36 protein-coding genes are annotated in these 40,523 nt (G+C 66.0%); 15 read left to right on the top strand and 21 right to left on the bottom strand.

From position 1 onward, the window contains the following. A partial coding sequence (locus tag VGE27_RS13090) for a hypothetical protein (protein ID WP_331050112.1) occupies positions 1 to 1,186 on the top strand: 1,186 nt, incomplete at its 5' end. Positions 1,187 to 1,253: 67 nt separating this feature from the next. Here the strand turns inward: VGE27_RS13090 and VGE27_RS13085 are convergent. The 7 genes from VGE27_RS13085 to VGE27_RS13055 are packed head-to-tail and all read right to left on the bottom strand — an operon-like array spanning position 1,254 to position 9,326. Beyond that, positions 1,254 to 2,783, bottom strand: a complete 1,530-nt coding sequence (locus tag VGE27_RS13085; RefSeq protein WP_331050111.1) for a peptide MFS transporter — start codon at positions 2,781 to 2,783, stop codon at positions 1,254 to 1,256. After that, positions 2,780 to 3,781, bottom strand: coding sequence for an ABC transporter ATP-binding protein (locus VGE27_RS13080; protein WP_331050110.1), 1,002 nt, complete (start codon positions 3,779 to 3,781; stop codon positions 2,780 to 2,782). Before VGE27_RS13080 ends, VGE27_RS13085 begins: the two co-directional genes overlap by 4 nt. Beyond that, on the bottom strand, positions 3,778 to 4,800 hold the full coding sequence (locus tag VGE27_RS13075; RefSeq protein ID WP_331050109.1) for an ABC transporter ATP-binding protein: 1,023 nt from the start codon (positions 4,798 to 4,800) through the stop codon (positions 3,778 to 3,780). The genes VGE27_RS13080 and VGE27_RS13075 overlap by 4 nt, the downstream gene beginning before the upstream one ends. A gap of 7 nt (positions 4,801 to 4,807) precedes the next feature. Further along, positions 4,808 to 5,758 carry an ABC transporter permease gene (locus tag VGE27_RS13070; protein WP_331050108.1) on the bottom strand — a complete coding sequence of 317 codons (951 nt, stop codon included), beginning with the start codon at positions 5,756 to 5,758 and terminating at the stop codon, positions 4,808 to 4,810. Beyond that, the gene (locus tag VGE27_RS13065) at positions 5,755 to 6,762 is read right to left on the bottom strand and encodes an ABC transporter permease (protein ID WP_331050107.1); all 1,008 of its coding nucleotides are present in this window, start codon (positions 6,760 to 6,762) and stop codon (positions 5,755 to 5,757) included. The genes VGE27_RS13070 and VGE27_RS13065 overlap by 4 nt, the downstream gene beginning before the upstream one ends. Before the next feature lie 2 nt (positions 6,763 to 6,764). Beyond that, positions 6,765 to 8,453: a peptide ABC transporter substrate-binding protein gene (locus VGE27_RS13060; RefSeq protein ID WP_331050106.1), complete on the bottom strand. Its 1,689-nt coding sequence runs from the start codon at positions 8,451 to 8,453 to the stop codon at positions 6,765 to 6,767. Between the two features lie 57 nt (positions 8,454 to 8,510). Further along, positions 8,511 to 9,326 (bottom strand): lipoate--protein ligase family protein, encoded by an 816-nt coding sequence (locus tag VGE27_RS13055; RefSeq protein WP_331050105.1) that lies wholly within the window; start codon positions 9,324 to 9,326, stop codon positions 8,511 to 8,513. 140 nt (positions 9,327 to 9,466) lie between these two features. Here VGE27_RS13055 and gcvP point away from each other — a divergent pair, with 140 nt between their 5' ends. Then, positions 9,467 to 12,364, top strand: a complete 2,898-nt coding sequence (gene gcvP, locus VGE27_RS13050; protein ID WP_345788019.1) for an aminomethyl-transferring glycine dehydrogenase — start codon at positions 9,467 to 9,469, stop codon at positions 12,362 to 12,364. Positions 12,365 to 12,450: 86 nt separating this feature from the next. Here gcvP and gcvH read toward each other — a convergent pair whose 3' ends face one another. The 3 genes from gcvH to VGE27_RS13035 form a co-directional block, all read right to left on the bottom strand. Beyond that, complete coding sequence (gcvH, locus tag VGE27_RS13045) at positions 12,451 to 12,831, bottom strand: glycine cleavage system protein GcvH (RefSeq protein ID WP_331050103.1); 381 nt, start codon at positions 12,829 to 12,831, stop codon at positions 12,451 to 12,453. Between the two features lie 29 nt (positions 12,832 to 12,860). Then, the gene (coaE, locus tag VGE27_RS13040) at positions 12,861 to 13,508 is read right to left on the bottom strand and encodes a dephospho-CoA kinase (RefSeq protein WP_331050102.1); all 648 of its coding nucleotides are present in this window, start codon (positions 13,506 to 13,508) and stop codon (positions 12,861 to 12,863) included. A gap of 107 nt (positions 13,509 to 13,615) precedes the next feature. After that, the gene (locus VGE27_RS13035) at positions 13,616 to 14,431 is read right to left on the bottom strand and encodes a helix-turn-helix transcriptional regulator (protein WP_331050101.1); all 816 of its coding nucleotides are present in this window, start codon (positions 14,429 to 14,431) and stop codon (positions 13,616 to 13,618) included. Between the two features lie 179 nt (positions 14,432 to 14,610). On the opposite strand from VGE27_RS13035, the gene VGE27_RS13030 reads away from it, so the two are divergent. Beyond that, on the top strand, positions 14,611 to 17,331 hold the full coding sequence (locus VGE27_RS13030; RefSeq protein WP_331050100.1) for a PAS domain S-box protein: 2,721 nt from the start codon (positions 14,611 to 14,613) through the stop codon (positions 17,329 to 17,331). Between the two features lie 24 nt (positions 17,332 to 17,355). On the opposite strand, the gene VGE27_RS13025 is transcribed toward VGE27_RS13030, so the two are convergent. Further along, a complete protein-coding gene (locus VGE27_RS13025) occupies positions 17,356 to 17,967 on the bottom strand; it encodes a thymidine kinase (RefSeq protein ID WP_331050099.1) in 612 nt (203 codons plus the stop codon). A 3-nt stretch (positions 17,968 to 17,970) separates the two neighbouring features. Further along, positions 17,971 to 19,950: a DEAD/DEAH box helicase gene (locus VGE27_RS13020; protein WP_331050098.1), complete on the bottom strand. Its 1,980-nt coding sequence runs from the start codon at positions 19,948 to 19,950 to the stop codon at positions 17,971 to 17,973. Between the two features lie 323 nt (positions 19,951 to 20,273). Here VGE27_RS13020 and VGE27_RS13015 point away from each other — a divergent pair, with 323 nt between their 5' ends. Continuing rightward, positions 20,274 to 21,467: a pyridoxal phosphate-dependent aminotransferase gene (locus VGE27_RS13015; RefSeq protein ID WP_331050097.1), complete on the top strand. Its 1,194-nt coding sequence runs from the start codon at positions 20,274 to 20,276 to the stop codon at positions 21,465 to 21,467. A 34-nt stretch (positions 21,468 to 21,501) separates the two neighbouring features. Further along, entirely contained in the window at positions 21,502 to 21,780 is a 279-nt protein-coding gene (locus VGE27_RS13010; RefSeq protein ID WP_331050096.1) for an Lrp/AsnC ligand binding domain-containing protein, read from the top strand. Between the two features lie 94 nt (positions 21,781 to 21,874). Here the strand turns inward: VGE27_RS13010 and VGE27_RS13005 are convergent, their stop codons facing one another. Then, positions 21,875 to 22,831 (bottom strand): hypothetical protein, encoded by a 957-nt coding sequence (locus VGE27_RS13005; RefSeq protein ID WP_331050095.1) that lies wholly within the window; start codon positions 22,829 to 22,831, stop codon positions 21,875 to 21,877. A gap of 124 nt (positions 22,832 to 22,955) precedes the next feature. On the opposite strand from VGE27_RS13005, the gene VGE27_RS13000 reads away from it, so the two are divergent. The 4 genes from VGE27_RS13000 (at position 22,956) to VGE27_RS12985 (ending at position 28,611) form a co-directional block, all read left to right on the top strand. Beyond that, positions 22,956 to 23,876 carry a hypothetical protein gene (locus VGE27_RS13000; RefSeq protein ID WP_331050094.1) on the top strand — a complete coding sequence of 307 codons (921 nt, stop codon included), beginning with the start codon at positions 22,956 to 22,958 and terminating at the stop codon, positions 23,874 to 23,876. A 96-nt stretch (positions 23,877 to 23,972) separates the two neighbouring features. Next, complete coding sequence (locus VGE27_RS12995; RefSeq protein WP_331050093.1) at positions 23,973 to 25,166, top strand: DNA repair exonuclease; 1,194 nt, start codon at positions 23,973 to 23,975, stop codon at positions 25,164 to 25,166. Between the two features lie 2 nt (positions 25,167 to 25,168). Beyond that, the gene (locus tag VGE27_RS12990; RefSeq protein ID WP_331050092.1) at positions 25,169 to 27,577 is read left to right on the top strand and encodes an SMC family ATPase; all 2,409 of its coding nucleotides are present in this window, start codon (positions 25,169 to 25,171) and stop codon (positions 27,575 to 27,577) included. A 53-nt stretch (positions 27,578 to 27,630) separates the two neighbouring features. Continuing rightward, the gene (locus tag VGE27_RS12985; protein ID WP_331050091.1) at positions 27,631 to 28,611 is read left to right on the top strand and encodes a GNAT family N-acetyltransferase; all 981 of its coding nucleotides are present in this window, start codon (positions 27,631 to 27,633) and stop codon (positions 28,609 to 28,611) included. A 39-nt stretch (positions 28,612 to 28,650) separates the two neighbouring features. On the opposite strand, the gene VGE27_RS12980 is transcribed toward VGE27_RS12985, so the two are convergent. Then, positions 28,651 to 28,824 (bottom strand): hypothetical protein, encoded by a 174-nt coding sequence (locus tag VGE27_RS12980; protein ID WP_331050090.1) that lies wholly within the window; start codon positions 28,822 to 28,824, stop codon positions 28,651 to 28,653. 336 nt (positions 28,825 to 29,160) lie between these two features. Between VGE27_RS12980 and VGE27_RS12975 the strand changes: the two genes are divergently transcribed. From VGE27_RS12975 to VGE27_RS12960, 4 genes are read left to right on the top strand one after another with little or no spacing between them, the layout of a single operon-like run. Further along, a complete protein-coding gene (locus VGE27_RS12975; protein ID WP_331050089.1) occupies positions 29,161 to 29,574 on the top strand; it encodes a 6-carboxytetrahydropterin synthase in 414 nt (137 codons plus the stop codon). Between the two features lie 7 nt (positions 29,575 to 29,581). Continuing rightward, positions 29,582 to 30,220 carry a GTP cyclohydrolase I FolE gene (folE, locus tag VGE27_RS12970; protein ID WP_331050088.1) on the top strand — a complete coding sequence of 213 codons (639 nt, stop codon included), beginning with the start codon at positions 29,582 to 29,584 and terminating at the stop codon, positions 30,218 to 30,220. Between the two features lie 10 nt (positions 30,221 to 30,230). Next, positions 30,231 to 30,968 carry an SDR family oxidoreductase gene (locus VGE27_RS12965; RefSeq protein ID WP_331050087.1) on the top strand — a complete coding sequence of 246 codons (738 nt, stop codon included), beginning with the start codon at positions 30,231 to 30,233 and terminating at the stop codon, positions 30,966 to 30,968. A 13-nt stretch (positions 30,969 to 30,981) separates the two neighbouring features. Then, on the top strand, positions 30,982 to 31,653 hold the full coding sequence (locus VGE27_RS12960) for a hypothetical protein (protein WP_331050086.1): 672 nt from the start codon (positions 30,982 to 30,984) through the stop codon (positions 31,651 to 31,653). A gap of 64 nt (positions 31,654 to 31,717) precedes the next feature. Here the strand turns inward: VGE27_RS12960 and VGE27_RS12955 are convergent, their stop codons facing one another. The 4 genes from VGE27_RS12955 to VGE27_RS12940 are packed head-to-tail and all read right to left on the bottom strand — an operon-like array spanning position 31,718 to position 35,804. After that, positions 31,718 to 33,550: a long-chain fatty acid--CoA ligase gene (locus VGE27_RS12955; RefSeq protein WP_331050085.1), complete on the bottom strand. Its 1,833-nt coding sequence runs from the start codon at positions 33,548 to 33,550 to the stop codon at positions 31,718 to 31,720. A gap of 55 nt (positions 33,551 to 33,605) precedes the next feature. Beyond that, complete coding sequence (locus VGE27_RS12950) at positions 33,606 to 34,442, bottom strand: hypothetical protein (protein ID WP_331050084.1); 837 nt, start codon at positions 34,440 to 34,442, stop codon at positions 33,606 to 33,608. Positions 34,443 to 34,476: 34 nt separating this feature from the next. Further along, positions 34,477 to 35,244 (bottom strand): ParA family protein, encoded by a 768-nt coding sequence (locus tag VGE27_RS12945; RefSeq protein WP_331050083.1) that lies wholly within the window; start codon positions 35,242 to 35,244, stop codon positions 34,477 to 34,479. 2 nt (positions 35,245 to 35,246) lie between these two features. Next, positions 35,247 to 35,804, bottom strand: coding sequence for a tetratricopeptide repeat protein (locus VGE27_RS12940; protein ID WP_331050082.1), 558 nt, complete (start codon positions 35,802 to 35,804; stop codon positions 35,247 to 35,249). 173 nt (positions 35,805 to 35,977) lie between these two features. Between VGE27_RS12940 and VGE27_RS12935 the strand changes: the two genes are divergently transcribed. Then, a complete protein-coding gene (locus VGE27_RS12935; RefSeq protein ID WP_331050081.1) occupies positions 35,978 to 36,517 on the top strand; it encodes a phosphoribosyltransferase in 540 nt (179 codons plus the stop codon). Between the two features lie 29 nt (positions 36,518 to 36,546). On the opposite strand, the gene VGE27_RS12930 is transcribed toward VGE27_RS12935, so the two are convergent. Beyond that, on the bottom strand, positions 36,547 to 37,119 hold the full coding sequence (locus VGE27_RS12930) for a hypothetical protein (protein ID WP_331050080.1): 573 nt from the start codon (positions 37,117 to 37,119) through the stop codon (positions 36,547 to 36,549). A gap of 100 nt (positions 37,120 to 37,219) precedes the next feature. Next, a complete protein-coding gene (gene ligA, locus VGE27_RS12925) occupies positions 37,220 to 39,265 on the bottom strand; it encodes an NAD-dependent DNA ligase LigA (protein WP_331050079.1) in 2,046 nt (681 codons plus the stop codon). 58 nt (positions 39,266 to 39,323) lie between these two features. Here ligA and VGE27_RS12920 point away from each other — a divergent pair, with 58 nt between their 5' ends. Continuing rightward, complete coding sequence (locus VGE27_RS12920; protein WP_331050078.1) at positions 39,324 to 39,614, top strand: YtxH domain-containing protein; 291 nt, start codon at positions 39,324 to 39,326, stop codon at positions 39,612 to 39,614. Positions 39,615 to 39,663: 49 nt separating this feature from the next. Here the strand turns inward: VGE27_RS12920 and VGE27_RS12915 are convergent. Further along, the coding region (locus VGE27_RS12915; RefSeq protein WP_331050077.1) for a hypothetical protein at positions 39,664 to 40,523 on the bottom strand (860 nt) is incomplete at its 5' end.

Below are 40,523 nucleotides of genomic sequence, written 5' to 3'. Positions count from 1 at the left end.
CAGCGACTACCAGTTTGGTGGTGGACGCAATGAGTTGCACCTCGTGGGTCGTCGCAACACGTTCGGGCAGCGCATGGAGCTCGAGATCGTGCGGCCGTACTACACCGACCTGCAGCGGTTCGCATGGCAGGCGTCGGTGGGCGGCACGCGCGATCCTCAGCGTCTGTTCCGCTCGGGGTTTCCCGACAACGCGGTGAATGTGCGCCGCACCTATGGCAACCTGAGCGCCATCACACGTGTCGGTTCGGTTGGCCGCCTCAAGTTGATAGGTCTGTCGTTTACGCGCGAAGTGACACGGGCTGACTCGAACACGATCATACTGACACCGGAAGGTGTGCGTCCTGATACGATCGATGCGCAGCCGCTGCTCTTCCGCCGGCAGAACGTGGCGCGCGCCAATCTACTTCTGGGCGTCCGTGCCATTCGCTTCGTGACGGTGCAGGGATTCGATGCCCTCACCGGTACGCAGGACGTGCGTATCGGTGCGCAGATCGGCCTCGTGGGCGGACATTCACTCAACCTTGGGCCCGGTTTCGACCGCGACCGCTTCTTCTCGTCGAACATCTATGCCGGTGCCGGCAACGAGAAGTGGTTTGTCGGTCTGCAAGCGATTACAGAAGCGCGCTACGACCTGAATGCGAAGCAGTGGCAGAACGTGGTCGGCAGTGGGCACACGGCATGGTACTTCCGCCCCGCGGTGCGCCAGACGACGGTGCTGCAGGCCGACTGGGCGACAGGCCGTCGCATGCGGAGCCCGTTTCAGGTGTCGCTGGCCGATCTCGACGGCGGCGTGATGGGTCATCGCAACTCCCGCGATCCGGGCGCGCGTCGACTGGTGTTTCGCGGTGAACAGCGCCTTGTGGTGCCCACACGATTCAATGTCGGTGATCTGGGTTTTGCGGTGTTCGGTGAAGCCGGCCGTCTGTGGGCGGAGCAATCGGTGCCCTACTCCGTGGACTCTCCGTGGCGTGGTGCGCTGGGTGTGTCCGTTCTGGCTGCCGTGCCGCCCCGATCACGTCGGTTGTGGCGCATTGATCTTGGCGTACCAATCAGTAGCGATCCGCGCCGACGCTTCGAGGTGCGCATCAGCAGCCTCGATCGCAGTCGTATCTTCTGGCGTGAGCCGAACGACGTGAGTGTCTCGCGCGAACGCACCGCCCCGTCGAGTCTCTTCACCTGGCCCTGATGCAAACGCCCTCCGCAACCGAAGTCGCGGAGGGCGTTTCTCTATCCGGCGATGTGTATCGGCTTGGTCAGGCCTTCACTGTGCGCGTGAGTCGCTTGAGCAGCGGCACGCAGAAGAACAGCACCACGGCTGCGGCAAGCGACGACACGACGAAGATGGAGAAGAATCCGCGATTCGTACCGGCGAGCTGCTGGATGTAGCCACCGAATCCGGCTTCGGGTGCGGCAGGCGCCTCACCGGGCAGCGGCGTGTAGCCGGCGAGGAAGCCGGCCACCTTGTTGGCGGCAGCGTTGGCGAGGAACCATACGCCCATGAGCAGCGACGCAAAGCGCACCGGCGCCACCTTCGTCACGTAGGACAGGCCCACCGGCGAAAGGCACAACTCCCCAAACGTGTGGAACAGGAATGCACCGATCAGGAACATCGGCGACACCTTCACGCCGGTGTCTGCCTGACCACCGCCGATCATGAGAATGCCGAAGCCGATGGCGATGAGCGCGAGGCCGATGGACATCTTGAGCGGCGTGCTGGGTTCGAGCCCACGCTTGCCCACCATCACCCACATCCACGCGAAGATCGGGGCGAAGGTGATGATGAAGAACGAGTTCACCGACTGGAACCAGCTCGACGGGATCGTGAATGAGCCGAGTTGCAGGTTGGTGTTTTTGTCCGCAAACAGGCTCATGGAGGAACCGGCCTGCTCGAATGCGGCCCAGAAGAACACCACGAAGAAGGCCACGATGAACAACGCGATCACGCGATTGCGTTCCTCGCCGGTGGTACCGAGTACCGAGATGGCCAGTGCGCCGCCGATGGTGGCGCCCACGGCAACGCCGAGGATGCTGCCAGAAATGAGCCACGCGACGACACCGCCCACGACGGCACCGATGATACCGTTGCGTACCGACTGGTCGGGCAGGCTGCTCGACGTGACCTCTGCGGTGGCTGCCGCCGGCGCGAGACGCGCTGCGGGAATGTCACCGATGGAGCCCAGGTACTTCCGCTTGAGCAGCGAGTACATGATCAGGCCCAGCACCATGCCCACGCCGGCGGCAGCGAAGCCATAATGCCACCCGAACTGCGGACTCTGCGCGAGATAGCCACACACCAGTGGTCCGAGGAAGCCACCGGTGTTGATGCCCATGTAGAACAGAGTAAAGCCCGAGTCGCGTCGGGTATCACCGGCTTCGTAGAGCTGGCCCACCATGGTGGACACATTGGCCTTGAAGAAGCCCGTACCGATCACCACCAGGCCAAGCCCTGCGTAGAACGCCTGCATACCGGGCAACGCCAGCACGAAGTGTCCGGCCGAAATCACGGCGCCACCAATGAGCAGCGCGCGGTGCGTACCGATGTACCGGTCGGCGAGATATCCGCCGATGAGCGGCGTGAGGTACACCAGCATAGTGTACGTGCCGTACAGGCTGGCCGCACTGACCTTGTCCCACTCCAGCACGTTCACGAGGTACAGCACGAGCAGCGCGCGCATGCCATAAAACGAGAAACGTTCCCACATCTCGGCGGCAAAGAGCAGCCCGAGTCCACGCGGATGGCCGAAAAACGAGCGATCGGTGGCCTGCGTCGCAACGGATGTCATGGAGTGGGGGTGGAGGTGGACGGTTCCTTCAGGCACGCCACAAAATGTCCCGGGCTCTTTTCCTCCAGAGGAGGCACGAGCTGAGTACAACTGGCGTCCTTCAGGGGATGGAGACACCGTGGGTGAAACACACAACCGCTGGGTGGATTCGCCGGCGAGGGGGGATCGCCGGGTAGCAGGATGCGCTGGCGTGGAACGCCGGGTGTTGGCATCGGCACCGCCGACAGCAGTGCCTTGGTATATGGCATCCGCGGTGTGCTGAACAGTTGCTTGCGCGGTGCGAGCTCGACGATACGCCCCAGGTACATCACGGCCACGCGATCGGCCATGTGGGCCACGACCGCCAGATCGTGGGCGATGAAGAGATATGCCAGGCCGCGATCGCGCTGCAGATCCTGCAGCAGGTTCACCACCTGCGCCTGTACACTCACGTCGAGCGCCGACACCGGCTCGTCGCACACGATGAACCGCGGCTCCACCGCGAGGGCACGGGCGATGCCGATGCGCTGGCGCTGGCCGCCCGAGAATTCGTGCGGATAGCGCGTTGCATACTCGGGTCGCAATCCCACTTCATCGAGCAGTCGCGCCACACGACGGTCGGCCTCCGCACCCTCGGCGAGCGCATGCACGATGAGCCCTTCACGAATGGCCGCGCCCACAGTCATGCGCGGATTGAGCGAGCCGTACGGATCCTGAAAGACGATCTGCAGGTGTCGCCGCATGCGGCGCAGGGATTCGCCACGCAACGCCAGCAGATCGGTGCCATCCACATGCACGGTGCCGCTGGTTGGCTCGATCAGCCGCAGCAGCGCGCGACCTGTGGTGGTCTTTCCGCAACCGGATTCACCCACCAGCGCCAGCGTTTCACCGGCCGCCACATCGAACGACACATCGTCGACCGCTTTCACCGCGCCGGTCACACGGTGCAGCAGCCCCGATCGAATGGGGAAGTGTTTACGCAGATGGCGTACGGAGACGAGTGGTGTGGCGCTGTTCATGCGGCGCTCTCCGCAACAGGCGGACGGCGGCGTTGCGGTTCCTCCACGAGGTGACAACGCACGTGATGCTGAGGACTCACTGCAAGCAACGCCGGCTCTTCCTGTGCACAGCGATCAAACGCATGGGGGCAGCGATCCCGGAACGTGCAGCCACTCGGCAACGCATTCGGAGGAGGCACGCTGCCACGAATGGTGGTCAGGCGCGTCTGCTCCTGCCCGAGGCGCGGCATCGCGGCCATCAATCCCTCGGTGTACGGATGCGCGGGCGATGCAAACAACGTTTCCACGGCCGCTTCTTCGACCACGCGCCCGGCGTACATCACGAGCACACGCGACGCCATCTCTGCCACCACGCCCAGGTCGTGTGTGATGAGCAACAGCGCCATGCTCGAGCGCTCACGCATCGTGCGCAACAGATCGAGGATCTGCGCCTGGATGGTGACATCAAGCGCGGTGGTGGGCTCGTCAGCGATGACCAGCTTGGGAGAAAGTATCAGCGCCATGGCAATCATCACGCGCTGCCGCATGCCACCAGACAGCTCGTGCGGATACTGTTTCGCGCGCGCGGCGGCGTCGGCAATGCCCACCTGTGCGAGCATCTCCACCGTGCGCGCCCAGGCTTCCTTGGCCGAACACCTGGTATGTACGCGCACCACCTCGGCGATCTGGTCACCCACCGTCAGCACGGGGTTGAGTGCCGTCATCGGCTCCTGGAAAATCATCGCCATCTGCCGACCACGCACGCTACGCAGGGCACGCTCGTCGAGTGACAGCAGGTCCTGATCGTCGAAGCGGATAGTCGACCCGGCGGTGATCTGGCCGGGCGAAGGCACGAGTCGCAACAGCGAAAGCGCCGTCATGGACTTGCCGCACCCCGACTCTCCCACGATGCAAACAGTCTCGCCGGCCTCGACGGACAGGTCCACGCCATTCACCACATGCACCGGTGAGGGTGATGCGGGAAAAGCGATGCGCAGTGCGCGCACGTCGAGCAATGCATGCGAAGCGGGAGCAGTCACGGAGCGGTCACGTCCGGGAGGCGGAGCGGTGGGAGGACTCGGGGGCACGCGTCAAACGCTGGTCGTCTGACGGTGATGTGCTGGCGACGGTACCCGGCCAAAGGGGCATAACGCCAGCAACGTGCGCCGGGGCGAACCGGTCGCGCAAGGCATCGCCGAGGATATTGCAGAGAAGCACGGCGCCGACCGTCGCGAGCCCGGGGAACAGGGTGATCCACCATTCGGATTCAATGGATCCAGCACCGTCCTGCAGGATGGTGCCCCAGCTGGCCGTGGGCGGCTGGATGCCCAGCCCGAGATAGCTCAGTCCCGCTTCCAGCGCGATCGTGTTCGCGACGGCGAAGGTACCGGTGACTGCGAGGATGGGGGCGAGGTGTGGCAGCAGGTGACGCTGGAAGAGACGGGGTGTGCGCACACCCATCGCGTGTGCGGCCAGTGCAAACTCACGTCGTTGCAGGGCATCGAGTTCATCGGTGACCTGACGCGCGGTGGCGAACCACCCCGTGAGTCCCACCAGCAGGCCCAACCCCCATACCGGCAACGGCCCGAGGAAGGCGGTGAATGCCAGCAGCACGAGCAGACGCGGAATGGACAGCGCAACATCGATGGCGCGGCGCATCACCGCCGACAGTGCCGATGGCGCAAACGACGTGAGCGCACCATAGCTCGTACCCACCAGCACACTCAGGACCACCGCTCCAAACGCGAACCCCAGCGAGTTGCGCGCGCCGTGTAGCACACGACTGAGCACGTCACGCGAGAAACTGTCCGTGCCGAACGGGTGCGAGGCCGATGGCGCCGCGCTGCGCAGTCCGGTGATGTCGAGCTGAAGATCGGGCGGATAGGGTGACACCCATGGCGCGACGACTGCGAGCACCGCAAACAGCGCCAGCAACAGCCACGGCAGCCAATCCCGGCGTTCAGCCGTTGAAGAGATCGCAATGGAGCTGGCGTTCATGCGTGCTCCGCCGCAGCGGACTTCGAAGGGCTGTCCGACAGCGATGCCGTGCGCAGTCGCGGGTCGGCTTGCTCACGCAACCATTCGGCGAGCCACGCGCCCAGCGCGGTGAGCGTGCTGCCGAGCACCACGCTGGCGGCCACCACGGCATAGTCGCGGGCGGCGATGGCACGCAGCAGCACGTAGCCCAGCCCGGGCCAGCTGAAGATCTGCTCCACGAAGATCACGCCGGCGAGATACGACGGCAGCAGGATACCACCCAAGGTGATGACCGGTAGCACCGACGCGCGCCAGGCACCGCGCAATACCCGCGATCGGGGTAAGCCACTCGCGGTTGCCGTGCGCACGAAGGGCTGGCCCACCGTGTCCCGCATGCTGTTGCGTTGGTATCGCGCAAACGTGGCCACACCGATCAACGTCACGGACGTCAACGGCAATACCAGATGCCTGAGTCGGTCGAGCAACTGATCACCCGTGCTCATGTACGCGTGCATCTCACTCGTGACCCCAGTGGCCGGCAGCACCTGCCAGGTGCGTGCGAAGAGCAGCATGAGCGCCATCGCCAGCCAGAATTCGGGCACCGAGTAGATGACGAGTAGCACGTTTGATGTGATGCGATCGCGTCGCGATCTGGCGTGCACGCCCTGCCACGCGCCCACCAGCATGCCAATCGCCGCACTCAGCGCGAACGCCGGCACAATCAGCATCAGCGTATTGGGCAGGGCGTCGGCCAGCACGGCGCTCACTGGTCGTTGCTGCTGTGTGGACCATCCGAGATCGCCACGCAGCAGCGCGCCCAGCCAGCGCACGTACTGCGTGAGCAGTGGTTCGTCGAACCCGTACAGTGCGCGCATGCGAGCGCGCACTTCGGGCGTCACGTTTTCGCCAAGGGCCGACGCCGGATCACCGGGCGCCAGGTGCAGGCAGAGAAACGCGAGAGTGGCCGCCGACAGGATCACGAGCGCGCACTGCCAGGTGCGGGCAAGCAGGCGCCGTGAGAACACGATCAGCGCGCGGAACCGAGACCGATGCGATCGCGATCGATGCGTTGCGCCGGATCCACGCGCCAGTCGGCGAGGTCCGCGTACCAGCCGTCGGGACGCAGCGGCGGTACGATGAATCGCTTGTGCAGGGCCACCGGCGCCCGCTGCTCAGCCAGCCAGATGGCCGGCGCGTCATTCACGATCTGCTGGAAGGCACGCGCCCAGTAGCGATGGCTGGCATCACGATTGAAGGTGGTAAGCGCGCTGTCCACGAGGGCATCGAATGCGGCGCTGCGATAGCGCCCCACATTGCCCGATCCCTTGCTGCCCCAGGTCTGCGGCATGCCCACCAGCCCGGGCGTGCTGGCCCACCCGCCCATGTACGCGTCGAACTTGCGGCCATCGGTACGTGTGGAGAAAGCACTGACTTCCATCACCAGTGGCTTCACGTCGGCGCCAACGGCACGCAACTGTTCCTGCAGCAACACCGCGAGGCTGCGACGGCCCGCACTGGAGTTTGGTACGAGCAGTTCGAACGACAGCTTCCGGCCGTTGCGTTCGCGCACGCCATCGTTGTTGGTGTCGAGCCAGCCAGCGGAGTCGAGCATCGCGCGCGCCGTCGTGGGGTCGAACGGGAGCTGTTTGAAGCTGCTCGTGTCGGGAATGAGCGCGCGCGGAGCCGGCCCGAGCGCCACCAGCCCCAGCGAGTCGTAGGCATTGCGTACGATGGATGCGCGGTCGACGGCCATGTGCAGCGCGCGACGCACCTGCGCGTCCCCGAAGATCGGATGTGGCGCGGATCCGCCCGACGGATCGTTCAGGTTGAAGCCGAGGAAGAAGTACTGCAGCGCGCGATTGTCGACGAGACGCAGCGACGGCGCACGTGCGATCTGTCCGAGATCACCCGGACGGATGTACTCGAAGAAGTCCGCTTCGCCGGCAAACAGCTTCACCGTCGCCGCGCCAAAGTCGGAGGCAATGCTCCAGATCACCCGATCGAGCTTGGCCCGTCCGCGCGGGTTGCTGGTATCGGCTACGATCTCGACACGCTGGCCGGCGACCCAATTGGCAAAGCGGAAACGGCCACTGCCCACCGGGTTGCGCGCGAACGGCGCCGCGGCAAGCTGCTTCATCGGCGTTGCCGCCAGCAGATGCGACGGCAGGATGTACATGTGGTACGTCGCGTCGTGGAACTGCTGCGGTGTGCGCCGCTTGAACCAGAACACGGCCGTGCGCGGGTCGCGCACCGATACCGAGTCGATGTTGCCGAGCATGGAGCGATTGTTCGCCGCCACGGAGTCAGACGTGTACACCTGGAAGGTGTAGCGCACATCGTTCGCCACGACCGGCTGTCCGTCATGCCAGCGGGCCAGCGAATCGAGCTGGAAGGCGATGGACAGCGAATCCTTGGCCCACGTCCACGCACTGGCGAGGCGCGGACGGAAGCCGGCATCGCCATAAGTCTCGAGTTCAGGCCCGATCTCGGCCAGGCGATCGAAGACGGTGCCCACAATGGCTGCGTCCTGACTGCCTTCCACGAGTGGCGGAAACAGTGTCGACGGCTCGGCTGGCACCGTCACGATGAGCGTGCCGCCCACTTCTCCAGCGTCGCCGGTGCCACGATCGGCACCGCCACAGGCCGCGAGTGCGATGAGCAGGGAAGCCGAGCGGCTTCGTGCCAGGACGCTACGCAGGAGTCGGGTCGGGAACATGGCGGCCGGTCGGAGACAAATCGAAAGCGAACAACAGCGTACGATGCGGAGCGTGCGTCAGCGGCGCCAGAGTCGGTCAGGATCGGTGAACTCGTCTCGTCGCAGCGCGATCTCCCCGAGCAGCGACGCAGAAGGTGTGAACCCCGTCACGGTGGCGTCACGTGACAGCTCACAGTGCACTGCCGCAGCGAGTGCCACCTGCGCGGTGCGCGCGTCGCTGTGTGCTGGAATGCCGCTCGAGCCTAAGGGCAATTCGAGCAGCCCCGCTGCCGGCGGGGGCAGGGGCATGCTGCCTTCCGATGCTTCTGCCAGCATCGCCTGGTCGTCGTGGAGCAGGATGCTGCCATGCTGCAGGTAACGCGAACCGTGCCGCCATACCGCGCTGCCCACGAGCTTGCGGCCGTTCACCACCAGTTCGCCCTCGGCAGGCATATCGAAGCACACCGGTCCATCGGGGGCGACCGGTGGCTGCGCCCCGGCACGAGCGACGGGCACGCCCATGGCCCGCAGCGCTGCTTCCAGAACGTCGTTCACCGCGTCGTAGGCCTCGCGCCAGCCCTGGGAGCCCGTCAGCCCGAATGTCACGCTGTACGTGATTTCCCGCGAATGGAGCAGCGCCCGTCCGCCGGTGGGTCGGCGTACCGCTGGAAGCCCGGCCGCGGCGACACTGGCCGGAGAGTAGCGCCCTGCCGTGCGTTCGTTGCGGCCGAAGGACACTGTCGGAGTGGACCAGGCATACCACCGCCACACGCCCACATCGGGAGACGCGTGATCCAGCAGGACGGCATCCGTGGCCATGTTCGTCGGACCATCGGCCGGCTGGCAGGGCCAGACCGTCCAGGCATGGGGGAGGGCCGCTCGGCGGGGTGACATTCCGGTTAAATTACGCAGGCTGCACCCAACAGCACGGCAAAGCATTCGCCGGTGCCGGCGGGGCGGCCCAATCACACTCTTCACGTCGCTCCAAGCTGCTTCCATCGGGCAAGACCGCGAGGCCCTGCCCGTTCCAGAGGATGGTCATGGCCACGCGCACCATCTCGCCCGCACCCGCTGCGGGCGATTCGTTCATTCCGCGTCATGTGGGTCCCAGTGCCGCCGATCAGCAGGAGATGCTGTCGACGCTCGGGTACTCCTCTCTCGATGCCTTCATCGACGCCGTGGTGCCCGAAGCGATCCGCTTCCGGAGCACACTGCAGACTGGCCCTGAGCAGACCGAAGCCGAAGTGCTCGCGTCGCTGCGCCAGATCGCGTCGCGCAATCGTGTCTACCGCTCGTACATCGGGATGGGCTACTACGGCACGCACACGCCGAACGTCATCCTGCGCAACATCATGGAGAACCCGGCGTGGTACACGGCCTACACGCCGTACCAGGCCGAGATCGCGCAGGGTCGCCTCGAGGCGCTGCTCAACTACCAGACGCTGGTGATCGACCTGACGGGTCTGCAGATCGCCAATGCGTCGCTGCTCGACGAAGGCACGGCAGCGGCGGAAGCGATGGCCCTGGCGTTTGCCGCCAAGGGCAGTGCCAGCCGGAACGTGTTCCTGATGGCGGCCGACTGTCATCCGCAGACGATCGCGGTAGTGCAGGCCCGCGCCGAAGCCCGCGGTCTGGTGGTGCGCGTCGTCGATGCCGCGCAGATGAGCGCCGATGCGACGGTGTTTGGTGTACTGCTCCAGTATCCCGGCACCGACGGCGCCGTGGTGGACTACCGCAGCCTGTCCGAGCAGGTCCATGCCGCCGGGGCGCTGACGATTGTGGCGAGCGACCTGCTGGCGCTGTGCCTGCTCACGCCGCCGGGCGAATGGGGTGCCGACATGGTCGTCGGCAGCTCGCAGCGCTTTGGCGTGCCGATGGGCTACGGTGGCCCGCACGCGGCGTTTTTTGCGGCGCGCGATGAGTTCAAGCGCCTGCTGCCAGGCCGCATCATCGGCCTGTCGCGTGACGTGGAGGGCGCGCCGGCGCTGCGCATGGCGCTGCAGACGCGTGAGCAGCACATCCGCCGCGAGAAGGCCACAAGCAATGTGTGCACCGCGCAGGTGCTGCTGGCGGTCATGGCCAGCATGTATGCGGTGTACCACGGCCCCAAGGGGCTCGTGCAGATCGCCGAGCGTGTGCACAGCCGCGCGGCGACGCTGGCGGCCGGCCTCGAGAAGCTCGGCTTTGCCATCATGCACGAGAACTTCTTCGACACGATCCGTGTGGAAGTCGGCACGCATGGCCAGCAGGATATCCTCGCCGCCGCCGATGCACGGCAGATGAACCTGCGTGTGCTCGAGCCGGGCACGCTCACGATCTCGGTGGACGAAACCACCACGGCCGCCGATGTGGTCGACCTGTGGGCGGCGTTCAATGGCGGCGCGGCACCCGATTTCCGGTACGACGATGTCGCCGCCGGTACGGACACGCGCTACGACGAACGCTTCCGTCGCGTGACGCCGTTCCTGACGCACCCGACGTTCCATCGCTACCACAGCGAAACGGAGATGCTGCGCTATCTCTACTCGCTGCAGGCGAAGGATTTCTCGCTGGTGCACGGCATGATCCCGCTGGGTTCCTGCACGATGAAGCTGAACGCCACGGCGGAGATGATTCCCGTCACGTGGCCTGAGTTCGGGCAGCTGCATCCGTTCGCGCCGCGCTCGCAGGCCGAAGGCTACACGCAGATGTTCGAGGAGCTCGAGCGCGACCTGGCGGAAGTCACGGGCTTTGCCGGCGTGTCGCTGCAGCCCAACGCCGGTTCACAGGGTGAGTATGCGGGCCTGCTGGTCATCCGTGCGTATCACGAAGCCCGCGGAGAAGGCCATCGCACGGTGTGCCTCATTCCGCAGTCGGCGCACGGCACCAACCCGGCCAGCGCGGTCATGGCGGGCTTCTCGGTGGTGGTCGTCAAGACCGACGCTGACGGCAACATCGACGTGGCCGATCTCGAGGCCAAGGCCGAGCAGCATGCGGCCAGCCTCGGCGCGCTGATGGTGACGTATCCCAGCACGCATGGTGTGTTCGAGGAGAGCATCAAGGACATCACGGCGATCATTCATCGCCATGGTGGCCAGGTGTACATGGACGGCGCCAACATGAATGCCATGGTCGGCATCGCACGTCCTGGTGACCTCGGCGCTGACGTGTGCCACCTCAACCTGCACAAGACGTTCTGCATTCCGCACGGTGGCGGCGGCCCGGGTATGGGTCCCATCGGCGTGGCACCGCAGCTTGTGCCGTTCCTGCCCACGCACCCGGTGGTGTCGGTGAGCGGTGAGCAGGCCATCGGGCCCATCTCGGCCGGACCGTGGGGCAGCGCGAGCATCCTGCCGATCTCCTACGTGTACATCAAGATGATGGGCGGCGAAGGCCTCGCGTTGGCGACCAAGGTGGCCATCCTGAACGCGAACTACATCGCCAAGCGCCTCGAAGCGCACTACCCGGTGCTCTATCGCGGTCAGCACGGCCTGGTGGCGCACGAGTGCATTCTCGACACGCGCAATGTGAAGTCGGCGGGTATCGAGGCCGAGGACATTGCCAAGCGTCTGATGGACTACGGGTTCCACGCGCCGACGCTGTCGTTCCCGGTGGCTGGCACGCTGATGGTGGAGCCCACCGAGAGCGAGTCCAAGGCCGAGATCGATCGCTTCATCGAGGCGATGATCGGCATTCGCGAGGAGATCGCCGCGGTGGAACGTGGTGAAGCCGATCGCGAAGACAACGTGCTCAAGAACGCGCCGCACACGGCCACCCATTGCACGAGCGATGACTGGTCGCACCCGTACACGCGTCAGCAAGCCGCCTACCCGACCGCGTGGACGCGCGACCGCAAGTTCTGGCCGGCGGTGCGCCGGGTGGAGAGTGCGTTCGGTGATCGCAATCTCGTGTGTGCCTGCCCGCCGATCGAGGATTACGCGCCGTCGGCGTGAGTGCTCGTGAGATGGGTGAGTGAATGAGAAACGCCCCGGCGATCATCATGACATGATCGCCGGGGCGTTCTTCTTTCCTGCGCGGCTCAGCTCACCTGTGCCTTGTATTCATCCGCCGTCATCAGTCCGGCATCGCCGTCCGGCGCCAGCCGCACCTTGATCATCCAGCCGTCGCCATAGGGATCGGTGTTGATCAGGGCCGGCTCGCCATCGAGGCGCCCATTCACTTCGACCACTTCGCCCGCCACGGGCATGAACAGCTCGGAGACTGCCTTCACGGCTTCCACGGTACCGAACACATCATGCGCACCATACGTCGCGCCGACCTTGGGCAGCTCGACGTAGACGATGTCGCCCAGCTCACCCTGCGCGAAATCGGTGATGCCGATGGCCACAACGCCGTCAGCGGTCGTGCGGACGTATTCATGATCCTTCGTATAGCGCAGGTCGGCGGGGATGTTCGACACGGTAAAGCTCCACAGGAAAGGGAAAACGTTCAGGGCGTAGTATCCGCTGCGGGCGCGCGTTGCGGAAGCGGCCGGGGTTTCGGCAGGGTCAGCAGTGTCGACCACAGTGCCGCCACCTGTGCTTCCAGGGCCATCAGGTCACCGTCATTTTCGATGACCCAGTTGGCTCCCTGCCGCTTGCGATCCGAAGGCCACTGGGCGTCGATCATCGCCTGTGCTTCGGCTGCCGGCAGGCCGCGGGTGCGCACGATACGGTCGAGACGCTGCGCCGCCGGCGCATCCACCAGAATCACACCATCGAAGGCGCGCTCGAGTCCCACCTCGAAGAGCAGCGGGATGTCGGAAATGACCACCTGGTCGCCGCGGGTTCGTGCGTGAGCAACAGCCTCGTCCCGCAGTCGGCCCACGATCGGGTGCACGATGCCATTCAGGGCTTCCCGCGCCGTGGTGTCGCGAAACACGATCTGCCGCAGGGCCGCGCGGTCGAGCGTGCCGTCGGGTTGCAGCACACCGTCGCCAAAGCGCGCCACCACCGCGGCCAGCCCGGGGGTGCCCGCCGCGACGGCATCGCGGGCGAGTTGATCGGCATCGACGATCGTTGCGCCATGGCCGGCGAGCATCGTGGCCACCGTCGATTTCCCGGACGCAATGTTGCCGGTGAGTGCGAGGTGCAGCATGGCAAGAAGCTAACGCCGGCGCCCCTACAAACGACAAAGACCCGGGTCATCCCCGGGTCTCGGTCCGCTTTCCTTGCTGACACGCGTCACAGCGTGTCACCCTGGGATCACGCCGCTGCGGCGTCCTGCACGTCGTCTTCGTGATCGGACACCTGGCGACGCTTCTCGCGGTTGACGAGCAGCTCCTGAATGACCCACTGGGCGCCACCACGCAGACGGATCTGGTGCGGCGTGCAGCCCAGGTAGCGCTGGCAGGTGTTGCGGAATGCGCTGCCCGACGGGAAGTCGAGCGCACTGGCCACACCGTCGGCGCTGCGTGAACCGTCTTCCAGCATGCTGGCGGCCACGATCAGGCGGCCCCACGTGAGCAACTGGTGCGGCGGCGGCAGCTGCGCGCCTTCGAGACGCTTGGACAGCAGACGACGCGACACGGCGATCAGGCGCGCGAGGCTGTCGGGCGTCAGGCGCTCGTGGGCCCGCGTCACCGACAGCATCACGGCGTCACGCACCACACTGCGCAGTCCGGCGAGGTGCGGCTTGAGCAGGCTCGACACGCTGCGCGCCTCGGCCTGGTCGAGCAGCGCCGCGAGCATCTGCGGCGTGTCGGTCTCTTCCGCCACGATGAGGACGTCGATGCCACAACGACCGGCGTCGAACATGTCCCGCGCCCGTTCGCGCGTGATATCGACATACGCCACGAGGGCCGCACGGGGAACACGCACGCGCAGCTGGCGTACCCGCTCGAAGTCCGCGCGTCCGTCGACGTACAGGTCGAAGACGACGACATTGATCGGCCCACGCTCGCACGCGCGGGTCAGCGAAGTCCAATCCTCGCAAGGCACGAAACGATACCGGTCACGCGCGGCGGTACGCAGCCGGGCGAGTCGGGGTTCGTGAGCGAGAAGCGTCGCGATTACGCCCATGCGACGGTCCGTTCAAAGGGAATGAAGAGAGTCTGGGAACACATCACCCTCTGGACGCAGGAGCCGTGGGGGGCGTCACAGTCCGGGCCGTACGGGACCGCAATCCGGGCGATGGCATCACCCCATGACAGGGCGCGTTCCGGCGGACACATTTCCGTTCCTGCCCTCACATTCCCTCTGTGTCTGCCACTTCCCAATCCCGCGTCACCGCACTGGTCGATGCCGCCAACGTGCTTGGTGGCGCGTTGCTCGTGCTCGACAATGACGGCCGGATTCTGGGAGCCAACCCCTTGGCGCTGCAGCTGTTCGGGGCCGCCATGCCCGGCACGCTACCACAGCCGTATACGGCGTTGCGGGAGCGTCACCCGGACCTGGTGAGCTGGCTGGAGGCGAGCCTGTCCGGGCGCCAGGCGTCACCGTTCGAACTGAATGCGGCCTGTGGCGGCGAGCCGTGCTGGTGGACCAGCGTGCTGTCCCGGGTGCCCGCACACTCCGGCGCGCCGGACGGGTCGCCGTGGTGGATGTGGCGCGCGCATGACATCACCCAATGGCGCGCGCCGCAGCGCTTCGTGCCGGAACAGACCCACACGGCGGCCCTGCAGGAATCGGAAGCGCGGCTGCGCGCCGTGCTCGATGCGGGCTTCGATGCCGTATGTGTGGCCCGCGCGCTGCGCGGAGGTGATGGGCGTATCGAGGACTTTGTCATCCTCGATGCCAACCTGCGGGCTGCGGCGCGCGCCGGTATGACGCGTGAACAGATGGTCGGCCAACCTGTGCTCGCCGTCTTTCCCAAGAGTCGGGCGTGGGGACTGTGGGAGGAGTGCTGTCGTGTGTTGCTCACACAGGAGCCCCTCGAGGCCACTCACGCTGCTCCCATCGACGATCAGCCTGTGCGCTGGCTGCAGCGTCAGATCGTGCCGGTTGGTGGTGACATCATTGCGATCAGCTCGCGTGATGTCACCGACCGCCAGGCGGCTCAGATGGCCATCGTGGCGAGCGAAGAGCGTCACCGTCAGCTGTTCGAGAACAACGGGGCGATGCAGCTGCTCGCGGACGCCGACACATCCCGCATTCTCGACGTCAATGCGGCGGCGGAGCTGTTCTACGGCTGGCCACGCGCCACGATGTGCGGGATGTTCGTCACCGACCTCGACGCATCGACACTGGAAAGTTGGCGAGACCTCGTGGCCGGCATCCCCGTGGGCACCGGCACGCGCGTGGCACAAGACCACCGACTGGCCACCGGCGAACGGCGGCGCGTGGAGTCCTTCCTGGGCGTCGCCCAGATCAACGGACAGCGGGCGCTGCACATCATCGTGCAGGACATCACTGACCGTGCCCTCGCCGAACGGCGGCTACGGGAGTCGGAAGCGCAGTTCCGCGCCGTCATCAACGGCATGCGCGAGGGCGTCCTGCTGTACGACGAGGCTGGCGTCATCCGCGTGTGCAACACCAGCGCCGAACGCATCCTCGATGTGGACGCCCCGCGCCTCATCGGGTGCGAGCCCGCACGCATCGACTGGCACGCTCAGCGCGAGGATGGCAGTGCCTGGCCGCAGGACGCGCCGCCGGGCATCGTGGCACTGCGCAGTGGGCAGAGTCAGCCGCCACAGCTCATGGCCATCCAGCGCAAGGACGGGGAGACAACGTGGATCAGCGTGACCGCCGATCCCATCATGCGCAGTGGCGAGGCGCGCCCGCACGGTGCAGTGACGGTGCTCAACGACGTCACCGAAACGCGTGCGTCGAGCGAACGCTTGCAGCAGATGCAAAAACTCGAAGCGGTGGCGCAGTTGGCTGGTGGCATTGCGCACGACTTCAACAATCTGCTCACGGTCATCACAGGAGCCACGAGTTTCCTGCGGGATTCCCTCGAAAAGGAATCGCCGTTGCTCGAGGACGTGGCGGCCATCGAACGGGCATCGGAACGTGCCGAGGAGCTCACACGGCGTCTTCTGGCCGTGGGGCGGCGACAGATGCTGAGCACCGAGTCGGTGGAGCTCAACCAGCATCTGCACCAGCTCGTGCCCGCCATTCGTGAGCAGGTTCCGGAGGGTGTGGAGGTTCGCTACGTGCTCTCCACCACGCCGGTGTCGGCATCACTTGATCGCTCCCGTCTGAGCGATGCCATCCTCGCGCTGGTCACCAATGCAGCGGCGGCGATGCCCACCGGCGGTGTGCTCACGCTGGGCACCCAGGATGTCATGCGCACTCACCCGCACGATGTGGCTGCCGATGCACGCCGGCGGGCCTTCGTGGTGCTGTCCGTGCAGGACAGCGGGCATGGCATGGATGAGAGCACGCGTGCGCGATTGTTCGAGCCGTTCTTCTCCACGCAGCCCTTCGGCAACAGTCGCGGTATGGGACTGGCTTCAGTGCACGGCATGGTGCATCAGAGCCGTGGCTTCATCGAGTGCGAATCGCATCCAGGCATGGGTACCACGCTCCGCCTGTTCTTCCCGAGGAGTGGCACACCGCAGACCGTACGTGCGATCGAGCCGCGGGAAGCGCCGCGCAAGTCTGCGTCAGGAGCCGTACTCGTGGTGGATGACGATCCGATGCTGCGCGAACTCGGGCGGCGCATGATCGAAAAGATCGGCGAGTCGGCGTTCACGGCAGCGTCGGGCGCCGAGGCGCTGGCGTTTCTCGAACAGCGCGCGGGCGATGTGTCGACCGTGGTCACCGATCTCACCATGCCGGACATGGGTGGCCTCGAGCTGATCGCGAAGCTGTCGGAGCGGCATCCCTCGATGCCCGTGGTGGCCATCAGTGGATTCACGGTGCAGGTGGGCGCGCGCGCCGCACTCGATGCGCGTCAGGTGCCGTTTGTGGCCAAGCCCTTTACGATGCCGGAACTGGCGCAGGCGCTCGCCGTGGCGCGGGCCCGCGCGGCGCGCTGAGCCGCGCCGCGCAACCTCAGCCACTCAGAAGAGCTGCTGCTGGGCCTCGTCGCGTCGCGGCACGATATGACAGGCGCGGCATCGCGCCTCGTACGAGTCGGCGGCACCCACCATGATCGTGGGTGATTCGTAGGGCGCCGGCTTGCCGTCGATCAGCCGCTGATTGCGACTGGCCGGTGACCCGCAGAGCACGCAGATCGCGTGCAGCTTGTCCACCATTTCGGAAACCGCCATCAACTGCGGCATGGCCCCGAAGGGTTCGCCGCGAAAATCGGTGTCCGTGCCGGCGAGGATCACTCGCCGGCCGCGGTCCGCCAGGCTCGATGCCACCTGCACCACGTTGGCATCGAGGAACTGCGCCTCGTCGATGGCAATAACCTGCGCCATCGGGTCGAGACGCAGCAGGATCTGCGCAGAGGAATCCACAGGCGTCGCCTCGAACGTGCGCCGGTCATGGCTGGAGACAGCCCACAGTCCGGCGTAGCGATCGTCGAGATGCGACTTGAACACCTGCACGCGCTTGCGCGCGATGGTCGCCCGGCGAACACGACGAAGCAGTTCTTCCGTCTTGCCGCTGAACATCACGCCGGCGATGACTTCCATCCATCCACCCGACGCCTGGAACCCTCCGCTCATCGCTTAGCCCTCGGCGTCGAAGTCGGAGCCTCGGTCAACTGGCGGACGCGACGGACGGCGCGAGTGCTTCATGCGCTCCGAACGTTCGGCCCACTCACTGCGACCCTCGGCTCGCTCACGCACCGGACGATCGCCAAACGCGCGACGCTCGTCTGCGGCGCGCGGCGGACGTCCGCCACGATCGTCACGACCCCCATCTCGGCCGCCGTCACGGCCACCACCATCGCGGCCGCCACGGAAGCCACCCTCGCGACCACCGTCCCGCCCACCACGATCATCCCGACCGAACGGCCGCGGACCGCGTGAACCAAATCCACCGCCACCGGGCCGTTCGCCCGGACGGCCTGCGGGGCGGTCCCCACGCGGCCGGTCGCCACCCGGGCGATCACCACGCGGAGGACCGAAGCTGCGTCCGCCCTCACGTCCGCCGTCACGACCACCACCACGGAAGCCACGATCGCCACCGCGGTCGCCGCCACGATCTCCACGATCGCTGCGTCCGCCACGATCAAATCCGCCACGCTCGGCACCACGCACATCGATGCGGGCACTCAGGCGACGGCCACGCAGGCTGCTGTTGGCCAGCGCCCCGACCACCTTGGCTGCGTCTTCCGCACTCAGTTCCACGATCGAGTGCGACTCGAACAGTTCCACCTGCCCGATACGATCGCCTGGGATCTCGGCTTCGTTGGCGATGGCGCCGACGATGTCGCCCACACGGACTTCATCGCGCTTACCCACGGCGAGGAACACACGCTGACGTCCGGCGGGGCTGCTGCCCTCTTCCTGACGGTCGGTGCGCTCGGCGCGCGCATCGCGGGCGGCCTTCGCACCGGCAGCGGCGTGCTTGGCCCGCAGCGCGATGCCGTCACGACGTGCGCCTTCGTACAGACGAATGGCCGCCGCGGCGATTTCGAGCGCGTCGTAGTTCTCGAGCAGCGGCGAAAGCAGCGAGAGCTCGCTCGCCGTTGCGCCGCCGTTGGACAGCGTGGAGCGAAGCGCGGTGCGCACCTGCTGCACGCGCTCTTCCGTGTTCGCCTTGCGCGGCAGCGGCGTCCAGGCTTCGGCAAGACCGCTGGTGAACAGGCGGAACGTCGGGAGTTCTTCCGGCAGCAACAACGCCACGGCTTCCACCGGGCGCATCGCGACGGCCTCGATCAATGCATCATGCGACGCAGGCGCTTCCCACAGCACCGTGAGTGCCACATGCTGTGCGGTCGGCTGGCGCACCACCTGCACGCTCACACCGTCCACAGCCACGCCGAGGCGTTCGAGGGCGGCCGTTGCCTGCTCCACGCCGGCGTCGGTGTTCGCCACGATGGAGATCGACGGCGGATCCTGCTCGTCGAGCAGGGCGCGCAGTCCATCTGCGCGGCCCGCCACCGAGGTGAGGAGGAACCGCGGTGTCACCGCCAGCGGTGTATCGCCAACGAGCACCGGCGTGAGCCGGCGCGCCCGGCGCAGCTGCGCCTCGAGGAAGGCTTCGGTCTGTTCGTTCTCCAGTTCCAGCGTGGCCACGCGCGTGACATCGCCCGGCGCGTCTCCGAGCAGAGCCTGCAGCGTTTCCGCGCCGTTCGAGGCAAGTGCTTCGTCGAGTCCGACGATGACCACCACCTGCAGCTTCTGCAGATCCAGCGCGGCGTCGCGACGCAGGGCCAGCAGGTCGCTGGCAATGCCGGTCACGACCGCGACCGGGCTCGCAGCCAGCACGCGTCGGGCGCGGGTCACGCCCGTTACGGGCACGACGCGGGCACTCTCGGTGCCCAGGAGGTGGCGGGCCTGCGTGGCTGCGGCCAGGGCCTGCTCGTGGGTTGGCGTGATCACCAGGCAAATCGGGGCGGCATGGTCGCCGGCCTCCCGACTCCGTTCAATACCGGGCCGCATGGCAGCGGCCATCATCCGCAAATCGGCGGGTCCCTGCAGCACCACGTGCTGGCTCCGCGTCGCCCCTGGCGACGTCTCTTCCCGTTCCTGCTCGCTCACGTCCCACTCCCTCAGTTGTCGGTCAGCCCGGCCGCCCAACGGCCGGTGATAGCAAAAACGCCCATCGGCGTTTCTGTGCGTGCCATCGCAATTCCCTCCACCGTCAGGCCACCTGACGGTGCGAAGTCGCACAGCGAGGAAGCCGCATGGCAAACCATGTCGGACCTCGCTTAATTGCGCTGCACGGCGCCATGCGTGCGGTGATGTCCATCGCATGGGTGGCGCATTGTTCGTCGTCGTGCCGTCCACCTGACGGCCCACGACCGGAACCCGTAAAAGGTACACGGTTCCGCCCCCGAAACCCACTCCAACCCGGCTCGTCCATGTCCCTGCTTTTCCAGCCCTCGCCGAACATCGTCCGCCTCAAGGAATCCGCCACCTTGGCGGTTGCTGCGAAAGCGCGAGCGCTGAAGGCAGCCGGTAAAGCGGTGATCGACCTGGGCGCGGGTGAGCCCGACTTCGATACGCCGGCCTTCATCCGCGAGGCGGCGGCCGAAGCCATGGCGGCCGGCCACACGCGCTATACGGCCACCGAAGGGGTGCTGCCACTCCGCGAAGCCATCGCCGCCGATGCCAACCGCATCCAGGTGCAGGGCACGCCCGTCACGCCGGCGGAGATCGTGGTATCCAACGGCTCCAAGCAGTCGCTGTACAACGCCTGCGTCTGCTGCTTTGGTCCGGGCGATGAAGTGCTGGTGCCGACTCCGTCGTGGACCAGCTATTACGAGATGATCGAGCTGGCGCGCGCGATCTCGGTTCCGGTGTTCGGCGATCCGGACAACTCGCTCAAGGTGACGGCGGCGCAGCTGGCTGCCGCAGCCACGCCGCGTACCAAGGGACTGATGCTCAATTCACCGAGCAATCCCACGGGGGCCGTGTACTCGCGTGACGAGCTCGCGGCGATTTTTGCGCTCGCGGCCGAGCGTGGCTGGTGGGTGATTGCCGACGAGATCTATCTGCGCATCGCGTACGAAGGCGGTGCACAGTCGGCGCTCGAGGTGGCTCCCACGCGCGACAATCTGATCATCATCAACGGCGTGGCGAAGGCGTACGCCATGACCGGCTGGCGCATTGGCTGGTCCATCGCGCCGGTCGCGCTCAGCAGGGCGATGAACGCCTTCCAGTCGCATACCACGTCCAATGCGTCGTCGGTGGCGCAGTACGCCGCATTGGCAGCGCTCGCGCGCCGCGAAGAAGCGGACGCGGCGGTGAACGCCATGGTGCAGTCTTTCCGCGAGCGCCGCGACGCTGTCGTGGCGGCTCTGTCGGCGTTCCCTTCGGTACGCTACGTACATCCGGCCGGCGCCTTCTACGTGTACATCAATGTGGAAGGGTTCCGCGGTGCAGCCGACCCGGGTGCGGCGTTTGCCGCCGCTGTTCTGGAGGAGTACGGCGTGGCGGTGGTGCCCGGTGGCGCCTTCCTCACGCCGGGCTGGATCCGGGCCAGCTATGCCACGGCCCAGTCGGTGGCGGTTGACGGCGTCACGCGCATCGCGCAGTGTCTCACGAGCGCCTGACGGCCTGAGTTTCGTTCCTCTTCATCGCGGTCCCATGATCACCACGATTGTGCTGGTGCAAGCCGACCCGAAATCGATCACCGCCTGTGCCACGGCATTGGCGGGCATCGATGGCGTGGCCGAGGTCTATTCGGTGTCCGGTGCATGGGACCTGGTGGCCATCGTGCGCGTTCCCGATCTCGAACAGATTGCCACGGTCGTGACACAGGAATTCGTCAACGTCCCCGGCATCGTGCGCACGCAGACGCTGACGGCGTTCAGGGCCTACAGTCGCAACGATCTCGAGCAGTCGTGGGATATCGGCGTTGAATGAAATCGTCCCGCGTGGCAGGGGGCATGCCTCGCGGGACGTCATCGGTGCGATCGTACCCACCGGAGCAGCGGGGTGGTTGTCGTAGCGGAGGTCGCTACTGACAGCGGCCCCGTTCGTATTTGAACGCCTCGAGCCATGCATCGCCCTCGAAGCGGTACGAGTAGGTCACCAGCGGAAACTGCGGCAACTGCACGCCGAAGTAGAGCTCCGCCTTGCCGTCGCCGTCGGCGTCGAGGGCGCCGAGAAACTTCCGGCGCGGTTGTACGCGATTGTCGGCGACGTCTGCGTACATGAGGGACGGCTTGTAGCCGTACACGCCCTTGTCCAGCACCACGGTCAGGTGGTGCGGCTGGTCGGTAAAACGCCCCATCGAATCGACCGCGATGTCAGGATTGTCGTACGTGACCACGATAGTCGGTCGAGCGGAAGCTCCGGTGGCTACCGCGTGCACGCTGCGGCGGTACCGCGCGAGCCTCGAGAGCGAGAGCCCCGTCGTGGGCGCGACCAGCAGGTTCACGTTGGACACGACGGACTGCAGTTCCGCATCACCGATGCCGGCGCTGGCCGGGCGTCGCAGCGGCGTTGCGCCGCTGGTCAGCAGCTCTACGCGCGCGTCGAACGTTGCCAGCGCGGCAGGGAGGGGCGAGGGGCAGGGCAGCGTATCGAGCGGCGGACCTTCCCACATCCCGCGCGTCGCATGCGCGGTGGGCAGTGGTTCGCCGTCACGGTAGGGCGTGAGACTGGCGCCCCCCTGCAGGTAGCTGATGTCGAACGCGCGCCATCCGCGGCTGCTCAGTGCCAGAGGGCGAGGGCCCGACGGCCCGATCGTGGCGATCGGCACAATGCGCGGCACGCGACTGCTTCGGTCGACACGGAACAACACTGTGGGGTTGCTGGCGAGGAACGTGCTGTCCGCCTGCCAGGATGCATCGGTCTGCGATGGATTCAACGCCGCCTTCACGCGTTCGCACCCTCCGACGCCCATGAGCAGGAGCGGTAGCCAGCAAGCGACATGCAGGCGGCGTGAGCGGGAGCGAATGGAGAAAGTCACATAGGCAGTTTCGGCAGCGGACTGCTGGAAGTCCACACCCGACACCCACGCGGGAGCTTCAGCTCACATGGGGGGTATGCCGGGAAGGATTCGGACTTGGCGGTCGGTGGGTGCGGAGGCCCTGATGGTGACACGCGCGACGGCATGCGCCGCGCTCTTCATGATGTGTTGGAACGGAATGGCGGGAACTCCCGTCGCTGCGGCGCAGGGAGGCGGCAAGACCGCCTCGACTGCGAGGAGCGGCGAGTCCGTTCGGCTCGTGGTGCGGCCACGCGTCGGAGACACGCTGTGGCTGCAGATCGAGCAACGCATCGAATTGCGTGCACGCAGGAGCCCGAACGGGCGTGCCGGAGCTGCGGCCACACCCGACTATGGCCCGCGGGCCGGTGTACCGCCGGCGCAATCCACGCGATTGCAGCTCTTCGCACACTCGCTGGTCGAGTCGAGCGACCTGCAGGAAACCCTGCTGCTCGCCACCAGTGATTCGATGGTCGTGTCCATGGGATCCGGTGGTGACCCGGGGACGCCCCGTCGCCAGACCATCACCGATGATGCCCGTCAGGTGCGTGTGTTGGTGCGCCCCGATGGCTCGATGCGCATGCATGACCCGCCGCCGAATGCCGCATCGCTTGGCGCGACCCTGGCGTCGGTCCCCGGACTGCTCCCCGAGACGCCCATCCACGTGGGGTCCGAATGGACACGCGAAATGACGCTGCCCACCCTGCCGGTGGGCGGGTTTCGCGCGGCTGGGGTGGTGCAGGTACGCTTGCGCCTCGACTCCCTGAGTAAAGGGGGTCGGGATGCCTGGATCTCCCTGTCCGGCGTGCTTCGGCGCAGTGGCACCTCTGCCGACTGGCCACCGGGCGCGCACGTGGTCACGGCGGGCACCATTCGCGGCAACATGCAGGTGGACCGCCAGCGTGCCTGGATCGTCAATGCGTTCACCGAAATCGAGGTGACGAGCGAGCTGGCCGCAGGCACCGGGGCCAGCGCGTCACCGCGTGGGATGGACATGCGCATCGTGCAGCAGGTGCGCGTCTGGTAGCGGTGGCAAGGCGGCCGGTACGACGCCAGCGCACCGGATCGCGCCCAATATCGTGCCGCCAGCATGAGAGTCGACGCACGCCGTTAGCTTAGGCCCATGCGCCTCGTGCACCTCGCCGACCTCCATCTGGGATTCCGCCAGTACCAGCGTCTCACCGAGACGGGCGTGAATCAGCGCGAGGCCGACGTCGAAGGCACCATCCAGCGCGCGGCCGAGCAGATCACGGCGCTCGCGCCTGATGTCATCGTGATCGGCGGCGATGTGTTTCACACCGTCCGTCCGTCCAATCCGGCCATCCTGCATGCGTTTCGCGTGTTGCTCGAATGGCGCACCCAGCTGCCTGCCACGAAGATCGTGATGGTCGCGGGTAACCACGATGCGCCTCGCACTTCGGAGACGGGCTGCATCCTTGGATTGTTTCGCGAGATCGGTGTGCATGTCGCCGACACCGCGGCTGAATACTTCACGTTTCCCGAGCAATCGCTGGCCGTGCTGGCCGTACCCGACGTGCCGGGCATCGTGCGCCCACCACTGGTGCCGCCCGAAGGATTCCGGCATCGCGTGTTGCTGATGCACGGCGAAGTGGAGGGCATGTTGCCGGCGCATATGGCGAGCCCCGAACGGGCGGCCATCGAGATCCCCGTTGACGACCTCCACGTCAGCGAGTGGAGCTACATCGCGCTCGGACACTATCACGTGTATCGCGAAGTGGCGCCACGCACGTACTACAGCGGATCGCTCGACTACACGAGCAGCAATCCCTGGGGCGAACTGCAGGAAGAGCGCGAGCATCGTGTGCCCGGCAAGGGCTTCATCGAACATGATCTCGAGACGGGGGCGCATCAGTTCCATCCGGTCATGCCGGCGCGTGCGTTGCGCGATCTCGTACCCATCGACGCCACCGGTATGGGCGCGGCAGACCTCGATGCCGCCATTCGCGCACGCGTGGACAGTGCCCCGGGTGGTATCGACCAGTGCGTGGTGCGGCTCACCGTGCACAATGCGCCGCGCCACATCGTGCGCGAACTCGATCACACAGCCCTTCGTGAGTATCGCAAACGGGCGATGCACCTTCAGCTCGACACGCATCGCCCCACGCCCATCGCGCACCGGGTGAGTGGCGGGGCGGCGGTGCGCCGCGCCACGCTCGCTGATGTCGTGGCCGATCGTCTGCGCGAACGGGTGCTCACTACGGGCATCGAACGGGAGGCGTTGGTCGCGCTGGGGCTCGAGTACCTGGCGCGGGCCGAACAGGCGGCGATGGCGGCCCTGCCCACACCGGACGCCTGATCGTGCGCCTCGACTCGCTGCACCTGGTCAACTTCCGGCAGCACGCCGACACGCGGATCGAGTTCGCGTCCGGCCTCACGGGCATCATCGGTCCGAATGGCTCCGGCAAGAGCACCATTCTCGAGGCCATCGCGTGGGCGTTGTACGGCAACAGCGCCGCCCGAGGCAACAAGGACTCCATCCGCCGACTCAGTGCCGAGGACACCCGCGCACCCGTGCGTGTGGAGTTGGTGTTCGAACTCGCCGGTCATCGCTATCGCGTGATGCGCACGCTTTCTGCCGCGGAATGTTTTCTCGATGACGCCACGCAGCCGATCGCGACCACGGTCACCGGTGTGTCCGAATTCATGCAGCGCCGTCTGGGCATGACACGCAGCGAGTTCTTTCACACCTACTTCACGGGGCAGAAAGAACTCGACGTGATGAGTGCGCTCGGGCCGGCCGAACGCGCCCGTTTCCTGTCGCGAGTCCTGGGATACGATCGCATCAGTGGCGCACAGGAGTTCGTGCGTGATCGCCGTCGTACGCTCGCCGCCGAGATCAATGGCCTTCGGCAGGGCATGGCCGATCCCGAGGCCATCTGGCGGGCGGTGAGCGACGCCGAAGCGCGCCTCGCCATGGCGGGTGTGCGGGCGAGCGAGGCAGAGATGCAGCGCGGCATCGCCGTGGCGGCGCTCGAGGCACTGGTGCCGCAGTGGCGCGATGTGCAGGCCCGCCGCGAACGCTTGCAACAGCTGCAAGCCGAACGACGCGTCACCGAAGGTGAGTTGCTCGCCCGCGTGCGCGATGTCGAGCGACTGGCCCGCGAACTCGAAGCCATTGCCAGTGCCCAGCGCACGCTGGAGCCCCTGCGTGCAGAAGCCGACGGCCTGCGCGGTGCCACGGCTTTGCTGGAGGGGATGGAGCGGCTGGCTGCCGCCGATCTGCGGCGACAGACGTGGATGGATCGGGTGCAGCAGGCCGCCGAAGAAGAGGCGCGTCTCGCCGAGCGCGCGGCCCGTCTCGAGCAGGCGCCCACACTGGAACAGGAGACGGTGGCGCAGCTGGCCGCGATGCGCGAGCAGCTCGCGGACGTCGAGCGCACGTTGGACGAACAGCGCACGGCGTGGGCGCGTGATAGACAGGAAGCGGAGACGCGCCTCGAGGCGCTGCGCACGCAGTACACGGAACTGCACGACCAGCAAACCACCCTCGAGGGGCTCGGCGCCGAAAGCCCGTGTCCCACCTGCGGACGCCCCCTCGGGGCGAGCTATGTGGGTGTGCTCGAAACGGTGCGCGACCAGCTCGAGACCGTGCGTCTGGATGGCAACTACTACCGCCAGCGGGTCGCACAACTCACCAGCATACCGGCTGCGGTGGAGACTCACGAAGCAACGCGTCGGCAGCTGCAAGTGGATGTGCAGAACGCCGATCGCCGCTTGCAACGGATTCAGGCGGCCATCGCGGAGTCGGCCACACTCACCGCACAGCGCGCCAGGCTCGAGGAACGTCTTGCGGAAGCCACACGCATGCTTGCTGAACTGCCGTCTGGGTACGAAGCGGAACAGCATGCCGCGCTCAAGCGTGATGTGGCACGCCTGCAGGAGCTCGAAACGATGATGGCGCGCGTGGGCGCACAGCTGGAGCGAGAGCCGGAGCTGCATTCCGAGCAGCGCCGATCGGCTTCCACTCAGGAACAGCTGCGCACCCGCCTGCAGGAACTCGAGCAGCAACTGGCGACGCTGGCCGCGAGCGACACGGAGTTCGCGGCGTTGCGCGACGGGTATGAGCGCGCAGAGGGCTCGGCCCGGCAGGCGGAGCTGGATGCCCTGGCGGCGCGCGGTGAATCCGAACGGGCCCGCGCCGCGCTCGACAACGCAGAGCATGGACGCAGGGAGTTGGCGAGCCGACAGGAAAAGCTCGAGACGCTGGAGCGGGACCGACGTCTGCACGACGAACTCGATCGTGCGTTCACGGACATTCGTACCGACCTGAATGTCCAGTTGCGTCCCGAACTGGCCGACATCGCGTCCGGCTTTCTGGCAGGCCTCACTGACGGTCGCTACAAGTCACTGGAGTTCGACGAAGACTATCGCCTGCTGGTTCTCGAAGACGAGGTCCGCAAGCCAGTCATTTCCGGCGGCGAGGAAGATCTCTGCAATCTCGTGCTGCGGTTGGCGATCTCGCAGATGATTGCCGATCGGGCGGGGCAGGCGTTCTCGCTGCTCATCCTCGACGAGGTGTTTGGATCGCTCGACGAGAACCGCCGCGCCAATGTGGTGGAACTGCTGAAGCACCTGCACGATCGTTTCGAGCAGGTCATCGTGATCACCCACATCGAGCAGGTGCGTGAGGGGCTCGATCGCGTGGTGCAGGTCCACTTCGACGAAGCCCGTCGCATCAGCGTGGTCACGGGCGCGAGCGAACGTTAGATTCCGGGAGCCACACGCCGGCCCATGCTTTCAGCGATCTTGCCTCACCGCTCATGACCAGCGTCAGTCCCCGATCTTCCCGTCAGGCTCGCACCATTCGCGGGCCGGATGTCGCCACGGTCGACGACGTTCCGCAGCTCAATGAAGTCTTTGCCGACGCGTTCACCGAGCGCTATCGCAAGGACGGCATGGCGGGCGTTCGCGTCCCACCGCTCAGTGGCGCAATCTGGCGTTACGCCATCGAAGACGCGGGCGAGGGCGCACTCTGCTGGCGCGACGGCGAAGGACGCATCATCGCGTTCAACATGGTGCACCAGTCCGGAACCGAAGGTTGGATGGGCCCGTTGTGCGTTGCGCCGTCCTGGCAGGGAGCAGGCCTCGGCAAAGTCATGGTGCAGACCGGCATGCAGTGGCTGCGCGAGCATGCGGCGTCGGTGATTGGCCTCGAGACGATGCCGCGCACCATGGAAAACATCGGCTTTTACTCGAACCTCGGGTTCCTGCCGGGGCATCTCACGATCACGGTGACGCTCGATGCAGTCGCCGGCGATGCCGCGCCTCAGCTTCTCTCCCGCTGCTCTTCACAGCAGAAGCAGGAGGTTGTGCAGGCGTGCCTGGGACTCACCACGCAGGTGATGCCGGGCTACGACTTCACGCGTGAGATCGAACTCACCGACTATCACGCCATCGGTGACACGGTGATCCTCGGTGCCCTGGAGGCGCCGCTGGGTTTTGCCCTCTGTCATTCCGCGCCGCTGGTGGAGGGGCGCACGCGGGATGAGCTGCGAGTACTCAAGCTGGTGTTGTCGCGGCAAGCACACTTGCCACAAATGATCGGGGCCCTCACCGATCTGGCGCGCCGCACGGGTACACGTCGCGTGGCCATTCGTTTGCAGGGCGACTACACCGAGGCGTATCGGACCCTGATGGCGCTGGGGGCGCGGGTGCGCTGGACCGATCTGCGCATGAGTGTCTTCGGCTGGAGCGAACTGCCGCCCGCCGAAGGGATGGTCCTGTCGAACTGGGAGATCTGAGCCCGGCGGTTGGTGCACGCCGGGTCACGGTCTGCCCGGTTACGACTTGCCGCTGCGCGGGCCGTTCGGCGTGTCGCGCACGACGATGCGCCAGATGATCACAAACACGCCCGCGGTCAGCAGCAGATGCACGACGCCCGGGGCGTCGGTGGCAATGGTCAGCCCGCCCCAGGCGAGCAGCATCACAATTCCGGCGGCGAGGTAGAGGTCCATGCCAAAAATCTACTCGCATTGCGCGGCGCACGCGCGGCCGGTAGCTTTTTTCGTGTATAGCGGGGCGGAGAGACTTACTTCTTGAGCCGATAAGCTCATTGAGAGGGCTCGACAAACGGTGTGAACGTCATGCCCCAGTGCGGGGAAGGCGGAAGCGCGGTGAGGGTCTCATCCTTTCTACTGGGCTTCAGGAACCCCTCTTCGTTCCCGTGTTTTTCGAGGGCCCCGTCCATGTGGCGGGGCCTTCGTTTTTAGCCCACCCCCGGACACCCTTCCGGGACATCCGTCCGGCGAACCATCCGGGAACTTCACCATCCTCCCGTCGGTTGAATCGGCATGCCCATCGTCACCGTGACACGACGCCTGCGCTTCAATGCCGCGCACCGTGTCCACAATCCGGCGCTGTCTGACGCCGACAACACCCGGCTGTTCGGCAAGTGCAACAATCCGAACTGGCACGGTCACAACTACACGCTCGATGTCTCCGTCCGTGGCCCCATCGATGCGGAGACGGGCTATGTGATCGACCTCGGCGCGTTGCGCGAGATCGTCGAGCGCGAAGTGGTCGAGCAGACCGACCATCGCAACTTCAACATCGACGTGCCCTACATGCAGGGCATCAATCCGACGACCGAAAACATCATCGTCGGCATGTGGCGAGTGCTGCAACCGGCCATTGCACCGGCCACGCTGCAGCGCCTCCGTCTCTGGGAGACGGAGAACAACTATGTCGACTACTCGGGGGAGTAACCACCTGATGCGGCGTGAACTCAACGTGGGCGCTGGTGCGCCCGGCACCGATCCCGACGATCTGCCGGTCACCGGCGAGCGCACTGCCGAATACGCAGCCATGGTGCGGCGGCAGCTCGAACTGATCGGTGAAGATCCCGATCGTGATGGTCTGCTCAAGACGCCCGACCGCGTGGCGCGGTCGATGGCCTGGCTGACACGCGGCTACGATCTCGATCCGCGCACCGTGATCGGTGACGCGCTCTTCGAAGAAGATCACGAGAACATGGTCATGGTGCGCGACATCGAGATGTATTCGATGTGTGAACACCACATGCTGCCGTTCTTCGGGAAGGTGCACATCGCCTACATCCCCAACGGCAAGATCGTGGGGCTCAGCAAGCTGCCCCGTGTCGTTGAGGTGTACGCGCGGCGCCTGCAGGTACAGGAGCGCCTTGGCGAACAGATCGCCAACGCCATCGTCGACGTGCTGCAACCCAAGGGTGTGGGCGTTGTCATCGAGGCCGTGCATCTCTGCATGATGATGCGTGGCGTGGAGAAGCAGAACTCGCGCACCATCACCTCGTCGCTGCGCGGTCTGTTCCGCGACGACGCCAAGACGCGCAGTGAATTCCTGCGTCTGGCGTACGCGGCGCCGGGCGCCTGAGCGCAGGCCGATGTCCACCACACCTGCGTCGACCCGTCCACTGCATGGACGTCGCGCTCTCGTCACGGGCGCGTCCCGCGGCATCGGGCGCGCGGTCTCCGTCGCACTTGGCAACGCGGGAGCCACGGTTCACCTGCTCGCGCGCACCGCGTCGGCGCTCGATGCGGTGGCCGCTGAGATTCGCGCGACGAATGCCGATGCCCGGGTGCATGTCTGCGATTTGACCGACGCTGTGGCGGTTGCGGCCTTGGTGCGCGGATTCACCGATGACGCGCCCGACATACTGGTGAGCAATGCGGGGATCTTCCCGCTCTCACCCGTACAGGACACTTCGCCCGAGCTGTTCGAGGACACCTTGCGGGCCAATCTCGGGGCGCCGTTCCGGCTGGTGCATGCGTTGTTGCCGCACCTGCGCTCACGCGATGTGGCCGATATCGTCACCATCGGCTCCATCTCCGATCGGCGCATCTTCGGCGGCAATGGTGCCTACGCGGCGTCCAAGTTTGGTGCGCGCGCATTGCACGAGGTGCTGCGCACCGAGCTTACGGGCACCGGAGTGCGGTGCACGCTCATTTCCCCCGCCGCCACCGATACGCCGATCTGGGATCCCATCGATCCCGACAACACCCCGGGCTTTCCGCCACGCGCAGCCATGCTGCGCCCTGAAGACGTCGCCGATGCGGTGCTCTGGGCGGTGACGCGTCCCGCGCATGTGAACATCGACGAGCTGCGTCTCAGTCGGTCCTGAGCAGAAAGCACGCATGCAACGCGATCTGCTCGATGCGCTTCGCTGTCCGGCACCCCACGAAGAATCGTGGCTGGTGGCCATGGTGCATCGCGCCGATGGGGCCACGTTGCTGGACGCCGAGATGGCGTGCCCGCTGTGTGGCGCCGAATACGCAGTGGCGCAGGGCGAGGCCTGGTTCAACGGGAAGCCCGCCGCGGTGATTGAGCCGGCGCCGCGCAGCAAGGAAGTCCTGGCACCTGATGTCGAACGCCTGGCCGCCCAGTTGGGTGTGATGGGTGGAATGGCGCCGGTGTTGCTGGCGGGGCGCTACGGGGCCGTGGCGGCGGACTACGCTGCGCTCACGGGGGCACCGGTGGTTGTGATCACGGAATCACCCGTTGTACTGGCAATGGCGCACCCGGGAGTGTCGGTGCTGCACATTGGGCCGCGTGTACCGCTGGGCGCGGGCACGTTGGCTGCAGCCGCGTTCGATGCGATGCCCACCGACGCCCCCACGCTCATGGCGAGTGTCGCGCGGGCCGTGCGTGGGCGTGGACGACTGCTGGCGCCGGTGGAGCATGTGGTGCCCGCCGCACTGATAGGCTCCCTGCGCGAACTGGCCCGCGACGAGACGGAATGGGTGGCTGAACTCACGGCTGCCTCCAGCGGTCTCGTGGCGCTGCGACGCTCGCCCCCGCCCGTATGACAGAAGGCGCCCACGATGTTCCGTGGGCGCCTTCTGCGTCGTGCGGCAACCGTCGATCCGTCGATCAGTGCGCTTCGACGTACAGACTGTCGATCAGATCCTTGTAGGTCTTGTCGATGACACGCCGCTTCACGCTGAGCTTGGGCGTGAGCTCGCCCCGCTCGATGGTGAAGTCGTGCTCCAGCAACGCGATCTTCTTGGGCGTTTCGAAGCTGGCCAGGCCGGAGAGCTGCGCCTTGACCTCCTTCTCCATCTTCGCGTTGATGGTGGGCATCTTCAGCAGTTCGGCGCGCGACGTCCACACGATGTTCTGGCTGCCGGCCCACTTCTCGAGCTGATCCCAGTCCGGCACGATCAGCACCACCAGGAACTTGCGCTTGTCGCCAATCATGACGGCTTGCGACACGTACTTGTTGGTCTTGATCATGTTCTCGATCGGCTGCGGCGCCACATTCTTGCCGCCTGCCGTCACGATGATGTCCTTTTTGCGGTCGGTGATGCTGAGGTAGTCCTCGTTCAGCACCCCGATGTCGCCGGTGTGGAACCAGCCGTCGCTGTCGATGGCTTCTTCGGTGGCAGCAGGGTTGTTGTAGTACCCCTTCATGATGTGCGGACCGCGCGAGAGAATCTCGCCGTCCGGGGCGATCATCACTTCCACACCAGCCAGCGGCTTGCCCACCGTGCCCAGTCGGTAGGCGGTGAGCGTGTTGCACGCGATCACCGGTGACGTCTCGGTGAGGCCGTAGCCCTCGAGAATGACCAATCCCGCCGCGTAGAAGAACTTCGCGATCTCCGGTGAGAGGGGCGCGCCCCCCGATACGAAATAGCGCAGGTTTCCACCGGTGCGCTCACGCAGCTTGGAAAAGACAAGCTTCTGCGCGATGCCATACTGCAGCGCAAGCAGTCCACCCGGTTCGCGGCCTGACAGTTTTTCGTCGGCCCAGCGTTCACCCGTGCGTCGAGCCCAGAAAAAGATCTGCTTCTTGAGGCCGCCCCCACTGACGGCGTTCTCCAGCACGCGGGCGTAGATCTTTTCGTACAGTCGCGGCACGGACATCATGAGCGACGGTTTCATCTCGCTCATGTTGACCGGCACCGTGTCGATCGATTCGGCGTATGCGATGCGGCAGCCGCTCGCGAACAGGTAGTAGTCGCCGGTGCGCTCGAAGATGTGGCTGAGTGGCAGGAAACTCAGCGCCAGATCGGAGGTGCCGACGTTGAGCACCTTCTTCACGCCTTCGACGTTCGAATGAATGTTGTCATGTGTGAGCATGACCCCCTTCGGATTGCCCGTCGTGCCCGACGTGTAGATCAGCGTGAGGAGCTTGTCGGGCGCAACGGCGAGTGCCGTTTCCTTGAACGTCGTCGCCCGTTCCGGCGAGTCGGCGGCCGCGCCCATGGCCTCCAGTTCGGCCAGCGTGAGATCGCAGCCGTGTTCCTTCGTGGCCGCGAAACCAATCACCCATTTCACGCCGGGAATTTGGGCGCGGATGGACTGGATCTTCTTCGCTTGCTCCGGCGTGGACACGAACAGCACGCGCGCACCCGAATCGTTGATCAGATATGGAATCTGCTCGGCGGGCAGCGTCGCGTAGATCGGGACGTCGGTGAACGAGCTGCACGAGCAGGCGTAGTCGACGATCAGCCACTCGGGGCGATTCTCCGAGAGCAGCGCTACACGCTCGTCGGCGACAACCCCAAGATGCGTGAGCCCGAGCGCGGTGCGTCTGACGCGTTCGAGGATGGCACGATGGCTCAGCGGTTCCCAGACGCCATTGACCTTGTACAGGACGGCGTCAGTACGATCAAATCGCTCGACCGCATCGAAGAACAGGCGGTTGATCGTGCCGGGGGCAGGGCGGGGACCCCCCGAAGCGAGTTGGGTGGGTGAGGTCATACTTGAGAAACTGGCCCCGGGATTCCGGCGGCGGGAGCCCCCGCGGCGATTTCGTCTACGGTGTAACGGTCACACGGCGAACAATGTGCGCTCGCAGGCGCAGCGGGCTGCCCTTCACCGGCTGGCCGCGATACCGCACCGTTACCTGCACGACCACCGAGTCGGGCGCGGTGCCCGCAGGGAAACGATCCCCGCGAACCCGCACTCGCAAGCCGGCATTTCCCGAAGCGTCGGTGGTGTCGACCGTGGCGGGCCGATTGCTGCTGTTCACGAGGTATGCGACGGCCGACGTGTCATTCGTTGCATTCGCCGGATACACCAACTGATATCGCACGAGCCAGCCGTTCACCCCGGAGAATCCCACCGTGTCCCGATGACGCACGGATGCTACAAACTCTCCCGTGGTGTTTCGCACGGAGTCGGGCACGGAAACCGACAGTGTGTCAGGTGAGGATCCGCTCGCCGTGTCGGGAGCGGTGGTGACCACCAGATTGGCAAGGATCTGCAGGTTCGATCCGATGCGAGCCGCCAAGCGACCCGTGCCAAGCGCGATGGCCTTGTGCGCCACCACGAAGCCGCGCGACGAATCCACCAACAGCGCAGAATCGCGGTTGTAGTCGGCGTAGAGATACTGCACTGCCGCGCCGGTGATCTCTTCACCCGACGAATTCCGGACGATCGCACGAATCGGCGTGACCACGCCGTCTTCGTTGCGCAGGGAGTCCTTGATCACCACCGACGGATACGGCAAGCGCGCGAACTCGATGGCGGCCGGCACATCGGGGGCTGAACCCACTTCGGCGCATGCTGTGCCTACCATCGCCGTGAGCGCCATCAGACCGCCCAGAATCCTGCGGCGGCGCGTGGTGTCGAGTGGAGCCGTGTCCTGCATCACTTCACGTCCTCGTGACCCGAAAGGGCAACCGTCACGCGAACCGTTCAGCGAGTCGCGTGGCAATGTTGATGTACGCCTGACTGGCCGGATCAGCGGGCGTACGCAGCACCACAGGCTGACCGGCGGCAAATGCGTCAGCCGTGGCCGGCGTGCGTGGCACCGGCACGTCGAAGATCAGGTGCTGAGGCAGATGCTCGCGCACATAGTGTACGACGCGTTCGGTCGCCGGGTTCCCCTCTTCGTGCATCGTGAGGAGAATGCCCTCGAGTGTGAGCTCGTCGTTTTCGGCGATCACGTCCTGAATGGCCCGCAGGATCTGCGGGGTGGTCTGCAGGGCCAGCGGTTCGCACTGCAGCGGTACCACCACGTGCTGACTGGCGGCGAGTACCCGGCGCGTGATGGCGCCCAGCCCAGGCGGCGTGTCCACCACCACCACGTGGCAACGTTCCCGCGCCATGGCCAGGAGGTCGCCGAGCAGGCTGGTCTCACCCACCGCGCGCTGGAAGGCGGTGTGATCGGCGGTGTCGCTCACCGAACCGGCCAGGATTACGCGCAGCCAGGGCATGGCCGTGGGCAGGATGACCTCGCGCAGGGAGCGCTCACCACGCAGGTAGTCGTCGAAGCCCACCGTGGGGTGTCCACGACGCAGCCCCACGCCATACCGCACCGCGCCCTGCGGGTCCGCATCGACCAGCAAGGTCTTGAGGCCACGTCGTGCGAAGGCCACGGCGAGGTTCACCGCCGTGGTCGTCTTACCGACGCCGCCCTTCTGGCTCACGATGGAGAGGACACGCCCCATGGTCAGTACTGGTCCCGCTGCGTGTCGTCAGGGGAGGCGGGCCATGCGTCGCCATGGCCATGGTCATGCTCACGCTGCGCATCGTCCGGCGCGGCGAAGGACCCATCGTGCTCGCCTTCATATCCCGCGTGCTGCGACGCCGCTCCCTGAAGCTCCAGCAGTGTGCGCTCAGCGTGGGCGCGGAACTTGGTGGCCTGCGGATCGTCCGCTTTGCTGGTGCGCAGATACGCTTCGAGGTGCATGCCGGCATGCACCGTGTCACTGCGCTTGAGCAGCAGGAATGCGAGACCGTAGTGCGCGCCCGCGAGATCCGGATCGAGCTGCAGCGCGCGACGGTACGTACGGATCGCTTCCTCGGGCTGTCCGGTCTTGGAGAACGCGATGGCGATGTTCTGCAGTACACCGAGGTCATCGGGACGCTCGCGCAAAGCCAGGCGATAGGACGTCAGCGCGTTGCCGTAGTCCCCACGCGCTTCGAGATCGAGCGCCTCGGCGAGGAAGTCGGTTCTACCCTTACCGCGGGCCGACGAACCGCCCACGAGGCGGCGCCACCAAGTCATGCGCTCGCAGAGTTTCGTGAGGGAAAAGGAGGCAACCACCGCATGCTGGCCATCGTTGCCGATCACGTGCCAAGCTATAGCCCCGCAGGCATCGCTACAAGTTGGTGATGGTACGTTGTTGCCAGTGCGCACTCGCGGGGGCTACACTGCAACGATCCCCACCGGAGCCGCCGATGCCTGAACCACAGCCGTACGCCCCAGATCCCACGAAGGGTGTACTGATCGTCGATTGGCCGCTCTTCGGTGAGTTGGCCCGCGCCCTGGCCGTGCGTGTCGCCCGTGAATGGATGCCCGATCTGGTGGTGGGGGTGGCCACAGCGGGTGTGGTGCCGGGTGCCGCGGTGGCTGCCATTCTCGATCGGCCATTCCATTCCATCCTGATCTCGCGTCGTTACAGTGCGGAGCAGGTACGCGAGACACCGGCGGTGTTTGGCGCGGCGCCCGCGGAGGTGCGGGGCAAGCGGGTCCTGGTGGTCGATGAAACCTGTGATTCGGGGCAGACGCTGCGGCTTGCCGTGGGGGCCGTGGTCAATGCGGGTGCACGCGAAGTGCGATCCGCCGTGAGTTTTCGCACGGGCAATCATGCGCCCGACTATCACGCGTTGGCGACGCAGGCGATGATCGTGCTGCCCTGGGACCGGGAAATCCTGATCGACGGGGAGCTGCGCCCCAACCCGAAATACGAAGGGCTGCTTCAGCAGCCCGTGGTGTAACGATCAGTCTCGCGCGCCTGGCGAATCGCTCAGGCGCTGGCGGCGGCCCGCTCGTAGGGGATGCCGCGCTCCATCGCTTCCCAGACGTACTCCAGCACGTCCACGGAACCGAGCAGGAATCGGCTGCGTCCGGGCGCAACTTCCGGCGCTTCCACTTCGAGCACCGAGATCGGTGCGGCGGCGAGTCGGCCAAAGAAACCGGCAAAGAGTCCGGTGGTGACGAGGCAGCCACCCTGCAGGTCGCCCGCTTCGCTCCAGTCGGAGACATCGAGCGCCATCACGGCGTCGCTCATCGGCACGAGCTCCGCCCGTCCCCATCCCTGCGCATGGAAGAAGGCTTCCAGCAGCCACGGAAATCGTTCGTCGGCAAGATCCGCCGGGCTCACCTCTCCCTGCTGCTCGAGCCACGCGGCGAAGTGATCGAACAGCGCCTGGCCAGCCGCGTATCCCGCATCGCGAATGGTGTCGACTGAGGCGGCCGCGCCCGATGCCTGCGCATCCTGCGGGTGGCGCACAGCCTGCTGAAGACCCGTGAAAAACTCCACGGGAACGGTCACGGTGCGCGAGGCCACCGGCAACGGAGCGGAGAACGAGAGGCTCATACTCCGGTGACGCTCGCGCACGGGCCCCGTCACGTCAAGCGGGGCGGGGCGACCGGCGGTGTGACGGAGCTGGCCAATAGCGTGTGGGGCATTGTGACGTTCAACCCGCCGCTCCGGCCAGCTTCTCGAGCAGTTCGGCCTCGGTGAGCACCGTAACGCCCAGCTCCCTGGCCTTGTCGAGCTTGCTCCCGGCTTCCTCGCCGGCCACGACGAAGGTGGTCTTCTTGGAGACGCTGCTCGTGACCCGGCCCCCGGCCTTTTCGATGAGGGCGGTGGCGTCCCCGCGAGACAGTGTGGGCAGCGAGCCGGTGAGCACGACGGTCGAGCCGGTGAGCACCCCGTCCGCCTGCACCGCGTTGGGCTCTTCGAAGTTGAGCCCGCGGGCGCGCAAGCGCTCCATCAGGGCTCGCGTGGTGTCATCGGCGAAATAAGTGGCCACCGACTGGGCAATGATGGTGCCGATACCTCGTACGGCACCGAGTTGTTCGGCTGAGGCATTCATGATCGCATCGAGCGAGCCATACTGGCGCGCGAGCAGCTGCCCGGCCTGCGCACCCACATGACGGATGCCAAGCCCGAACATCAGTCGTGACAGTGGTTGCTTTTTCGCGGCGGCAATGGCGGCTACGAGATTCTCGGCACTCTTCTTCGCGAATCGTTCAAGCGCCGTGAGTTGTTCGGCGGTCACATCGAACAGATCGGCCACGTCGCGCACCAGGCCAGCATCAAGCAGTTGCTGAATGCGCGCGTAGCTCAGGCCGTCGATATCGAGTGCATCCTTGCTGGCAAAGTGCACGAGCCCTTCCAGCAGCCGGCCTGGGCACGCCACATTCGGGCAGTAAATCGCGACGTCGTCCCCATAGCGCACCACCGCCGTGTTGCAGCGCGGGCAGTGCGTGGGCATGGACCACGGCTGCTGCGTGCCGTCTCGCTTCTCGGGCACGGGGCCCAGGACATAGGGGATCACATCACCCGCGCGCACCACCTGCACCGTGTCGCCATCGCGCAGGTCCTTTGCCGCGATCTGATCGGCGTTGTGCAGCGATGCGAATGTCACCGTGGCGCCGCCCACATCCACCGGTTCGAGCACGGCAAACGGCGTGAGCACACCGGTACGACCCACGTTGACATCGATGCGACGCAACGTGGTGAGTGCCATATCGGGCGCGAACTTGCGCGCCACACCCCAGCGCGGCGTGCGGTCGGCACGAATGCCCAGTTCGTCCTGCAGGGCCATGTCATTCACCTTCACCACACCGCCGTCGATCGCGAAGCCCAGTGTGCCGCGCGTTTCGTGCTCCACCACGCTGGCCCAGGCTTCGGCCTCCTGAATGGTCTGGCAACGCTGACGGTGCGGGGCGACGGGAATGCCCCAGGCGGTCAGCTGTTCGAGCAGATCCCACTGCGCGCGCGCTGGCGCGGTGCCGTCGGGCAGTACGGCCGCGTAGCCGAAGAAACGGAGAGGACGCGCGGCGGTGTTGGCCGGATCGAGCTGCCGCATGGAGCCCGCAGCCGCGTTGCGCGGATTGACATACACCGGCTCTCCGGCGGCCACCCGCGCTTCGTTCATGCGCTCGAAGCCGGCAAAGGGCAGATACACCTCGCCACGTACTTCCATGAGCGGAGGATGACCCGTGCCGAGCAGTCTCAGCGGTACACCGCGAATGGTGCGCACGTTGGCGGTGACGTCTTCGCCCTCGGTGCCATCGCCTCGTGTGGCTGCGGTGACGAGGACGCCTTCGCGATACGTGAGCGCGACGGCCGCCCCGTCGATCTTGAGCTCGACGGTATAGCCCGATGTGTGTATGGCGTCACCAACAACCCGCTTCAGTGACTGCTCGAACTCTTCCAGCTCGGCCAGATCGAACGCATTGTCCAGAGACAGCATGCGCACGAGATGACGGTGCGTGCGGAACGCAGACTGCACCGGCGCACCAACACGCCGCGTCGGTGAATCTTCTGTGCACAACGCGGGGTATTGCGCCTCGAGGCCCTGCAGCTCCCTGAACAGCCGATCGTATTCCTGATCGGGAAGCGTGGGGTTATCGAGGACGTAGTATTCGTGCTGGGCGGTACTGAGTTGGTCGCGCAGTTCGCGAGCCCGCTCGACCGTCTGCTGTGGTGGAGTTCCCGATGACGCGGTCATGTCGGGAATCTACCATTCCCAGTGTGGAAACCCATCATCGACCGAGGAGGATCACGAGATGGATCATTCAAGAGACGACGACTCGCGCCGCGATGCGCGCTCATTTGGGCTGGGGCTTTTGCTCGGTGCGGCACTTGGTGCCGGCGCCGCCCTGCTGCTGGCTCCGGCCAGTGGGGAAGCCACCCGCCGCCAGCTGCGCCGCGGTGCGCGAAAGCTTTATGAGCGGGGCGAGGATTCGCTCCACGACCTGGTGGAAGACACGGATCGTTCGGCCCGTCGCTTCGCGCGCCGTGGACTCAAGCGCGGGCGCAAGCTCGTGGCCGACGCCCGCGACACGGTGGGTTGGTAACCGCGCACCGTGACACGCTTCGCCCCGAAGGGCGGCTCAATCATCACTCCTACTTGAGTGCTTTGAGCTCGTCCTCGGCGGCGCGGCGGTACCGGTCGTCATTGGCATCCATCAGCGGTGCGCGCAGGGCCGCCTGATACGCCGCGCGTGCGTTTGCCGCGCGCCCCATATCCCGATAAATGCGCGCCTGATCAAGGCGATGAATCAGGCGATTCGGCTCGAGCGCGACCGTTTCGTCCATGTAACGGGCAGCCTCGGCCCAACTGGCGGTGCTCATGACCTTGCCGCCCAGGAAAGTCTTGGCCACCACGCGCGCGATCCCGCTCAGTCGCATCACCTCGGCATTCCACACGCCCATGACGTGTAGCGCGCCGGCATGTTTGGGGTCACGCTCCAGTGCTTCGAGCGCGTGGTCGCGCACATGTACCGCGTACTTCACGCGATCACGCGGACTGACGGACATCGCCATACGGCCAATCGCACGGGAGACATGGAAGTGCACGTCGGCCTTCTCCGGATGCATCGCCAGTGCCTGTTGCGCATAGCGATCGGCCTTCTCGTAACGTGCCGTCTGTGTCTTGCGGTCGGTTTCGAACTCGCCCAGGTCCACCAGTTCGCGTGACGCACGCCAGAGCGCGTCGAACGACAGCGAATCGCGCTGCAGTGCCTGTTCATACAGCGCGAGCGCCTGTGCGGGATTCCGCGCCGCGCTGGCCTTGTCGCCACGCGCAATGAGGTCGGCCACTTCGCTGTTCACAGATGTTGCCACGCGTGTCGGTACGGCATACGGTGTTGCCTGCGCCGCGCTCGTACCGGGTGCGAAGGCGATGACCAGCACCAGCGTCACGCACCAGCACAACAGGGGCGATGTGGCAGTCCCGACCGCACGTCGTGCAGTCACCAGCGATA

It is taken from the genome of Gemmatimonas sp. (assembly GCF_036405635.1).
Taxonomy (GTDB): domain Bacteria; phylum Gemmatimonadota; class Gemmatimonadetes; order Gemmatimonadales; family Gemmatimonadaceae; genus Gemmatimonas.
This window is presented reverse-complemented; position numbering and strand designations above follow the sequence as displayed.

Excerpts from the sequence above, each read along its gene's own strand:
- VGE27_RS12930 (WP_331050080.1), bottom strand. The coding sequence starts at position 37,119 with ATGAGCCTCTCGTTCTCCGCTCCGTTGCCGGTGGCCTCGCGCACCGTG.
- VGE27_RS13035 (WP_331050101.1), bottom strand. The coding sequence starts at position 14,431 with ATGGGCGTAATCGCGACGCTTCTCGCTCACGAACCCCGACTCGCCCGG.
- VGE27_RS13070 (WP_331050108.1), bottom strand. The coding sequence starts at position 5,758 with ATGAACGCCAGCTCCATTGCGATCTCTTCAACGGCTGAACGCCGGGAT.
- folE (WP_331050088.1), top strand. The coding sequence starts at position 29,582 with ATGCGGCGTGAACTCAACGTGGGCGCTGGTGCGCCCGGCACCGATCCC.
- gcvP (WP_345788019.1), top strand. The coding sequence starts at position 9,467 with ATGGTCATGGCCACGCGCACCATCTCGCCCGCACCCGCTGCGGGCGAT.
- VGE27_RS13060 (WP_331050106.1), bottom strand. The coding sequence starts at position 8,453 with ATGTTCCCGACCCGACTCCTGCGTAGCGTCCTGGCACGAAGCCGCTCG.
- VGE27_RS12960 (WP_331050086.1), top strand. The coding sequence starts at position 30,982 with ATGCAACGCGATCTGCTCGATGCGCTTCGCTGTCCGGCACCCCACGAA.
- VGE27_RS13015 (WP_331050097.1), top strand. The coding sequence starts at position 20,274 with ATGTCCCTGCTTTTCCAGCCCTCGCCGAACATCGTCCGCCTCAAGGAA.
- VGE27_RS12995 (WP_331050093.1), top strand. The coding sequence starts at position 23,973 with ATGCGCCTCGTGCACCTCGCCGACCTCCATCTGGGATTCCGCCAGTAC.
- VGE27_RS12975 (WP_331050089.1), top strand. The coding sequence starts at position 29,161 with ATGCCCATCGTCACCGTGACACGACGCCTGCGCTTCAATGCCGCGCAC.
- VGE27_RS13080 (WP_331050110.1), bottom strand. The coding sequence starts at position 3,781 with ATGAACAGCGCCACACCACTCGTCTCCGTACGCCATCTGCGTAAACAC.
- VGE27_RS13000 (WP_331050094.1), top strand. The coding sequence starts at position 22,956 with ATGGTGACACGCGCGACGGCATGCGCCGCGCTCTTCATGATGTGTTGG.
- VGE27_RS13010 (WP_331050096.1), top strand. The coding sequence starts at position 21,502 with ATGATCACCACGATTGTGCTGGTGCAAGCCGACCCGAAATCGATCACC.
- coaE (WP_331050102.1), bottom strand. The coding sequence starts at position 13,508 with ATGCTGCACCTCGCACTCACCGGCAACATTGCGTCCGGGAAATCGACG.
- VGE27_RS12950 (WP_331050084.1), bottom strand. The coding sequence starts at position 34,442 with ATGCAGGACACGGCTCCACTCGACACCACGCGCCGCCGCAGGATTCTG.
- VGE27_RS12955 (WP_331050085.1), bottom strand. The coding sequence starts at position 33,550 with ATGACCTCACCCACCCAACTCGCTTCGGGGGGTCCCCGCCCTGCCCCC.
- VGE27_RS13085 (WP_331050111.1), bottom strand. The coding sequence starts at position 2,783 with ATGACATCCGTTGCGACGCAGGCCACCGATCGCTCGTTTTTCGGCCAT.
- VGE27_RS12980 (WP_331050090.1), bottom strand. The coding sequence starts at position 28,824 with ATGGACCTCTACCTCGCCGCCGGAATTGTGATGCTGCTCGCCTGGGGC.
- VGE27_RS12945 (WP_331050083.1), bottom strand. The coding sequence starts at position 35,244 with ATGGGGCGTGTCCTCTCCATCGTGAGCCAGAAGGGCGGCGTCGGTAAG.
- VGE27_RS12985 (WP_331050091.1), top strand. The coding sequence starts at position 27,631 with ATGACCAGCGTCAGTCCCCGATCTTCCCGTCAGGCTCGCACCATTCGC.
- VGE27_RS12940 (WP_331050082.1), bottom strand. The coding sequence starts at position 35,804 with ATGACTTGGTGGCGCCGCCTCGTGGGCGGTTCGTCGGCCCGCGGTAAG.
- VGE27_RS12935 (WP_331050081.1), top strand. The coding sequence starts at position 35,978 with ATGCCTGAACCACAGCCGTACGCCCCAGATCCCACGAAGGGTGTACTG.
- VGE27_RS12920 (WP_331050078.1), top strand. The coding sequence starts at position 39,324 with ATGGATCATTCAAGAGACGACGACTCGCGCCGCGATGCGCGCTCATTT.
- VGE27_RS12965 (WP_331050087.1), top strand. The coding sequence starts at position 30,231 with ATGTCCACCACACCTGCGTCGACCCGTCCACTGCATGGACGTCGCGCT.
- ligA (WP_331050079.1), bottom strand. The coding sequence starts at position 39,265 with ATGACCGCGTCATCGGGAACTCCACCACAGCAGACGGTCGAGCGGGCT.
- VGE27_RS13025 (WP_331050099.1), bottom strand. The coding sequence starts at position 17,967 with ATGAGCGGAGGGTTCCAGGCGTCGGGTGGATGGATGGAAGTCATCGCC.
- VGE27_RS13055 (WP_331050105.1), bottom strand. The coding sequence starts at position 9,326 with ATGTCACCCCGCCGAGCGGCCCTCCCCCATGCCTGGACGGTCTGGCCC.